Genomic DNA, 43,490 nt, shown 5'->3' on the forward strand with positions numbered 1-43,490 from the left:
TGGCACGCTGTTGAGTTCTCAAGGAACGGACACTTCCTTCGGACCGCCTTCCAGCGGGCCCTCCGGGCGCTTCGTTCTTTCGTGTTCCCAGCTTATCAGATCCTCGCGGCCGTTCTTACCGGCGCTTGTTTCTCTGAATTCCCGCTGGAGGGATTTCCTTCGACTTCGCTCCGAAGCCTATCAAAGCCTTCAGTGTGCTCAGTTCCAGGGGGTTTACCTCGTCAAAGGGCGCGCACTTCGTGAAATGCGGTGACCCTGATTCGGCGGTGTCGTAGACACTAACGCCTCGGACCGGATGTTGTCCAACCAGTCCCAACCGTTGAAACCTACTAGCCCAGTCGTGCCACGTCAATGGTTTGACCGGGATGCGAGAAGAGTAGCAGGTCAGAGGCCTGTCGATCACACCGGCTCACGCCGCGACCGGCTGCAGGTCCGCCCGATCGGCGGCATCCAGATCGCCGGTCTCGCCGCCTGCGGCGGCCTTGCGGCCCAGCACCAGGGCGTAGAGCAGGAATGCGACCTCGGCCAGCACGCCAATGGCGATACGGGCCCAGGTGGGGAGGCCGGAGGGGGTCACGAAGGCTTCCAGGACACCGGAGACCGCCAGCACCGTCGCCAGGCCGATGGCCATACCGATGATGCTCCGTCCCTGTTCCGCGAGGGCGGTCCCACGAGTCCGGGGACCGGGGTCGATGATCGTCCACCCCAGGCGCAGGCCCAGCCCGCCGGCGACGAAGACGGCGGTCAGTTCCAGCAGACCGTGCGGAATGAGCAGCCCGAGGAAGATGTCGAGCCGGCCGGCCGAGGCCATCAGGCCGACCCCGAGTCCGAGGTTGAGGACGTTGCTCCACATCACGAAGAGCACGGGAATGCCCAGAGCGACACCGAACAGCAGGCACTGCACCGCGATCCAGGCGTTGTTCGTCCAGACCTGGGCCGCGAACGAGCTCGCGGGGCGGTCCGAGTAGTACGCCTCGTACTCACCCCCGGGCCTGGTCATCTCGCGCAGCGCCTCCGGCGTGGCCAGGCTGTTCCGCACCTCCGGGTGGGTGGCCACCCACCACGCGATCACGGCGGTGGCGAGCAGGGAGAGGACGGCGACCGGCAGCCACCACCGGCGCGAGCGGTAGAGCGCGGCCGGGAAGCTCACCGTGTAGTAGCGCGCGACGTCCCGCCAACCGCTGGTGCGGGTCCCCGTGACGGCGTCGCGGGCCCGGGAGACCAGGCTGGTGAGCCGGCCCTCCAACGTCGGGTCCGGCGCAGCGGCCTGGACCTTGGCCAGATGGCCGGTGACGCGCTGGTAGAGGGTGACCAGCTCGTCCGCCTCCTCGCCGGTGAGCCGGCGGTTCCTGGCGAGGGCGTCCAGCCGTGCCCACTCCCCCTGGTGGGTGGCGACGAAGACGTCCAGGTCCATGCGGCAGCTCCATGGTCGGCGCGGGGCGCGCGGGCAGGCGGGTGCGGACAAGTGGGCCCAGCATGCCAGGGAGAGGCCGGGCGCGGGCCGTCGGGACCTCCCTTCCCGTGCGGGTCCGCGGCCCCGTATGTTGACGACTGCAGATCACGGGGTCGTGGGGGCCGATCCGACGGCCGTCCCTCCCCGCGAACCGCGGACCATGAATCACCGACGGGAACGGACGGGTGTCTTGAGCGACCTGGTGACGGGCGAGGCGGTCGTCCTCGGCCTGCGCACGGCGAAGCTTCCGAGCCGGGCGCTGGCGACCGGACTGGACCTGCTCGTGCAGGGCGCCGCGCTGGTGGTGTCCGCCCTGGTGCTGAGTTTCGCCCTCGTCGACCTCGACGGCGCGGCCCTCGCCGCGGTCATGCTCGGGCTCATGGTGTTCTTCCTGGTGGCGCTGCCCGTCATGATCGAGACCCTCACCCGCGGGCGCTCGCTCGGGAAGGCCGCGCTGGGCCTGCGGGTGGTGCGCACCGACGGCGGGCCGGTGCGGTTCCGCCACTCGCTGGTGCGCGGGCTGGTCGGCTTCTTCGAGATCATCGTGCTGAGCGGCGTGCCGGCGGCGATCTGCTCGGCGGTGTCGGCGGACGGCAAGCGGCTGGGCGACGTCTTCGCGGGGACGCTGGTGGTCCGCGAGCGGGTGCCCGGCGGCGGTGGGACGGCGAACGCGCTGCCGCCGGTGCACCCGCAGTTGCTGCAGGCGATCGGCGGCGAGCTGGTCGCGCTGGACCTGTCCGCCGTGCCGGAGCCGCTCTGGTTGGCGATCCGCCAGCTGCTCGGCCGGATCGGCCAGCTGGACCCGGCGGTGGCACACCAGATGTCCGCCCGCCTCGCCGACGACCTCGCCACCCGCACCGGGCACGCCGTCCCGTACGGGCTGCACCCGGCGGCGTACCTCGGCGCGGTGCTGACCGAGCGCCAGCGGCGGGAGTGGACCAAGGCGCAGGGTTACGGACAGCACCCCCTGGCGCAGCCGCACCCCCGGACGCAGCCGCTGCCCCCGGTGGCGGGCCCGCCCGCCCCCGCCGCACCGGCCCCGCCCGGATCCCCCGCGCCCTCGGCTGCCCCCGCCTCCGCACTCCCCACCACACCCCCGACTCCGGCACCGACACCGGCCCAACCGGCCCCTGCCCCGCAGCCGGCCCCCGGCACCGGATTCGCCCCGCCCGCCTGACCGACCGGTCCCCGACCCCACAGCCCACCGAGACCCGCAGACCCGCTACCGACCGTCGAACTCGACGGGCCAGGCGTTCGGCGGTGACTCCAGTTCCTCCAGCTCCACCCCCGCGGCCGCCAGCACCACGTCCCCGGCGAGGTGCACCACCTGCTGCTCGCCCGTCTCCAGGTCCGCCACCTGGAAGCGCTCGACCAGCAGCGGCCCCGAGTCCGTCGCGTGCGTCTCCACCCCCTCCAGCAGCCAGCCCTGGTCGAAGGTGCGCGGCGCCAGCACCGGCTCGGTGAAGGCGACCAGCCGCACCTTCGCGCTCGCCCCCTCCCGCAGCCGCAGCAGCCGGGCGGTGGCGACCAGGAAGGCCGGCGAGCGCCCGGCGAAGCCGTGGGCCCGGTCGTGGCCCTCCACCGCGTGCGCCCCGGCCGGGTCGGCCGCGTCGGTACGCACCCAGGCCACCCCGTCGACCGCCCCGCCGCGGACCTGCCAGCCCCCCGCCCGCAGCTCGGTCCGCAGCGGCCGGGCCCGCGAGTCCAGCGTCAGGTCGACCGTGCCGAGCACCTGCCCCTCGGGCCCGTACGTCTTGGAGACGTACCGCCAGCCGGCCGGCCCGGGGGCGCAGCTGAAGCGCTCCTCGCCGAGCAGGAGGTGGTCGTGGGTGTCGTGGAGCGAGTACCGGCCGTTGGGCATGCCCGAGAGCCTACGTGGACGGTCGCGGCCGTCCGGCATGCAACGTTCGGTCCGGGTGGCCGCATGAGGGGGTGGACGGCGCCGATCGGCGCCGCCGGTACGACGGAAGGGGGGCAGGGGATGGCGAAGACGGCACGCGAAGCGGAGTTCACCGCGTACGTGGCCTCCAGGAGCGGCTGGCTGCGCAAGGTCGCCTACTTGCTGTGCGGGGACTGGCACCGTGCGGACGACCTGGTCCAGGAGAGCATCAGCAAGCTCTACGTGAACTGGCCACGGGCCGGACGGGTGGAGAACGTCGACGGCTACGCCCGCAAGGTGCTGGTCAACACGTTCCTCGCCGAGCAGCGATCACCCTGGTGGCGCCGGACGACGCGCAGCGGCGTCGAACCCGACACGGCGGGCACGGGCGTCGACCTCGACGCCTCCCTCGACCTGCGGAAGGCGCTGGCCGCGCTGCCGGAGTCGGCGCGGGGAACGGGCGGCATCGGCTACGGCTTCGCCGCCGCGTTGGGGGCCGAGCACACGTCCGCCAAGGTGTGGACCAAGGAACAGTCGACGCCGAACCTCTCCCTGTCGCTCGCCCCGGGGACGGCCGAGCCTCCGCACGTCGGTCAGCACGCGGTGCCGGCCCCCTCGGTCGACGGGCGGCCGGCCCACTGGCTGGTCTCCGACAATCCGCTGCCGGTCGACCCGCTGACCTGGACGACCGACGTCCTGCGCTGACCGCGCCCGGACACGGCCGTGTCACCGGATCAGTAGCGGTACTGGTCCGCCTTGTACGGGCCCTCGACCGGGACGCCGATGTAGTCGGCCTGGTCCTTGCTGAGGGTGGTCAGCTTCACGCCCAGCGCGTCGAGGTGCAGGCGGGCGACCTTCTCGTCCAGGTGCTTCGGCAGCACGTAGACGCCGATCGGGTACTGCTCGGTCTTCGTGAACAGCTCGATCTGCGCGATCGTCTGGTTGGCGAAGGAGTTGGACATCACGAACGACGGGTGGCCGGTCGCGTTGCCCAGGTTCAGCAGGCGGCCCTCGGAGAGGACGATGATGGTGCGGCCGTCCTCCTTGCGCCACTCGTGGACCTGCGGCTTGACCTCGGTCTTCACGACACCCGGCAGCTGGGCCAGGCCGGCCATGTCGATCTCGTTGTCGAAGTGGCCGATGTTGCCGACGATGGCCTGGTGCTTCATCCGGGCCATGTGCGAGGCCATGATGATGTCCTTGTTGCCGGTCGTCGTGATGAAGATGTCGGCCGTCTCGACGACATCCTCCAGGGTCGCGACCTGGTAGCCGTCCATCGCCGCCTGCAGGGCGCAGATCGGGTCGATCTCGGTGACGATGACGCGGGCGCCCTGGCCGCGCAGCGACTCGGCGCAGCCCTTGCCCACGTCGCCGTAGCCGGCGACGACGGCGACCTTGCCGCCGATCAGCACGTCGGTGGCACGGTTGATGCCGTCGATCAGCGAGTGGCGGCAGCCGTACTTGTTGTCGAACTTCGACTTGGTGACCGAGTCGTTGACGTTGATCGCCGGGAACAGCAGGTTGCCGTCACGGTGCATCTCGTACAGGCGGTGGACACCGGTGGTGGTCTCCTCGGTCACGCCCTTGATGGTGGCGGCGACCTCGGTCCACTTGTTCGGGGTCTCGACCAGGGTGCGGTTGAGCAGCTCCAGGATGATCCGGAACTCGTCGTTGTCCGCGGTCGACGGGTCCGGCGCGGCACCGGCCTTCTCGAACTCGACGCCCTTGTGGATCAGCAGGGTGGCGTCGCCGCCGTCGTCCAGGATCATGTTCGGGGTCTGGCCGTTCGGCCAGGTCAGCGCCTGCTCGGTGCACCACCAGTACTCGTCCAGCGTCTCGCCCTTCCAGGCGAAGACCGGCACACCCTGCGGGTTCTCCGGGGTGCCCTCCGGGCCGACCGCGATGGCGGCGGCGGCGTGGTCCTGGGTGGAGAAGATGTTGCAGGAGCACCAGCGGACCTCGGCGCCGAGAGCCGTGAGGGTCTCGATCAGCACGGCGGTCTGCACGGTCATGTGCAGCGAGCCGGTGATCCGGGCGCCGGCCAGCGGCTGCGACGCCGCGTACTCGGCGCGGATGGACATCAGGCCGGGCATCTCGTGCTCGGCCAGCTGGATCTCCTTGCGGCCGAACGGCGCCAGGGAAAGGTCGGCGACCTTGAAGTCACCGGTGATGTCGGTCGACATGCGTCTGCTCCTCGCTGATGGGGGTGGGGCACGGCCAAAGGTCCTGGGTGTGCGTCGCGGCACGGCGCGGGCCGCACGGGTGCGCGGCAACGCCGGGGCCACCGGGCCCTAGGAGGGACCGGCTCCCTGCTGCTCAGCACAAACCGTCGGAGGACCTCTCTCCCTCGACCGGCGCGCGTCCACGGGGGACGGGTCGCCGATCGACCGCCATCAGCAGCGACGTTCTGGCTCTGGTGACGAATCTACACCGGCGGGCCCCTGGGGCGGCTCGGTATGACCGTTTTTCGGCCTGCCGCCCCGGGCGGGCGGCGGACCGGCGCTCAGTGCGCGCCCGGCACCGGTCCGCCGGGGGTGGCGTAGGGGTCGTCGCCCCGCGCCTCCTTCTCGGCGCTGTACACGTCGGGCTCCAGGTAGATGGCCCGGGCGATCGGGACGGCCCGGCGGACCCGGGCCTCGGCGGCGTCGATGGCCTGCGCCACCTGCGCGGCGGTGTCCTCCGCGTTGACCGCGATCTTGGCGGCGACCAGCAGCTCCTCCGGGCCGAGGTGCAGGGTCCGCATGTGGATCACCCGGGTGACGGAGTCGTGGTCGACCAGGGCGTCGCGGATCTCGGCCACCACCTCCTGGTGGGCGGACTCGCCGATCAGCAGCGACCTGGTCTCCGACGCCAGCACGAGGGCGATCACGATCAGCAGCAGGCCGATCGCCAGGGTGCCGATGCCGTCCCAGACACCGTCCCCGGTGATCACCGTCAGGCCGACCCCGAGGAGCGCCAGCACCAGGCCGATCAGCGCGCCGCTGTCCTCCAGCAGGACGACCGGCAGCTCCGGTGCCTTGGCCCGGCGGATGTAGGCGGCCCAGCCGTGCGTGCCCTTGTCCTTGACGGCCTCGCGGTAGGCGGTGAAGAAGGACCACGCCTCCAGCCCGATCGCCATGACCAGCACGCCGATCGGCCAGTACCAGTTGTCCAGCTCGTGCGGGTGGGCGATCTTCTCGTAGCCCTCGTAGACGGCGAACATGCCGCCGACGCTGAACAGCACGATGGAGACCAGGAAGGCGTAGATGTAGCGCTCGCGCCCGTACCCGAACGGGTGCTCGGGGGTGGCCACCCGCTGCGAGCGCTTGCCGCCGACCAGCAGCAGCACCTGGTTGCCGGAGTCGGCCAGCGAGTGGACGCCCTCGGCCAGCATCGAGGAGGAGCCGGAGAACGCGAAGGCCACGAACTTGCCGACCGCGATGCCCAGGTTCGCGGTGAGGGCCGCGACCAGGGCCTTGGTACCGCCTTCGGTGCTCATGCTCGGGTGGATCCCTCCGCCGGGGGCCGTTCACGCGGCCCGCGCTCTGCTCTGTCGAGTGCCGTCTCTGTCGAGTTCCGCCTCGGTCGAGTTCTGTCGAGCGCATACGGTACCGGGCCGCCGTGTCGCGGCTCAGGACTGCGCCGCGAGCCCCAGGTAGACGGCGGCGAAGTCGGTCAGCGCGATCAGGTCGGCCAGCGCGTGCAAGGGGTCGGGCCGGGTGCTGGCGTACTCGGTGAGCCGGACGTCGTGGGCGGCGGCCAGCCGGTGCGCCCGGGTCGTCGCGTAGCCGCGCGGGCGCTCGTCGTCGGCCGGCACCTCGGCCGGCCCCGGGTCCTCCTCGCCGGCGGCCGCCCCACCCGGGAGGTGCCGCAGCACCAGCACCTGCAGGTGCAGCGGATCCGGCTCGTCGACCCGGTCGCGGAAGAAGTCGCCGGGGTCGGCGCCCCCGCCGAGCTGGCCGGCGAACATGCCGCGGTGCGCGGTCAGCACCTGCGGCAGCAGCCCGGCCGGTGCCGGGCGGCCGGCCCGCTCGGCGAGCTGGGCGGCGAACCGGGCCACGGCCGCCCCGGCCACCGGGCCCTCGGCCCAGAGCAGCGGCACGGTACCGGCCAGCCGGGCGGCCAGGCTCTTGGCGGGATTGGTGTACGCGGCGGCGTCCGGCCGGCAGCGCACGGCGGCCTCGTCCAGCAGATCGGCGGTGGCGGCCGGCGCGTCGTAGGGCAGCTGGGTGACGCCGAGCTTCTGCGCCAGGGCGAGCAGCGGGGTGAGGTGGGCCCAGAGCGCGGCCGGGTCCTCGGCCGGGAGGTCCGGCTCGGCGGCCGGCCCGGCCGGGGGCGTGCCGTCGTCGGGCAGGTTCGACGGCACGTAGGGCAGCGGCAGCGCGCGCACCTGGAGGGCGGCCTCGGCCAGCCGGCTGCCGGCGGGGGCGGTGACGACGATGGCGCAGCCGCGCGCGTAGGCCTGTTCGGCGAGGGCCACCAGGCCCTGCTCGCCGCCGTCGGCGGAGCTGATCACCAGCAGGTCGAGCGGCCCGGCCCAGCCGGGCAGCTGCCAGGCCAGCCCGGCGGTGAACACCGGCGGCGCCGAGGCCCGGTCGGTCCGCGGCACGGGGGCGGCGTCGGTGGGCGGCAGCGGTGCGACCAGGCTGGCGGTGCCGGCCAGCGCGGCGAGGATCTCGCCCGCCGTCAGCGCGCTGCCGTGGCCCGCCACCAGCACCGCGCGCGGGCGGCCGTCGGGGCGCAGCCGGTCCACGCCGGCCGCGTCGGCGAGCCGCAGCGCGGTGCGCACGCGCGCACCGGCGCCGGCCAGGGCCAGCAGGGCGCGGTCGTGGTCGGCGCGCTGGAGGGCGGCCGGGTCGTCGAGCAGGGTGTCGTCGAGCATGCGGCGGGCCTCCGGCTGCTGGCTGGGCGCTGCGAGGGCGGGTCCGTCCGGGTCCGCGCCCCCTGCGGGTCTTGGCCCCAAGGATCAGGCCGGGCGGCGGGCCTCGTCCACCAGCAGCACCGGAATGCCGTCCCGGACGGGGTAGGCGAGGCCGCAGCCCGCACCGGTGCAGAGCAGCTCGGGGTGCTCCTCGCTGCCGCCCTCGGTGAGAGCGGCCCGGCACTGCGGGCAGACCAGGATCTCCAGCAGGAAGGATTCGAGCTTCATGGGGTGTCGGGCTCCAGATCTCGGGGGTGGCACGGCGGTGCCCCGGCCAGGAGGAAACCCTACCGGCCGGGGCACAGGCGGCGTGCGTCAGGCGCGTGCGTCGGGCGCGTGCCTCGGGGCGCCCGCGGGGGGCGTGCGTCGGGTGGGTGTCAGCCGCGGACGACGGCGAGCACGCCGTCGCGCAGCTCCGCCATCCTGGCCGGGTCCTTGGCCTCGACGTTGAGGCGCAGCAGCGGCTCCGTGTTGGAGGCGCGCAGGTTGAACCACCAGTCGGGCCCGGCCACGGTGAGGCCGTCCAGCTCGTCCACGGTGGTGCCCTCCAGGCCCGCGTACGCGGCCCGGACGGCGGCGGAGCGGCCGGCCTGGTCGGCGACGGTGCTGTTGATCTCGCCGGAGGCGGCGTAGCGGTCGTACTCCGCGGTGAGGGCGGACAGCGTGCCGTCCTGCCCGCCGAGGGCGGCCAGCACGTGCAGCGCGGCCAGCATGCCGGTGTCGGCCCGCCAGAAGTCGCGGAAGTAGTAGTGCGCGGAGTGCTCGCCGCCGAAGACCGCGTCGGTGACGGCCATCTCCTGCTTGATGAAGGAGTGGCCGACCCGGGTGCGGACCGGCTTGGCGCCGAGCTCCCGGACCACCTCGGGCACGGTCCAGGAGGTGATCAGGTTGTGGATGACGGTCGGCTCGTCCTCACCGGCGGCCTTGGCCCGGGCGACCTCGCGGACCGCGACCAGCGCGGTGATCGCGGACGGGGAGACCGGCTCGCCGCGCTCGTCGACGACGAAGCAGCGGTCCGCGTCGCCGTCGAAGGCGAGGCCGAGGTCGGCGCCGACCTCGCGGACCCTGGCCTGCAGGTCGACGATGTTCTTCGGGTCGAGCGGGTTGGCCTCGTGGTTGGGGAAGGTGCCGTCCAGCTCGAAGTACATCGGGACGAGCTCGACCGGCAGGCCGTCGAGGACGGTCGGCACGGTGTGGCCGCCCATCCCGTTGCCGGCGTCGACGACGACCTTGAGCGGCCGGATCGCGGTCAGGTCGACCAGGCCGAGCAGGTGGTCGGCGTAGCCGCGCAGGGTGTCCTGGGCGGACAGCCCGCCGGGCTCGATGTCCACCGCGGGCACGGTGACGGTGTCGTCCGGCGCGGTCCAGGACTCGACCAGCTCGCGGATGTCGGCGAGGCCGGTGTCCTGGCCGACCGGCGCGGCGCCGGCCCGGCAGAGCTTGATGCCGTTGTACTGCGCCGGGTTGTGGCTGGCGGTGAACATCGCGCCGGGCAGGTCGAGCTTTCCGCTGGCGTAGTACAGCTGGTCGGTCGAGCAGAGGCCGATCTCGACCACGTCCGCGCCGTACGCCGCGGCGCCCTCGGCGAAGGCCCGGCTCAGCGACGGGGAGGACGGCCGCATGTCGTGGCCGACCACGATCGCGGACGCTCCGGTGACCCGCACGAACGCGGCGCCGAAGGCACGCGCGAGGCCCTCGTCCCACTGGTCCGGGACGACGCCTCGAACGTCGTACGCCTTCACGAGCTGCTTGAGGTCGCGCACTGCGGCTCCACCCTGGTCTCTGTCTGATCGATGTGCTTCCGGGGGCGGCTGGCCGCCCCCGGGTCACGCTGTGTCGGTGCACCGCGCCGACGGACGGGCGGTAGACCGGCAGCGTACCGGGGTCGGGCGAAGCCCCCGTGCGCGGTGCGGGCGGGGCTGGCCGTCAGTTGTCGGGCGAGCGCAGCACGCGCAGGTGGCCGCGGCGGCCGGCCTCGGTGGACTCCCCCTCGGGCCCGCGGCCCTGACGGGGAGTCTGCGGGCGGGCGGCCTCGCGGACGGCGTTGGCGAGCGCTTCGAGGTCGTCGCTGCTGCGGCGCAGCGGGCCCGCCTCGGCGGCGAGCCGGACGACCTCCCAGCCGCGCGGGGCGGTGAGGCGCTCGGCGTGCTCGGCGCACAGGTCGTAGCAGTGCGGCTCGGCGTAGGTCGCGAGCGGGCCGAGGACGGCGGTGGAGTCCGCGTAGACGTACGTCAGCGTCGCGACGGCCGGTCGGCCGCACGCGGTCCGCGAACAACGACGTACAGAGCTCACGAGGGTGGACGGTACCGCACTCCTCGCCGGGGAGCGAAGACCGCCTGCCCGGAGGGCGTGCCGTGTCGCGGTCCGCGCGCCCGTCCGTGCACCCGCCGCCCGGGCCATTCGCCGTCGGGGTGGTCCACTTCCGACCGTCCAAGGACTACCCTCGGCAGTGATATGGACAGCTCTGTACCGCAGTCATCGACGGGACCTTCGCGCCGCCCGCGCCACCGCGACCGGCACGGCAGGGGTCTGCGCGGCCCGCTGGCGCCCCCGCAGGTACCGATCTCGCTCACCCGCTCCGAGTTGTTCGACGACTACGTGCGCGAGTCGGTGGAGCGTCTTGAACGACGTTGGCCGCAGTTGATCGAAGTGGAGTTCGCCGTCCAGGAGGTCCCGCTGCACGAGGCGCAGGGCCCGGACGCGGACGGCGGGGTGCCGCTGGGGCAGGTGTCGCCGGGCCGGCAGGGGCGCAAGAGCCAGATCGTCGTGTACCGCCGGCCGGTGGAGATCCGGGCGAAGTCGCGGGAGGACCGCGCGGCCCTGGTGCACGAGATCCTGATCGAGCAGGTGGCGGAGCTGCTGGGGCTCTCACCGGATGCCATCGACCCTCGCTACGACGAGGAGTGACACCACGACGAAGGGGCGGTACCCGGCACCGGGTACCGCCCCTTCGTCATGCTCGTCACGTTCGTCACGGTGTCAGCGGAGCACGACGCCCTGGTCCTGGGCGGCCCGCGGGACCTTGACACTGCTGTGGTCGTCGCGCAGCGCCTGGATGGTGAACATCGGCACGTCCTTGGCCGTGATCGCCAGCATCCGGGCGGCCACGACGGGGCCGCCGGAGACGGTCTCCACGGTCAGCGCGAAGCTGCCGTTCAGCCCGGTGGGCTCGGGGGCCGGGAGGGCGACCGTGCCGCCGGCCGGCAGCTGGACGTCCTTGCTGGTCGGGGTGCCGCCGCCGGTGCCGGCCGAGGCGGTGACCTTGACCGTGGCGGCCTCGCCGGTGGAGGTGAGGAAGAGCGTCGACGGGCCGCCGCCGCGGTTGTCGGCCACCGTGGCGCGGGCGCCGACCGGGGCGGTGCCGGTCAGCCACGCCGCGTCGGCCTTGCCGTTCGCTCCGGTGCGGTCGATCCGCAGGCCGGCCACGACCGGGGTGGGGTGCTTGTCGTCGCTGGGCGAGAGCCGCAGGCCGGCCACCTCGTCGCGGGTGACCTTGCCGAGGTCGACGGCGGCCACCATGCCGGCCTTGACGTGGATGGACTCGTTGCCGGCCGGGGTGAACCAGCCGTTCTTGCCGGAGAGCTCGATCTTCAGGTCGGCGTCGTCCTCCGGCGGCGCCCAGACCACCAGATGGGCGGCGGCGGTGTCGGCGGGCAGGCCGGGGAGCACCTGGGTGGGTGCCGGGGCGGCCGAGGAGGGCACCCAGTCGGCGCCCTTGCTCCCGTCGGCGGCGTGCAGGGCGGCACCGACCCGGCCGCTCCGGGTGACGACGTGCACCGCGAGGTCGGCGACCTGGCCCTTGCTGATGGTGGGCAGCAGGATGGACTGCGAGCTGCCGGGGGCGACGGTGATGCCGTTGGCGGCGTCGTTGTCGATCAGGCCCTTGTCGCCGTACAGCTTGATGTCGACCACGGCGGCGGTGGCCTCGGTGTTGACCAGGCTGACGTAGTCGGTGCGGTCGCCTGCGGTGCTGGCACCGGCGAACCAGAAGCCGGTCCCGGCCGGGGCGCAGGTGATGCCGGACAGGCCCAGGCCGCGCTGCTCGGTGACGGTGGTGGTCTGGGTGACGGTGAAACCGGGCGCGAGGGCGCCGGTGGCGACCGCCCCGGTGCCGGGGGCGTTGTCGCTGTTGGCGGCGGGGGCGACCACCAGGGCGCCGGGCTTGGCCAGGGTCAGCCGCGCGTCGGAGGGCGCGCCGCCCTTGTCGGCGGCGGGCGCGCCGGAGGCGGCGGGCACCGGTGCCGGGGGCGCGGCCGCCGAGGGTGCCGCGGTCGGCGCGGCGGCGGGCGCCGCCGCGTCGGCCACCCAGCCGGCCCCGGCGGCGTCGCCACCGCTGCCGGGCGGGGTGTAGGCGGTGAGGACGGTCGAGCCGGTCAGGCCCTGGAGCGGCTGCGGGCAGACCGCGGCGCTCCGCTCGACCTGCGCCGAGGTCGCCGCACCGCCCTGGCCCGCGGCGGCCGGGGTGGCCGGCGGGCGCTGCCAGGCGACCCCGAACACCACGGCGAGCACGGCGGCCGCGGCCAGCAGCGACTGGGTCGTCTTCGTCCCTCCGGACGAACCGGACGACGCGGACGACCCGGTGGCCCTGGTGGAACCGGCCGGGCCGAACGCGGCCTCGTCCGGTGCCCCGGCGTCGGCCGGGCTCTTGGACTTCTTCGAGAAGGCGGGCTTCTTCATCGCGGGTCAGCTCCCCGATCCGTGGTGGTGCGGGTACCGGCCGGGCCCGTTGGGGTTGTTGGGGTCGTTCGGGTCGTAGTAGGGCTCGCCCTGCGGCTGACCCGGCACCCACGGCTGCTGCCCGTCCTGCTGGTAGGGGTCGTAGCCGCCGTACTGCTGGTCCTGCTGGTACTGCTCGTAGCCCGGCCCCCCGCCCTGCGGGTAGGCCTGCTGCTGGTACCCGTCGGAGCCGTACTCCTGGCCGCCGCCGTACGGTGCGGCGGCCGGCTGCTGCGCCGGGTAGGAGCCGTAGCTGTACGGGTCGGCCTGCTGGTAGGTCTGGTACGGGTCGGCGTACGGCTCGGCGTCCTGGACGGCCGCGGCCGCCTGGACCGCCTCGACCGGCGGGTCACCGACGGGCTGCTGCGGGATCGTGCCCGGCCGGCCCTCGTACACGCCGCCGTCGCCGTCCCCCTCGCCGTCCTCGCCGCCCTCGCCGCGTTCGGCCATCCGGCGGGCCCGGCGGCTGCCGGGGGCGGGCGCCTGCGCCTGGGCGGCGGCGGCCAGCGCGGCGGCGGCGACCACCTCCTCGGGCAGGTCGTCGTCGTTGTGGTTGCGGCGACCGGGCAGGGCCAGCACCAGGACGGTCAGACCGAGCAGCAGCTGGGCCCAGATCCAGCCGGTGTGCAGCAGGCCGTCCTCGCGGGTGACCACCAGCTTGCCGGCGCCGGACGGGAGCTTGAAGCCCTGCGCCCAGCCGTCGACGGTGGTGGCCTCCAGCGCCTTGCCGTCCAGGGTGGCCTTCCACTCGGGGGCGGCCGCCTCGGCGAGACGCAGCACCCGGCCCTCGGGGCCGGCCGGGACGGTGGTGGAGACGTCGCGCTCGCCGGAGGGGACCACCACGGGGGTGGTGCCGGGGGCGGTGATCAGGGCGCGGGTCGCCGCGGTGCCGTTGACCTGCCAGAGGGCGGCGCCGCCGTCCTGGTTGGCCTTGACCAGGCCCGGGGTGGTGTCCAGGACGTCCTTGAAGACGCCGATCAGCGGCTGGTCGACCAGGACGTAGGCGATCCCGTAGCCGGACAGGGCCAGGGCCTGGTCCGCGCCGGAGCCGGCCAGCAGGCTGCCGACCACCTTGTCCAGGCGGTCGGTGGTGCCGGTGGCCGGGTCCACGGTGGACTCGGCCTGGCCGAGCGTCAGGCCGGCGCCGCGCACCAGGGTGTAGCGGACCGACCCGCCCTTCGGGTCGCCGGTGACGACCAGGGTGCGGGACCGGTCGGTGGTGCCGGCCTCCTCGGCGATGAACGCGGGCACCTGGGCGGCCGGGGCCCGGTGCAGCGGGCCGTCGGCGCCGGTCACGGCCCACCAGACGCCGGTGCCCAGCGGGGCGAGCACCGCGGCGGCCACCACCAGGGCGGCGACCGGCTGGCGCCAGCCGAAGGCGATGCCGGCCACCCGGGTGTTGGCGCCGTCGGCGCCGATCGCGGCGGCGGCCAGCAGGGCGATGCCGGCGAGCAGCGAGGCCGGGCCGGCCCACGCGGGAACGGCCGGGCCGCCGGAGTCGGGGGTCACCGAGGTGCCGGCCACCACGACCGCGAAGACCAGGCCGGCGCCGGCGGCGCCCCAGGCGGCGAGCACCGCGCGGCGGCGGTCGGCACGCAGCAGGGCGGCCAGCGCGGCGAGCACCACGCCCGCCGACAGCCAGACCGGCGGCACGCCGGCGCCGCCCGGGTTGACCAGGAGCAGGCCGACCGCGTTCGCGCCGCTGCCGTGCAGACCGGGCAGACCGGCCTCCAGCAGCAGCCGCTGGGGGTGCGCGAGCACCTGCAGCGACCAGGGCGCGAGCACCAGCACCGGGGCGGCGAGGATCACCAGCACGCGCAGTCCGAGCAGGCGCAGCGCGGCGCCGCCGGAGCCGAACGCCCCGCCGCGCACCACGGCCGCGGCGAGCATGGCCAGGCAGAGCGGCACCGCCAGCGCCCACGCCAGCGGCACGAAGGCGGTGGCGAGGGTGAGCAGCAGGACCGTCATCCAGACCGGGCGCCAGCCGGGCCGGGCGCCCTTGGCGGCACTCTCGGCGCGGATGCCGAGGCCGGCGGAGATCGCGGCCGCGCGGGCCAGCGGCGGCAGCAGCACGGCGAGGACGGCGGTGCCGATCCGGCCCTGGGCGAGCGCGCCGGTGGCCGCGGGCAGCAGGGCGTAGGTGGCGCTGGCCCAGGCGCGGACCAGCTTGGAGTCGAGCAGCGGCCGGGAGACCAGGTAGGCGCTGACGGCGGCGAGCGGCACCGCGAGCACGACCAGCACGGTGACCGCGAGGTCGGCGTGGTCGAACAGCGCCCAGGCGAGCACCGACAGCACCGCGAGGTACGGCGGCGCGGCCGCGGTGGAACCGGTGCCGACGGGGTGCCAGGCGTCCGCGTACATCGACCAGAGGCCGCCGGCGCCGTCGGTGGCGGGCAGCAGGGCGCCGCCGAAGAGGCTGCCGCCGCCGAACAGGCCGCGGCAGGCGACCAGGGCGAAGACCAGCAGGGCGGCGAACAGGACCGGCGCCGGGCGCCGGGCCAGCTTCTTGATCAGGGTGAACTGCTCGACGACCAGGTCCTCGGAGTCCTCGTCACCCGGACCGGCCTCGACCGAGCCGTGCCGGCCGGCTCCGGAGTCGTCGCCGCCCCCTATGCCGAGCGAACCGATCACGCCTTCGAGGGCGAGCCGGGCGGTGGCTCCGGGGGCCGGGAAGAGCGTGCGGTCGTCCAGGGCGTCGGCGGCGCGCTGCCGGGCCCGGCGTTTGCGGGCGGCGAGCAGCCGGGGCAGCCGGATCAGTTCGTGGCCGAGACCGGCGAGCTCGTCGAACGCCTGCTTCGGGTCCTTGCCGAGCAGGTTGGTGACCACCCGCAGCAGGGTGCCGAGGATCAGCCGCAGCAGGACGTAGGGGAAGAGCACGCCCTTGGAGTTGGCGAGCAGGGTGTAGACGGCGCCGGCCTTGTCCAGCCGGTGCGGGTGGGAGGCGCCGCAGTCGATCGCGCGGCGCTCGCGGCTGGCCGCCTCGGCGTGCCGCAGCACGGCGTCGGGGGCGACCACGACGCGGTGGCCGGCGGCGTTGACCCGCCAGCAGAAGTCGGTGTCGTCGCGCATCAGCGGCAGTGCCCGGTCGAAGCCGCCGAGCTCCTCGAAGACGTCGCGGCGCACCAGCATGCCGGCGGTGGAGACGGCGAGCACCGGACGGACCTGGTCGTGCTGGCCCTGGTCCTGCTCGCGGCGGTCGAGTCCGGTCCAGCGGCGGCCGGAGCGGGCGATGGTGACGCCCACCTCCAGCAGCTGGCGGCGGTCGTACCAGCTGCGCAGCTTGGGACCGACGACGGCGGCGCTGGGGGTGGAGTCGGCGACCTGGAGCAGCCGGCGCAGCGCGTCGGTCTGCGGCTCGCAGTCGTCGTGCAGCAGCCAGAGCCACTCGACCGGCTGGGTCTCGCGCGGGCCGCCGCGGCCGAGGTCGTCCTCGTGGCCGAGCGGGTCGCCGAAGTCGTCCCAGCCGCCGGTGACCGGGTCGTAGCCGGAGGGGTCGAGCCGGTAGGGGAGGTCCTCGGGGCGCAGCGGCGGGCTGTTGAAGACGGCCTCGCCGACGGCGGTGCCGAAGCCCGCCCGGCGGCCGAGGACGATCGGGCCGCCCTCCGGGAGCCAGTCGGCGAGGGTGTCGGCGAGCAACTGCGGGGAGCTGTCGGTGGAGCCGGTGTCGACGGCGAGCACCCGCTGGACCTGGCGGTCCTGGCCGAGCAGGCCGGCGAGGGCCTGCGGCAGCCAGCGGGCCCCGTCGTGCGAGACGATCACCGCGGTGACCAGGTGGCGCGGATAGGCGGGCGGCCTGGCAGCGGTGAAGCCGCTCTGGTGGCTGTAGACGGTCATCGAGTGCGCGGGCCCCAGTTCTCGGTGGACACAGCCGGTGAACGGCAACCGGATGGCGCACCACACTAACGGCTCCGGATGGCGGCGCCGTCCGCGGGCCGTGGAGGAGCTGTGCGCACCGGGCGGCGCAAGGGCCCGGGAACACGGGAGCGCCCCACCGTCGCGGTGAGGCGCCCGTCGAGCTGTGCGGTTGTCGGAGGGTCAGCAGGGTCAGGGGCCGACCCGCTCAGACCGCGCTCTTCTTGAGCCGGCGGCGCTCGCGCTCGGAGAGGCCGCCCCAGATGCCGAACCGCTCGTCGTTGGCGAGGGCGTACTCCAGGCACTCGGAGCGGACCTCACAGGCGAGGCAGACCTTCTTGGCCTCGCGGGTGGAGCCGCCCTTCTCCGGGAAGAAGGACTCGGGGTCGGTCTGGGCGCACAGCGCGCGCTCCTGCCAACCGAGTTCCTCTTCCTCCTCCTCGATGCCGTCACCGATCAACAGCTCAAAGAGCTCGCTCATGTGGCGCGCCTCCTCTGCCCCTATTTGGCGTCCCCGTGGTTGCCGTTGCCTCGTGCGGCGGACGACACGAGTGAAATTACAGTTGCGTCACTCTGGCCCAGTCAAGCCGAGCTCTGGTATTGGGGCCAGGATTCACTCCCCGGCACCAAGCCGTTACGAATAGTGTACATATCTGGACACATCGGACTTACCGTCCGGATCCTGTCGAACCCTTCGCAACCAGCCACCGCGTGACGAGCGGTCATCGTCACAGGTCGGTCATCGGCCTGCCTTCCCGGCGATCTTCCCATCGAAACATAGAGGGTGATTTATCACCCCATCGGGTAGTTCATGGGCTATCCCGCCCGAATGCCCCGGCTCCAGAGTTGACACCGGACCGCCGGATGCGGTCTCCTTTCCCCCATGTCAGAGTTCGCCAGCCCCCGGAGCGGTTCCGCGCTCCGCCGTGCCGTGAACTCTTGTTGTCGCCTCTGTTCCTGTATCTAGGCGCCCGCAGTCCCGCCGCGCGCCGCCCAGGAAGCACAGAGGCCGCCGGCGAGTCCCGTCCCAGGACATCCCGGATCCGGCTGATCCCCGTCGAAGCAGCCGTACTCCGAGGACGATTCCCGTGCGCACCAACCGCATCCGCAAGCGGAACCGCGACCGCAACAAGCTCGCCCGCCGAGGCCTGGCGCCCACCGCCCCTCCCCCGGCACCCGCCCGCCGCTGGGCCGACGGCCTGAGCGACGTCTCCATCGCCGGCGACCCGCTGGCCTTCCCGCACCTGGCCCGCACCGACCTGCCCGGCCACCCCACCACCGTCGCCGGCCACGCCCGGCTGGTCCGCGAGATCGCCGCCGACCGGGCCCGCTGGGAGCCGCTGGTCCGCTACGACGCGCTCACCCGCTGGTACGCCCGGCTGGAGACCGGCCCCGGCTACGAGGTCTGGCTGCTCAGCTGGCTGCCCGGCCAGAGCAGCGGCTTCCACGACCACGGCGTCTCCTCCGGGGTGATGACCGTCGTCCAGGGCGAGCTGATCGAGCGCTCGCTCACGCACGCCGGCGAGGGTGCCCGCACGCTGCGCCCCGGCGGGCAGCGGGTGTTCTCCTCCGGCTACCTGCACGAGGTGGTCAACGGCGCGCTGGAGCCCGCCGTCTCCATCCACCTCTACACGCCGGGCCTGACCGAGATGAACCGGTACGGCGGCGCCACCGTCCCCGAGCAGCACCCGCAGGAGCAGGCCGAGGCGCACTGACGACGGGCCGCCGGACGGCGCGGCGAACCGGGCTGACGCCCAGTCGGGCCGTGGCAGGATGGGCGTATGCGCATCGTGGCACTGGCAGGCGGAATCGGTGGGGCGCGCTTCCTGCGCGGACTCAAGGAGGCCCTCGGCCCGGAGGACGAGATCACCGTCATCGGCAACACCGGCGACGACATCCACCTCTACGGCCTGAAGGTCTGCCCCGACCTCGACACCGTGATGTACACCCTCGGCGGCGGCATCAACGAGGAACAGGGCTGGGGCCGGACCGACGAGACCTGGTCGATCAAGGCCGAGATGAAGGAATACGGCGTCGGGCCCGAGTGGTTCGGGCTCGGCGACCGCGACTTCGCCACCCACCTCGTCCGCAGCCAGATGCTCACCGCCGGGTACACCCTCAGCCAGGTCACCGAGGCGCTCTGCGTGCGGTGGCGGCCGGGCGTCCGGCTGCTGCCGATGAGTGACGACCGGGTCGAGACGCACGTCCGGATCACGGACGCGGACGGCACCCGGGCGATCCACTTCCAGGAGTACTGGGTCAGGCTGCACGCCGCCGTCGACGCCGAGGCGATCGTCCCGGTCGGCGCGGACACCGCCAAGCCCGCGCCCGGCGTGCTGGAGGCCGTCGCGGCCGCCGACGTCATCCTGTTCCCGCCGTCCAACCCGGTGGTCTCGATCGGCACCATCCTCGCCGTGCCCGGCATCCGGGCCGCGGTGGCCGCCGCCCCGGCACCGGTGGTCGGGCTCTCCCCGATCATCGGCGGGGCGCCGGTGCGCGGCATGGCCGACAAGGTGCTGGCCGCCGTCGGCGTCGAGGCCACCGCGGAGGCGGTCGCCCTGAACTACGGCGCCGAACTCCTGGACGGCTGGCTGGTGGACACCGCCGACGAGGCCTCGGTCGCCGCGGTCGAGGCCGGCGGGATCGCCTGCCGGGCGGTGCCGCTGCTGATGACGGACGTCGCGGCCACCGCCGAGATGGCCCGGGCCGCGCTGGCGCTCGCCGAGCGGGTGCGGGCGTGACCCTGCACGTCCTGCCCGTCACGGGCCTGCCGGAGATCGACGCCGACTCCGACCTTCCCGCGCTGATCGCCAAGGCCGGCAGCTACCAGGACGGCGACATCCTGGTCGTCACCTCGAAGATCGTCAGCAAGGCCGAGGGACGGGTGCTGCGGGCCGCCGACCGCGAGGCCGCGATCGACGCCGAGACCGTCCGGCTGATCGCCCGGCGCGGCCCGATCCGGATCGTCGAGAACCGCAACGGCCTGGTGATGGCCGCCGCCGGGGTGGACGCCTCCAACACCGCCCCCGGCACCGTGCTGCTGCTGCCGGAGGACCCGGACGCCTCCGCCCGCGCGCTGCGGGCCCGCCTCCAGCAGCTCACCGGGGTCCGGCTGGCCGTCGTCGTCACCGACACCTTCGGCCGGCCCTGGCGCAACGGCCTCACCGATGTCGCGATCGGCGCCGCCGGCCTGCCCGCCCTGGAGGACCACCGGGGCCGCACGGACAGCCACGGCAACGAACTCGCGATGACCGTCACCGCCACCGCCGACGAACTCGCCGCCGCCGCCGACCTGGTCAAGGGCAAGGCCACCGGCACCCCGGTCGCGGTGGTCCGGGGCCTCGGCCACCTGGTCACCGCCGAGGACGGCGAGGGCGGCCGGGCTCTGGTGCGTCCCGCCGCCGACGACATGTTCCGGCTCGGCACCTCCGAGGCGATCCGGCAGGCCGTCACACTGCGGCGCACCATCCGCGCGTTCACCCCCGAGCCGGTCGACCCGGGCGCCGTCCGCCGCGCCGTCGCCGCCGCCGTCACCGCGCCCGCCCCGCACCACACCACGCCCTGGCGGTTCGTCCTGCTGGAGTCGGCCGAGGTCCGCACCCGGCTGCTGGACGCGATGCTCGCCGCCTGGCAGCGCGACCTGCGCGAGCTCGACGGCTGGGACGACGCGCTGATCGCCCGGCGCACCGCCCGCGGCGACGTCCTGCGCGACGCGCCCTACCTGGTCGTCCCCTGCCTGGTGATGGACGGCTCGCACGACTACCCCGACGCGCGCCGCGCCGCCGCCGAACGCGAGATGTTCACCGTCGCCATCGGCGCCGCCGTGCAGAACCTGCTGGTCACCCTGGCCGGCGAGGGCTACGGCACGGCCTGGGTCTCCTCCACGATGTTCTGCCGCGACACCGTCCGCGCGGCACTCGACCTGCCGGCCGGCTGGGACCCGATGGGCGCCGTCGCCGTCGGCCGCCCGGCCGAACCGCCCCGCGACCGACCGGCCCGCGGCGCGGAGGCCTTCATCGAGGTGCGGTAGGGGTCAGGTGTCCAGGTCGTCCGGCAGCAGCCGGAAGGACTCGTGGTTGGTCAGCGGCCTGATCGCGCGGAAGTGCCTGCGATCGACGGTCAGCACCGCGGCGGTCCGGAACTCGGCTGCCAACGCGACGTTGATCGCGTCCGTCAGACCCATGGTCAACGCCGGGTAGCGGCGCGTGACGACCCGGGCGGCGCTGAGGTGGGAGGCGACCTCGGGAACCTCGAAGCGCCCCACCGCGCACTTGTCGATGATGTCGTCGAGAATCCGCATCGCCGCGTCCGCGCCGAGTGCCTTGGTCGCGAGGTGGTCCAGCTCGGCGAGCACCAGCGGCGAGATGACGAGGTGCCCGACCGTACGCAGCGCCGCCTGGCACGCCGCGTGCTCCCGCTCGGCGCGGGAGTAGCAGGCGAGCAGCGCGCCGGTGTCACCCACGATCGCGACCTCCGTCACGCGCCGAACCCTTCCATGTGCCGAGCGGGATCGTCCAGGACCCGGTGGCCGTCGAACGACGGCATGTCGTCCACCTCGTCACCCATCGGGTCGGTCCTGAACGGGTACACGGGCTCGGCGAGTTCCGGCGGCACGATGGTGGCCACGTGGCGGCCGTCCTTGGTGACCGTGACGGTCTCCCCGCGTTCGACGGCTCCTATCACCCTGGCCGTCTACTGGTTGAGCTCCCGCATGGTTGCTTCCATGCGACCAATGTAGTACGGCGTAGTTCACCGTCCCCGGTGGTCGTTGGGGGCCAGCCGGGGGCCGTAGCGCGGGGCGCGGGCGCCGGCCGCCAGCAGCAGGCGGCAGAGGCGGTACCGGTGCGGGCGGTAGGGCTCCAGCAGGGCCAGCATCTGCGCGTCGTCACTGCGGGGGCGGCCGGCCAGGGCCCAGCCGACCAGGTTGGGGAGGTGGTAGTCGCCGACCGAGACCGCGTCCGGGTCGCCGTTGCTGCGCTGGAGGGTCTCGGCGGCCGTCCAGACCCCGATGCCGGGGACGGCGGTGAGGCGGGCGAACGCGTCGGCGTGGTCCATCGCCGAGGCCTCCTCCAGCCGGGCGGCCAGCCGGACGGCGCGCAGCACGGTGGCGGAGCGGTTCGGGTCGACCCCCGCGCGGTGCCACTCCCAGCTGGGGACCAGCGCCCACTCGCGGGCCGCCGGGGCCACCCGCATGCCCTCGGCCGGGCCGGGCGCCGGGGTGCCGAAGTCGCGCAGCAGGATCCGCCAGGCCCGGTAGGCCTCGTCGGTGGTGACCTTCTGTTCCAGGATCGCGGGCACCAGCGACTCCAGGACCAGCCCGGTGCGGGTGAGCCGGACGCCGGCCGCGGCCCGCTGGGCCTCCCGCAGCGGGCCGGGCGGCAGTACCAGCCCGGCCGGGTCGTCCTCGGCGCCGAGCAGCGCGGGCAGCCGCTCCAGCAGCCACTCCGCCCCCGGGCCCCAGGCCCGCGCCTCGATCCCGCCGTCGGCCGTCCGGGCCGCCACCCGCAGGGTGCCGATGCCGGCCGGCGTGCGGGAGGCCCGCCAGACCGCGCCGTCACCGGTGGTCCGGTAGGCCGGGTCGGCCGGGCCGCGCCGCAGCGGCAGCAGCGTGCGGGCCACGTCGAGCGGGAAGTCCGGGCGCCAGCGGCGCACCCGCGCACCGGTCGCCGCCTCGTCCGTCACCGCCGTGCGCCTCCTCCGCTGTCCGGCTCCACCGCCTTCGCCGACCATGGGGGTATGAACGATACGCGGCTGCCGGAGCTGTCCCCCGCGGACGAGAGCGCGGTGCGGGCGCTCTACCACCGGGCACTGGACGGCTGGAACCTGCGGGACGGCGCGGCGTGCGCCGGGCCGTTCGCCGAGGACGGGGAGATGATCGGATTCGACGGGACCAGATACGCCGGACGGTCGGTGATCGCCGCCGAACTGGGGCGGATCTTCACGGACCACGCCACCCCCGAGTACGTCGCCCGGGTGCGGCGGGTCCGGACGCTCGGACCGGGGGTGGCCGAGCTGGACGCCGTCGCGGGCCTGGTGCCGGAGGACGCCGAGGACCTCGATCCGGGGCTCAACGCCCTGCAGACGGTGATCGCCGTCAACCCGGGCGCGGGGTGGCGGATCGCCCTGTTGCAGAACACCCCGGCCCGGTACGACCTGCGGCCGGACCTCGCCCGGGAGCTGACCGCCGAGCTGCGGGCACTGATCCCCCGGGGGCCGGGGCCCGTCTAGCTCCCCCGGGGGCCCGGGCCCGTCCGGGTCCGGCGCCCGGGGCTCACCGGGCGCCGCGGCGGGCCGGGCGGGCGCCGCCCTGGAGCAGCGCGGCCTGGGTGCGGACGGCGGGGAGCAGCGGGTAGAGGGCCGCGCCGGGGCACTCGGTGTTGAAGGCGTCACGGTGACCGGAGACGGCCTCGAAGGTGACGCTGGTGCCCTTGGGGTAGCGGCTGGCCGAGGAGGAGGAGACCAGCTGGGTGCGGCCGGCGGCGTCCTGGCCGGTCAGGCCGAGCTTCCAGGCGGCGAGCCGGGCCAGCCCGTCCGGCACGGGCGGCGGCGGGGTGTCGGTGACGAAGGTGCCGAGCGCGGCGACTCCCGCCGAGTCGGCGTTGAAGCCCAGGGTGTGCGCGCCGTGCACCGGGAGTTCGGCGCCGCCGGCCCGGCCCTCGTAGACGGTGCCGCAGCGGTCGACCAGGAAGTTGTAGCCGATGTCCCGCCAGCCGTTGCTCTGTACGTGGTACTGGTAGATCGCCCTGATCACCCGGGGCGCGTCGGCGCAGGCGTACTCGGTGGCGGTGGCGGTGTGGTGGACGAAGACCACCCGGACCGGTCCGGTGTACTCGACCTGCGGGTCCCGGAGGGACTCGTCGGCGCCCCAGCCGGCCCGGGTGACGATCGCGGGCCGGGCGGCCTGGTGCCCGTCCGGCGGTTCGGCGGGCAGCGTGCGGGCCGAGGCCGGGGCGGCTCCCCGCCCGGGGTCGACCAGTTCGAGCCGCAGGCCGGCCGGCAGCCCGCCGGGGCCGGGGGTGACCCGCACGGCCACACCGTCGCTCGGCCCGGTCCAGAGCGGTGCCGTCGCCCCGCCGCCGGTGGTGTCCGGACCGTCCTCGCCGTCCGCCTCCAGCTCGTGCCACCCGCTCCAGACGTGGGTGGCCGCGTCCCTCGTGCGGACCCGGACGGAGCCGCCCGCCAGCGAGCGGGCCGGGTCGTCCCAGCCGACCCCGAGCAGTTCGAACGGCCGGGTGGCGCGTGGCCCCAGGGCGCGACCGGCGGTCAGCGACAGCGAGGTGACCGAGCCGTCGCCGGCCGACGTCCGGCGCTGCGGGGCGGGATCGGTCACGGCCGAGGCGGTGACGGGTTGGAGGAGCAGGACCGCGGTGCAGCCGGCGAGTGCGGCGACCGGGAAAGAGATACCCATAAAAGGGATGTTCACCGTAAAACACCCCGCCCGCCATGCCGCCCCGCGCAGGGTCCGGCACCCCTCCCGGTCGCCCACCCGAAGGCCGTAGGCTGGGGCGCACCATGACTGCGCTTTTCGCTGCCGATGCCCGAACCCCCGTCGAGCTGCTGCACGCATTCCTGCGAGGTGGCACTCCCTCAGTCGACCCCGCGGCTCCGCTGGTCACCTTCTACGACGACGCCACCGGCGAACGGGTGGAACTCTCCGCCCGGACCTTCGACAACTGGGTGGCCAAGACCGCCAACCTGCTCCAGGACGAGCTGAACGCCGGCCCCGGCGACCGTGCCGCCCTCCTGCTGCCCGCCCACTGGCAGAGCGCCGTCTGGCTGCTGGCCTGCTGGTCGGTCGGAGTGACGGCGGTACCCGGCGGCGACCCCGCCACCGCCGACCTGGTGGTCAGCGGACCGGACGGCCTGGAGGCCGCCCAGGCCTGCGAGGGCGAACGGGTGGCCCTCGCCCTCCGCCCGCTCGGCGGCCGCTTCCCGCAGCGCCCGGACGGCTTCCTCGACTACGCCGCCGAGGTGCCCGGCCAGGGTGACCGCTTCGCGCCGTACTCCCCCGTCACCCCGGACGCGCCCGCGCTGGAGACCGGCATCGACGGCCTGCCGCTGAAGCTGACCGGCGACCAGACCGTCCAGCTGGCCCGGGAGGGCGCGGCCCGGCTCGGCATCACGGCCGGCGACCGGGTGCTCTCCACCCACTCCTACGAGGACTGGGCGGGCCTGGAGGCCGGCCTGCTGGCACCGCTCGCGGCGGGCGCCTCGGTGGTGCTCTGCCGCAACTCGGAGGGCCTGACCGCCGAACAGTGGGAGAAGCGCACCGAGTCCGAACGGGTGACACTGCGCCTCGGGTAACCCCCGGGTCCGGCCGGGCGGGTAGGTATCCCTGCCATGGCCGAGGACGACACCGAGCACCCCCCGACCGAGAACCCCCCGAGCGGGGACGCCCAGGAGACCCCGGGCGCCCCGACCAAGCCCCGGCGCAGGCGCCGGCGGTGGTTGATGATCACCGCCGGCGCCCTCGCCTTCCTCCTGGTCGCCTGCGGCGCCGTGCTCTGGATCGCCTACCGCAAGCTGGACGGCAACATCCGGACCGACTCCGCCACCGACCAGCTGCTGGCCCGGCTGGAGGCCGAACGGCCCAGCCGCACCGCCGGGGCCAAGGGCGCCGAGAACATCCTGCTGATCGGCAGCGACGACCGCACCGGCGCCAACGCCTCCTACGGCGAGGCCGGCGGCCAGCGCTCGGACACCACGATCCTGCTGCACCTGGCGGCGGACCGGAAGCACGCGACCGCGGTCTCCATCCCCCGCGACGTCATGGTCACCGTGCCGGCCTGCGAGAAGCCGGACGGCACCCGGAGCAAGTCGGTGCTGGCCCAGTTCAACTCGGCCTTCGAGACCGGCGGACCGGCCTGCTCGATCCGGGCCGTCGAACAGCTGAGCGGCATCCGGGTGGACCACTACGTGATCCTCGACTTCAACGGCTTCAAGACGATGGTGGACGCCGTGGACGGGGTCGAGGTGTGCGTCCCGCAGGCGATCCACGACAAGGACGCCAAGCTGGACCTGCCGGCCGGCCGGCAGACCCTGCGCGGCGAGCAGGCGCTCGGCTACGTCCGGGCCCGGGAGACCCTCGGCGACGGCAGCGACACCCAGCGGATGGGCCGTCAGCAGCAGTTCCTGGCCGCCCTGATCCGCAAGGTGCAGTCGCAGGGGGTCCTGCTGAACCCGGCCCGGCTCTGGCCGGTGCTGGACGCGGCGACCTCCTCCGTGCGGGCCGACGGCGGCCTCTCCTCGCTGGGCGCGCTCTACGACCTGACCCAGGACCTGCGCGGCATCCCCTCCGCCGACGTGGTGTTCCTGACCGCGCCGCGCCGCCCGTACCGCTTCGACTCGGACCGGGACGAGTTCGTGCAGCCGCAGACCACCCAGCTGTTCACCGCACTGCGCGACGACCGGTCTATCACCGTCCGCCCGCCGGGCTCCCCCGACCCCTCGGCGGTGGCGGGCCCGAGCCCGGGGCCGTCGGGCGCCGTGACGGGGGCGGCCGGATCGGACCGGGCCGTCGGCGCGTCACCCAGCGCGACCGCGCCACCCTCCTTCGAGGGACGCACCGCGGACGTGGATGCCTGCGCGATCCATTGACCGCTGGTCAGGGTCACCCTTTTGTGTACAGATCATGGCCGGCAAAGGCTTTCCCAAGGAATTCCCGGAACGTGATCTGCCTGGTGAATTGCGGTTCCCGAACATGGCGGACATCACATCAGGAACAATTCCCGTACTCGACTCGTCTAGTGTGTCCGGGTCGGCGCGCAGCCCGCGCGCCACCCGTGGACCGGTCGGAGGGAGGGAGCCCCGTGCAGCAGGACTGGCAGGAGGTCGACCCCGCCGACCGACAGGTGCCCCCGGCCGGGGGCCGGCACGGGACGCCCGGCCCGCAGGACGGGCCGGACCGGGCCGCGGGCATTCCGGTCCAGCGCCGGCGGACCGCCGCGGCCGAGGCCGCCGCTCCCGCCCCCGCCGCCGCGCACTCCGGCGGCCGGGCCGCCCGCCGCCGCCAGGCAGCCGCCCAGCGCCCCCGCCGGCGGGTACTGAAGTGGACCGCCGGTGTCGGCGCGCTGGTCCTGGTGGCCGGCTGCGGCGGGGCGTACTACGCGTACCAGCACTTCAACAACAACATCACCGCCGTCAAGGTGCAGCTGGGGAACGAGGAGGAGCGGCCGAAGGCGGCCGGTGACGCGCTCAACATCCTGGTCATCGGCACCGACAGCCGCGAGGGCCTGGGGCGCGAGTACGGCGACGAGGGCAGCACCGGGCACGCGGACACCACCCTGCTCTTCCACGTCGCCAAGGACCGCAGCAACGCGACCGTGATCAGCGTTCCGCGCGATCTGATGGTGCAGATCCCCGAGTGCGAGATCAATGGCGGCAAGCGGATTCCCGGCTCCGCGCGGGCCATGTTCAACGAAAGCCTCGGCCAGGAGGGCCGTGATCCGGGCTGCACCTGGAAGACCGTCGAGAAGATGACGGGAATCCGGGTCGACCACTTCGTGATGGTCAACTTCGATGCCGTGAAGACGCTCTCCACCGCCGTCGGCGGGGTCGAGGTGTGCGCGGCCAAGGACATCAACGACCCGGACTCGCACCTGAGGATGAGCAAGGGCCGGCATGTCGTCCAGGGCGACGACGCCCTGGCCTTCGTCCGCACCCGGCACGCCGTCGGCCTCGGCGGCGACCTCACCCGGATCCCGCTGCAGCAGCAGTTCATCAGCTCGATGATCCGCTCGATCAAGAGCAGTGACACCCTGACCAGCCCGACCAAGCTGTGGAAGCTCGCCGACGCCGCCACCAAGGCGCTCACCGTGGACGACGGGATCGGCAGCGTCGACAAGCTGAAGGACCTGGCGCTGGACATCAGCAAGGTCGACACCAAGAACATCACCTTCACCACCGTGCCGGTGCTGGACGACCCCAAGGACGAGAACCGGCTGGTGCTCAAGCAGCCGGACGCCGGGCAGGTGTTCTCGCTGGTCGCCGGCGACCGCTCGCTGACCGGGACCGCCGTGCCGGACGCCACCGGGACCCCCGCCCCGGGCACCGCGGCGCCGACGGCGGCCGCGCCCTCGCCGACCGCCACCACCCCGGCGGTGGACGCCAAGGAGGTGCGGGTGGCGGTGCGCAACGGCAGCGGGACGCCCGGGCAGGCCCAGCAGGCCGTCGACAAACTCCGGGCCAAGGGCTTCGCCAAGGCCACGACCGCCCCCAACGCCGCCGCCACGCCGACCAGTTCGGTCACCTACCCGGCCGGGAGGGCCGCCGAGGCGGCCGCCCTGGCCGCCTCCCTCGGACTGCCGGCCGAGGCGGTCAAGGAGGACCCGAAGGCGGGCAGCAGGGACGGACTGGCCGTGGTGCTCGGCAAGGACGTCCTGGCCGTCGCCGCCACGAGCGCCTCCGCCGCGCCGACCGAGGCGCCCAAGGACCTCCAGCGCGTCCAGGCGGACGACACCGACGTCTGCGCGAAGTGAGCCTCAGAGCGGGCTGAGCAGGCCGTCCGTCTCGCGGTACCGCTCACCGGTGCGCGGGCAGCGCCACCGGTCCCCGCCGTCCGGCTCCAGCGGCTCGCCGGCCCGGCCGACCCACTTGATCCGGCGGGCCGGGACACCCACCACCAGGGCGAAGTCCGGGACGTCCCGGTGCACCACGGCGCCGGCCGCGACCAGCGCCCAGCGGCCGACCGTCACACCGGCCACCAGCACGGCGCGGCCGCCGATCGAACAGCCCTCCCGCAGGGTCACGCCGCGGGCCTGCCAGTCCGCACCGCGCTTGAGCCGGCCGTCGACATCGACGGAGCGCGGGTAGAGGTCGTTGGTGAGCACGGCCGCCGGGCCGATGAACACCCCGTCCTCGACCACCGCGGGCTCGTACACCAGCGCGTGGTTCTGCAGCTTGACCCGGTCCCCGATCCGCACGCCCGGTCCGACGTAGGCGCCGCGTCCGATGACGCAGTCGGCGCCGATCACCGCGTCCTCACGGACCTGGGCGAGGTGCCAGACGGTCGTCCCGGCGCCGAGCGCCGCCCGCCCGTCCACGTCCGCGCTCGGCTCGACCCGGGCACCGACGACGGACCCGCCCTCAACTGTCCCCATGGCGCCCGACGATAGCGTCGGAGCGGGGGCGGTGCGGGCGGGTCCGGGGGATTGGCCGGATCGGTTCAGCGGGCCTCGGTGACCACGTCGGCGGCCGACGGGGCCCGGCTGGCGATGACCCGGCGGGCCAGCGAACGCGGCGAGGTGAGGAAGCCGAAGCCCCAGCTGAGGTGCATGGTCGCGAAGGCCACCGGCAGCAGCGCCTTGGCCTTCGCCGAGAGGCCGCGGCCCTCGACCAGGGCGCCGGCGACGATGCCGAGCAGATAGGCGCCGGGCACCGCGAGGAAGGCCGGGTGGACGGCCGCGCCGAGCACCAGACCGAGCGTCACGCCGAGGAAGGCCGCCGGCGGGGCGAGGTAGCGGAGGTTGACCGAGCCCTTGTGGTACCGGGTGACGACCCGGCGCCAGCGGCCGTAGTCCTTGTACTGCTTGGCCAGCGCCCGCACGGTGGGCCGGGGCCGGTAGGTGACGCTCAGCTGCGGGGTGAACCAGACCAGCCCGCCGTCCTGCCGGATGCGGTAGTTGAGCTCCCAGTCCTGGGCGCGGACGAACTCCTCGTTGTACCCGCCGAGCCGCTCCAGCACCTCGCGCCGGAACACCCCGAGGTAGACGGTGTCCGCCGGGCCGGCCAGACCGCCGGTGTGGAAGGCGGCGTTGCCGACACCTATCTTGGAGGTCATCGCGGCGGCGACCGCGTTCTCCCACTCGGTCTCGCCCTCGGCGTGCATGATGCCGCCGACGTTGGCGGCCTCCATCTCGCCGAGCAGCCGGACCGCCGTGGTGATGTAGCCGGGGGTCAGCAGGCCGTGGCCGTCGACGCGGACCACTATCGGATGGCTGGAGCCGCGGATCGCGGCGTTCAGCCCGGCGGGGGTGCGACCGGTGGGGTTCTCCACCGTCCTCACCCGTGCGTCCTCGGCGGTCAGTTCGGCGGCGATCCGCGCGGTCCGGTCGGAGGACGGACCGAGGGCGATCACCACCTCCATCGGCCCGGCGTAGTCCTGTTCCAGGATGTGCCGGACGGCCGTGCGCAGGTGTCGTTCCTCGTTGAGCACCGGCATGATCACGGAGACCGCCGGCAGCTCCTCAGCAGCCTTGGTGTTCATCGGGGCCAACCGTACCGGTGCGGGCGGGTCTCCGTCTTGTCCCGGTCTGGGCAACTCCACGCACCTCGTACTGAAGGAACGTTTCGCCGATCGGGCCCACCGTACTCCCCGCCCCCGGCGCGCCCTCACCCGCCCCGGAGCGGGCCGCCCCTACCATCCGAGAGATGCCCGTTTCCCCCCTCTCCACCCGGCCCGGACGGCGGCGTGTCTGGCCCCGCCGCTTGGCCGCCGGCATCGCCTTCGGCGTCCTCACCACCTCCTGCGGCGGCTGGGCGGTCCTGCACGGCCTCGCCTCGATCGACCGGGTGGACGCCTTCAGCGGCGACGCGGCCCGGCCGGCCGACGACGACTCCACCACCTTCCTGGTGGTCGGCACCGACGAACGGGACGGCATCCCGGAGAAGACGCTCAAGGAGGTGCTGCACGCCGGGGGCGAGTCCTGCCACTGCACGGACACCATGATGATCGTCCAGGTCGCCGGGGACGGCTCCCGGGCCAGCGTGATCAGCATCCCGCGCGACTCGTACGTGGACATCCCCGCCCACCGGGACCAGGTCACCCGCAAGGACGTCCCGGCCGGCAAGGGCAAGGTCAACGCCGCGTTCGGGATGGGCGGGCCACAGCTCACCGTCGCCACCGTGGAGCAGAACACCGGCCTGCGGATCGACCACTACCTCCAGGTGAACTTCGCCGGGTTCGTCTCGGCCGTGGACGCCGTCGGCGGGGTGCGGGTCTGCACGGCCAAACCGCTCAAGGACGAGTACTCCGGCCTCGACCTGCCGGCCGGCACCAGCACCCTGGACGGCGCCGGCGCGCTCAAGTACGTCCGCGCCCGGCACGTGGACGGCAGCTCCGACCTGGGCCGGATGCACCGCCAGCAGAAGTTCGTCGCCGAGCTGCTGCACCAGGTGACCGCCGGCGGCACCCTGCTCAACCCGGTCCGGCTGGCCCGGCTGACGGACAGCCTGCTCGGCTCGGTCAAGGCGGACAAGGACCTCACCGCGGACGACCTGATCACCCTGGCGACCAGGCTGAAGGAACTCTCGGCGGGCCGGGCGGACTTCGCGACCGTGCCGCTGTCGACGGTGGACCACCAGGTGGCCGGCTGGGGCTCGACCGTGCTCTGGGACCAGGCGGGGGCGAAGGCCCTGTTCGACGCCGTCCGGGCCGGGCGGCCACTGGGCGGTCCGGCGGGTCCGGCCGGTCCGGCCCCGGACGCGCCCGCCGCACCGGCGCCCTCGACCGACCCGGCGGGGTCCGCCTCCCCCGGCGCCGCGGCGCCCGCGGTCGCCCCCGCCGTGGCACCCGAGCAGGTGCACGTCCAGGTGTTCAACGCGGCCGGGGTCGCCGGGCTCGGCGCCCGGGTCGACGGGGACCTGCGACGGGCGGGCTTCGCCACCACCGGAGCCCCGTCCAACGCCCCGATGGGGACGGCGGCCGGCCGGACGGCGATCCGCTACGACCCGCGCTGGGCCGAGTCGGCCCGGACGCTGGCCGCCGCGCTGCCGGGCGCCGAGTCGACCGCCGTCCCCGGCCTGGGGCCGACCCTCCAGGTGTACGCGGGCGGGGACTACCCGGCCTCCCCCGGTCCGGTCCCGGCCACGACGCCCGCTCCGGCCCCGGCCACCGCCGGTGCGACGGCGCCCGCCGCGGTGACCACGGCCGCGGCGGCTCCGACGCCGGTGGCGGCCGAGAAGGCGTCGGACATCCGCTGTCCGTAGCCCCGGCCGCGCGGTGGGCGGGGCGGGGGCCTTCGGCGGCCGCAGGCGGGGCGGGAACGCCGCGGGGGCCGGGTGCTGTCGCACCCGGCCCCCGCCTCCCCCCGATCCCCCGATCCGGGGGGGTCAGTCCGTCGCGATCGCCGCGAGGACGTTCATCCGACCGGCCCGGAAGGCCGGCACGAGCGCCGCGACCAGGCCGATGACCACCGAGGCGACCAGCGTGACGACGACCGTGCCGATCGGGACGGCCAGCGTCTCCAGGCCCTGGTCCCTGAGGACCTGCTGGCCGGTGATGCCCCAGGCCAGGCCGAGGCCGGTACCGAGGATCGCGCCGAACAGGGCGATCACCACGGACTCCAGGCGGATCATCCGGCGCAGCTGGCGGCGGGAGAGCCCGATCGCCCGCAGCAGGCCGATCTCGCGGGTCCGCTCCACCACCGAGAGCGCCAGGGTGTTGACGACACCGAGCACCGCGACCACGATCGCGAGGCCGAGCATGCCGTAGATGATGTAGAGCAGGGAGTTGACCTGCTCCTGGACGAGATCCTTGTAGCCGGCCTGGTCCCGCACGTTGACCTGCGGATAGTCCTTGAAGGACGCCTCCAGCGCGGCGAGCGTCCCCGCGACGTCCGAGCCGGCCCTGGCCTTGCCGAAGGCGACCGCGTCATTGCCCTGGTCGGTGACCGGAACGGCCTTGCCGAAGGTGTCCAGGCCGATGAAGTAGTTGCCGTCGAAGAGCGAGTTGCCCTTGGTCATGATCACACCGACCGGCAGGCTCTGGGTGCGGCCCTGGCCGTAGTCGACGCCGATCCGGTCGCCGATCCTGAGGCCGTGGTCCTTGGCGAAGGCCTCGCCGACCGCGATCGCGCCCTGGCCGAGCGAATCCGCGCTGCCGTCCTTGACCGGCAGCTTGAAGTCGGCGGTGAAGGTCGGCGAGACCGCCGAGACGCCCTCGGTGGTCGTCTTCCCGTCCGGGGTGGTGAAGACGGCCGGCATGAACTGCTGGCGGGTGATGTGCTCGATGCCCGGCGTGCTCTCGGCCGCCTTCACCATCTCGGCGGTGAGACCGGTACGGCCGCCGGAGATGATGTAGTCCGCGCCGACCGACTTGTCGATCTGCTCGTTGGTGGACTTGACCACCGAGGAGGTGAAGACCGAGGCCCCGATCACGAGCGCCAGGCCGATCATCAGCGCGCCGGCCGTGGCACCCGTCCGGCGCGGGTTGCGCATCGCGTTGCGCTGGGCGAGCCGGCCCGAGGGGCCGAACACGGCCGGCAGCAGCGCGCCGAGCACCCGGACCACGCTGGTGGCCAGCAGCGGGCCGAGGACGACGAAGCCGATCAGGGTCAGCAGCACCCCCAGGCCCAGGTACTGCCCGCCGGTGGCCGCCTTGTCGGCCTTGGCGGCCAGGACCAGCAGGCCGCCGCCGCCGACGGTCAGCGCCAGGCCGATCACCGACCGCACCACGTTGGAGCGGCCCTCGGCCGGGGTGCCGTGGTCGCGCAGGGCCGCCATCGGGGCGATCCGGGCGGCCCGGCGAGCCGGGAACCAGGCCGCCGCCAGCGTCACCACGATGCCGAGGCCGTAGCCGGCGATCGGCACGTCCGCGGAGATCTGGAGGTCGGCGGCGCTGAGGTTCATGCCGACGGCCTTCATCAGCTGGATCAGGCCGGCCGCCAGGCCCAGGCCCGCGCCGAGCCCGATGGTCGAGCCGAGCACGGCGAGGATCAGCGCCTCGATCAGCACCGAGCGGTTCACCTGCTTGCGGCTGCCGCCGATGGCGCGCAGCAGCCCGATCTCCCGGGTGCGCTGGGCGACCAGCATGGAGAAGGTGTTGATGATCAGGAAGCCGCCGACCAGGGCGGAGATCAGGGCGAAGCCGAGCATCGCGTTCTTCATGAAGCCGAGGAAGGAGCCGACGTCCTTGCTGTTCTCCTCCTTCTGCTCCGCCGCGGTCTTCACCTGGTAGCCGCCGCCCAGCGCGCCGAGGGCGTCCGCCTTCAGCTGCTCGTCGGACCGGCTGCCGTCGCCGAAGGCCTCGACCGAGGTGTAGGCGGTGACACCGAGCAGCACCCGCTGGGCGGTGGGGGTGTCCATGAAGACGAGTGCCGCGCCCGGGTTGGTGGTCTTGAAGGTCGCGATGCCGGCGATGGTGAAGTCGTACTTGCCGCTGCCGGCGATCACCCGCAGCTTGCCGCCCAGGCCGAGACCGGCCTTCTTGGCGGTGTCCGCGTCGAGCACGACCTGGTCGGCCCCCTGGGGGGCGTGCCCCGAGGTGATCTCCACCGAGTTGCGCGGGGTGTCCGTCCAGTTGCCCGTCAGGGTGGGCGCGCCGCTGGTCGGGCCGACCGCCTTGTTGGTGGCGGGGTCGACCAGGGTCGAGTCCTGCGTGAACACCTGGCCGACCACGGTCTTCACGCCCGGCGAGGCGGCGATCCGCTGCACGGTCTCGACCGGGACGGTCGCCGTCTTGCCGCGGGGCACGCCGTCATCGCCCTCGATGCCGCTCTTGGGGGGCTGGACGGAGATGTCGGAGGCGGTCGAGGCGAAGAGCCGGTCGAAGGTACTGGTGGCGGTGTTGGAGAACACCAGCGTGCCGGACACGAACGCGACCGAGAGGACGATCGCGAGCAGTGAGAGCACCATCCGCCCCTTGTGGGCGAGGAAGCTTCTCAGTGAGGTCTTGAGCAACATGTCCCGATCCCCGCTCAGCTGGTGCGCTTGCCGTCGAAACGACGCATGCGTTCGAGGACGGAGTCGGCGGTGGGGGCGTGCATCTCGTCGACGATCACGCCGTCGGCGAGGAAGAGCACGCGGTCCGCGTAGCCGGCGGCGACCGGGTCGTGGGTGACCATGACGATGGTCTGGCCCAGCTCGTCCACCGAGCGGCGCAGGAAGGTCAGCACCTCGGCGCCGGCCCGGGAGTCGAGGTTCCCGGTGGGCTCGTCACCGAAGATGATCTCCGGCCGGGCGGCCAGCGCCCGGGCCACCGCGACGCGCTGCTGCTGACCGCCGGAGAGCTGCGTCGGGCGGTGCTTGAGGCGGCCCGCCAGGCCGACCGTCTCGACGACCTGGTCCAGCCAGGCGGTGTCCGGCTTGCGGCCGGCGATGTCCATCGGGAGCGTGATGTTCTCCAGCGCGTTCAGCGTCGGGAGCAGGTTGAACGCCTGGAAGATGAAGCCGATCTTGTCCCGGCGCAGCTTGGTCAGCTGCTTGTCCTTCAGACCGGTGATCTCGGTGTCACCGATCCAGATCCGCCCGTCGGTCACGGTGTCCAGGCCGGCCAGGCAGTGCATCAGGGTCGACTTGCCGGAACCGGAGGGGCCCATGATCGCGGTGAACCGGCCCCGCTGGATGTCGACGTCCACCGCGTCCAGCGCGGTGACCCTGGTCTCGCCCGTGCCGTAGGCCTTGGTCACCTGCCGCGCCGAGGCGGCGACGGCGGCGCTGCCGCCGGGAAGCTGGGGGTTGTACACGGCTGCTGCTGCCGTCGTCACTGGATTCTCCTCAGAAGTGGGCCCGCCCGTTGACCCCCAGCCTCGTCGACCCCGCCCGCCCCTCGAAAGGGTGCAGGAGGTAGTCCTCGACCGGGTGTCAGCCCCACCCACCCGGTGTGCCCAGGACCCCTGGTTCACCTGAACCTCGGTCCTGATCCGCACGAGCGGGGATGTGATCCACGTTAGGAGCGGCGGGCGAACCACTCGTCATCCGACGGTATGAAGCGGCCCAACCGTAGTTGTACGGGGCGCGGCGCCCCTCCCCCTAGGGGTCGCCGCCGCCCTCCTCAGGGTCGGCCCGTACGGGACCGTTCCTGACGGACCGTCAGCCGGTGAGGGCCGGCGTCGCGAGCCGCTCCAGCGCCACCGCGAAGGCCTCGACCACGGGCGACAGCAGGACGTCCGTCTCGCGCTCGATCACGGTCGTGCCGTCCTCCCGGACGGTGATGTGGCGGTCGAGCACGAACCAGCCCTGGGTGATGTGGCCGGCACCCATCGAACTGAGCACCGGGCGCAGCGCGTAGTCGACCGCGAGCACGTGCGCGGCGGAGCCGCCGGTGGCCAGCGGCAGGACGGCCTTGCCGGTCAGCGCGTACTGCGGCAGCACGTCCAGCAGGGTCTTCAACAGGCCCGAGTAGGCCGCCTTGTAGACCGGGGTGCCGATCACGACGCCGTCCGCCTGGGCGAACAGCTCCAGCGCGGCGACTATCTCGGGGTGGGAGAAGTCCGCCGAGAGCAGCGCGTGCGCGGGCAGGCTGCGCACCTCGAACGGGATGACGCGGTGACCGCGGGATTCGAGCTGCGCGTCGACGTGGCGCAGCAGACGGGTGGTGCGGGAGGTCGCGGACGGGGAGCCGGAAACGGACAGAACGGTGGCCATGGGTTCACCTCGGGGCAGGAAGCCGGGACGGCGCTACGACAGCGGAGAGCACGCCACGCGGACAGCGGCGGGAAACGCTGGGGAAGGGGGTGCGGAGAGGAGGGGGTTCGACGGGCGAGCGTCAGCCACGACAGAGCGAACAGGACACACGCTGAAGGTCGACGTGCCGCCGACGCGTGAGGGTCCATCGCTGATCCATGCAGTCATGCAAACACGCAGTGTTCGAACCGGTCAAGGATCGTTCCGGCTGGTGAACACGGGACGGGACGGATGGTGAGACGGGTGACCGGCCGTCGGGGCGGGCCGGGGAGCGCGTCGGGACGCCGTCCGCGACCGCCCGCGACCCTCCGTGCACCCACCCGTGAACGGGCGGGGAGAGGGGCGGGGGAACGTGCGGCGGAACGGTCCGGCACGTGCATCAAAACTGCTACAAGGGCCCCGGCGGGGCCCCCGGGGGGAGTCACCGCACCCCGCGTCGGGCATTCTCTCCCACATGAACACGTGGCAGGAGGGCCGCCCGGGCGGCGGCAACGGCGGCGGCGCATCAGGGCGCGGCGGTGGCGGCAGGGCGGGCGAGCCGCCGCTGCCGTCGTCGCTGAACCCCCGCGGCCCGGGGGCCCCGGCGCCGCGACAGCCGCAGGAGTACGGCCAGCCGCCGGCCCAGGACCGGACCCGGCCGCCGGGCCAGGCACCCGGATACGGGCCGCCCCAGGGCTACGGACAGCCGCAGCAGCACGGTCAGCCCCAGTCGTACGGGCAGCCGGACGGCCGTCCCGGCGTGCCCGCGCAGGGCCCGGGGGCGCCCGGCGGCCCCGGCACGCCCGCCGGGCCGATAACCCCGGGCGGCACCCAGCCGCCCTCCGCCGCCAGGCCCTCGCGCTGGCCCCGGCGCCGGATCGTCAAGTGGTCGGTGTTCGGCCTGCTGATCGCCATGATGGTCACCGCCGTCTCCACCTGGTTCTGGGCCGACTCCAAGCTCAACCACGAGAACGTGCTGGCCGACTACCCCGGCCGCCCCGCGGCCGGGAAGGGCACCAACTGGCTGATCGTCGGCTCCGACAGCCGCAACGGCCTCTCCGACTCCCAGGAGGAGGACCTGCACACCGGCCACGCGGGCGGCAAGCGCAGTGACTCGATGATGATCCTGCACATCGGGGACAGCGGGAACACCCTGATGAGCATCCCGCGCGACTCCTGGGTGCCGATCCCCGAGCACCCCGGCGAGAACGGCAAGACGGTCAAGGCGGGCACCTCGAAGATCAATTCGGCCTTCGCGTCCGGCGGCGGCAGGCTGCTCGCGCAGACGGTCGAACTCAACACCGGCCTGCGCATCGACCACTACGCCGAGATCGGCTTCGCCGGCTTCGTGGGCATCGTCGACTCCGTCGGCGGGGTGGACATGTGCATCGACCAGGACGTGAAGGACAAGGACTCCGGCCTCGACCTCAAGGCCGGCTGCCAGACCCTGACCGGTACCCAGGCCCTCGCCTTCGTCCGCCAGCGCCACCAGATGGCCGACCAGGACCTCGGCCGGATGCGCAACCAGCAGAAGTTCCTCGGCGCGCTGGCCAAGCAGGCCGCCTCCCCCGCCACCGTGCTGAACCCGTTCACCTTCTACCCGCTGGTGGACTCCGGCCTCGGCACCCTGATCGTGGACGACGACGCCGGACTGACCGACCTCGGCTCGCTGTTCCTCGCCATGAAGGACGTCAACGGCGGCAGCGGCAGGAGCATCACCGTCCCGATCGCCAACCCGGACTTCAGGACCAACACCGGCGAATCGGCGGTCAAGTGGGACTCCGCCAAGGCCAAGCAGGTCTTCGACGCCTTCAAGAACGACACCGCCGTGCCGGACCTGAAGTGACACCCCCACGCTGCGTGACGGCGCGTGACCAGATCGGCACAATGGGTGGATGTCTCTCGTCACCGCGCTGATCTACCACCGCCGTCACCGCCTCCTGGGCCGCCTGGTCCAGGAGGCGCTCGCGTTCTACGGCATGGAGGTGCCGGCCGCCGCCGAGATCGGGCCCGGCCTGACGGTCTTCCACCGCGGCTTCGGCACCGTGCTGCACCCGTACACCACGCTCGGCGCGGACGTGACGCTCTACAACGGGGTGACGATCGGGCGGGCCGACCCGTGGGTGCCGCAGGAGCGCAGCGCCATGCGGCGGGTGGTGGTGGAGGACGGCGCGGTGCTCTGCGCCGGGGCCAAGGTGGTCTGCAAGGAGGGCGTGCTGACGGTCGGCGCCGGCACCGTCGTGGGGGCCAACGCCGTGCTCACCCGCTCCACCGGTCCCGGTGAGGTCTGGGCCGGCGTCCCGGCCCGCAGGGTGGGGCTGCGGAAGGGCTCCTGGCAGCCGCCCGCCACCCGGGCGGCCGTCTGAGGCCGGCCTGCGGCTCGGACGGCGGGGCCGAGGGCCCCGGACGCGCGAGGAGCGGGAGGCCGGCCGCGCCGACTTCCCGCTCCTCGAACCGCCGGAAGGTCCGGTCTCAGGCCACGATGCCCGAGTCGGCGATGGTGACCTTCGCCGAGGTGCGGCCGCTCTGCGAGCCGTAGGACTCGATCTTCGTCACGAGGTCGAGGTTCTCGACGACCTCGCCGAAGACGACGTGCTTGCCGTCCAGCCAGTCGGTCACGATGGTGGTGATGAAGAACTGCGAACCGTTGGTGTTGCGGCCCGCGTTGGCCATCGAGAGCTGGCCCGGCTTGGTGTGCTTGAGCGTGAAGTTCTCGTCCGCGAACTTCTCGCCGTAGATGCTCTTGCCGCCGGTGCCGTCACCGCGGGTGAAGTCGCCACCCTGCAGCATGAAGCCCGGGATGACGCGGTGGAACGAGGAGCCCTTGAAGCCGAAGCCGTGCTCGCCCGTGGCCAGCTCACGGAAGTTCTTGGCGGTCTTCGGGACGATGTCGTCGAACAGCTTGAAGACGATACGCCCGGCCGGCTCGTCGTTGATGGTGATGTCGAAGTAAACGTTGGAACCCATGCAGGGATCATGGCATGCCGCCCTCCCGGACGCGCGACGGCCCCGCGTACGGGCCGGGCCTGGGCGCCGGACGGGCCGGCGCCGGGGACGGACCCGGGACCGGGCCGGGGTCGGCGGCACGGGCCGGGGCTCAGCCGGGCCTGCGGGCCAGCAGGCAGGCCTGCCTGGTCTTCTCCTCGCCCGCCGGTTCACGGACCAGCCGGGTGGTGACCTCCAGCCCGGCCCCGGCCGCCAGCTCGGCGATCACGTCCGGCTGCCCGCGCCGGAAGTCCAGCGCCACCGGGTGCCCGAAGGGCTGCTCCACCCTGAGCGGCCGGTCGCCGACCTGGAAGGCCAGCAGCAGGTGCCCACCGGGGGCGAGCACCCGGTGGAACTCCGCGAAGACCTCCGGCAGCCGCTCCTGCGGGGTGTGGATGATCGAGTACCAGGCCACGGCACCGGCCAGCCCGCCGTCGGCCAGCGGGAGTCCGAGCAGCGAACCCTCCGTGAAGCGCAGGCCCGGATGCGTCCGGCGGGCCAGCTCGACCATCCGCGGCGAGAGGTCGACACCGGAGACGTCCAGACCGAGGCCGTGCAGGTACGCCGTCACCAACCCGGGGCCGGAGCCCAGTTCGACGACCCGCGCGTCCCCCGGGAAGTCCGTCCGCACCAGCTCGGCGAAGGCCGTCAGCAGCGCGCGGTCCAGCGGCCTGACGGCGAGGACGTCGCGGTAGTGCTCGGCGTAGTCCTCGGCGACGGCGTCGTAGAACGCCCGGGTGGTGGTCACGAACTCCGGCTCGGTCATGGCCCCGCACCCTACCCCCGGCCGGGCGGCGCGGGGCAGGACCTAGCATCGCCCTCGAACCGACCGACGAGGGGGAACGGGACATGACCGTGGGAACGGACACGAGGCGGATCGGCGTCTACCTGGCGCACCCGCGGCCGGGCAGCTTCAACCACGCGCTGTTCGAGGCCGTCGTGGACGAACTGCGCGGCCGCGGCTGCGAGGTGCTCGCGCACGACCTCTGCGCGGAGGGGTTCCCGGCCGCGCTGACCGCCGAGGAGACCGGGACGGTCTCCGCCGCGACCGGGACGGACGATCCGCGGCTGGCGCTGCACCGGGCGGAGGTGGCCACGCTGGACGCGCTCGTCCTGGTCCACCCCAACTGGTGGGGCATGCCGCCGGCCGTCCTGACCGGGTGGGTGCAGCGGGTGCTCGCGCCCGGCGTGGCCTACAAGCTCGGCACGGCGGACGGCGAACCGGCCGGACTGCTCCGCGCGGGGCGGGCGCTGGTGCTGAACACCTCCGACACCCCGGCGGAGCGCGAGCGGGACGAGTTCGGTGATCCGCTGCAGCGGATCTGGGCCGCCTGCGTGCTGCCGTACGTCGGCGTGACGGACGTGCGGCGGACCGTCTTCCGTACGGTGACGGACTCGACCGACGCCGACCGCGCGCGGTGGCTGCGCCAGGCGCGGCAGGAGGCGGCCGCGCTGATCGGCTGAGGCGGGGCGGAGACCGGGCCCGGGCGGGAGTGGACGGCCGTCGTCGCCGCGACCGACCTCGGTGCCGTACCGGGGTGGCGGTGGCGCCGTCCGTGCTAGAACCGGCGGCGGTGGGCGCGCACGTACGCCCGCGCCACCGTGCGATCCCATGTCACCGACCACCTTCGGGAGACCCATGTCCACCGCCCGCACCGCCCGCACCGGCCCCGTCCGCCTGCTCCTGACCGCCCTCGCGGCGGTGGCGCTGTTGCTCTCCGGCGCCGCCGCGGCGGGCACCGCCGGCGCCGCGACCACCTCCGCCACGGCCCTCGACGGGCTGGACGGCACCTGGGCCTGCACCGTCCCGTCCGGGTACGTCTACGACCAGGTGTCCATGAACCGGACCTGCAGCTCCGGCAGTTGGAACGCCCCGCAGTTCCATCTGCGGACCCCGGTCGACGGGCTGACCGCGTGTACCGGCGCGCCCGGCTTCGTCCACGACGCCATCACCTGGGGCAGCGCCTGCAGCCAGCAGCCCGGCGTGACGGCCAACGCCTACCACCTGCGGACGCCGGTCGACGGCCTCACCGCCTGCGTGGGCACCCCCGCGTTCACCTACGACCGCATCACCTACACGAGCGCGTGCAGTCTGCAGCCCGGCGTCCAGGCCACCACCTTCCACCTCCGCAAGCCGGTCAACGGCCTCTGGGCCTGCACCGTGCCCTCCGGGTTCACGTACAGCACGACCACCCAGAACACGGACTGCAGCTACACGCAGGGCGTCCCGTCCACCAAGTACCTCCTGCTCGGCTGAGACCGCGCACGACGCGGGAGCGGGAAGCCGGCCGGGCCGGCTTCCCGCTCCACCCGCCCCCCGGGGTCAGGCCGGCGGCAGGTCGAGCTCCGCCACCTCCTGGACGCCGCTGAACTCGCCGGTGGGGCGGAACCCGAGCCGGGCGTAGAAGCCGGCCGGGCCGTCGTCGCCCGGCACGTAGGTGACCGTCGCCCGCTGCCCGCCGCGGCGGCGGATCTCGGCGCAGACCTGCTCGACCGCGAAGCGTCCGTAGCCGCCGCCCTGGGCGTCGGCGGCGATGTTGAGGCGCCAGAGGCCGGAGCGCGGCAGGTCACCCGGCCGGTCGGGGTAGAAGGTGATGTCGAAGAACGCCATCACGAACCCGACCAGCCGGTCACCGTCGAAGACCAGCCGGGGCCAGGCCCGCTCGCCGTGCGCGTACGCCTCGGCCAGTGACTTGACCACCGGGGAGACCAGCCGCTCCTGCTCCGGCCGCACCTTCAGCGCGAGCGCGGCGTCGACGGTGTCGGGGGTGACGGGTTCCAGCCTCAGGGCCGGTGATGACGTAGCCATGCCGCCGACCCTAACCAGCGACGACCGGGCCGGTCGCGCGGTCGTTCACGACGCGGAGCGGGGCGCCGGCGCCGGGGTGAAGACCAGCGTCGCGTTGTGGCCGCCGAACCCGAAGGAGTTGGTCAGCGCGGCGGTCAGCGCACCGCGGCGCGGGGCACCGGCGACCACGTCCAGTCGCACGGCCGGGTCCAGGGTGTCGAGGTTCCGGGTGGCCGGCACGACGCCGTCGCGCAGGGCGAGCACGGCGGCGAGCGCGCCGAGCGCGCCGGCCGCGCCGAAGAGGTGGCCGGTCATCGACTTGGTCGCCGTGACGACCGGGTGGAGCCCGATCGCCTCGGCCACCGACTCGGCCTCCACCAGATCGCCCAGCGGGGTCGAGGTGGCGTGGGCGTGGACGTGCGCGATGTCGCGCGGGGCCAGGCCCGCCTCGGCCACCGCCCGGCGCATCGCGCGGACCTGGCCCTCGGCCGCCGCCGCGGTGATGTGGAACGCGTCCGAGGTGACCGCCGCCCCGGCGAGCGTGGCGTGCGCCCGGGCCGAGCGGGCCGCGGCGAACCCGGCCCGTTCCAGGACCACCACCACCGAGCCCTCGCCGATCACGAAGCCGTCCCGGCCGACGTCGAACGGACGGGAGGCCAGCTCGGGCTCGTCGTTGCGGGTGGAGTGGGCCCTGGCCTGGGCGAACCCTGCCAGCGGAAGCGGGCAGACACAGGCCTCCGCGCCGCCCGCCACCACCACGTCCGCCCGGCCGAGCCGGATGAGGTCCAGGCCCATCGCGATCGCCTCCGCACCGGACGCGCAGGCGCTCACCGGGGTGTGCGCGCCGGCCCGCGCGCCCAACTCGATGCTGACCCAGGCCGCCGGGCCGTTCGCCATCAGCATCGGCACGGTGTGCGGGGAGACCTTCCGCACCCCGGAGGCCTCCAGAACGTCGTCCTGCCCGAGCATGGTGAGCGCGCCGCCGGTGCCGGTGCCGATCACCACGGCCAGCCGCTCCGGATCCACCTCGGGCGCCCCCGCGTCGGCCCAGGCCTGCCGGGCGGCGATCAGCGCCACCTGTTCGCAGCGGTCCGTCCGCCGGGCCAGCACCCGGTCCAGCACCTCGGACGGCTCGACCTCCAGCCGCCCGGCGATCCGCACCGGCAGCCCGGCCGCCCACTCGTCCTCGATCGCCCGGATGCCGGACCGCCCGGCCAGCATCCCGGCCCAGGTCGAGGCGACGTCCCCGCCGAGCGGCGTCGTCGCACCCAGCCCGGTGACCAGCACGCGGTCATGGTCAGCACTCATCGACCGAACCCCTGTCTGTTGTGGAGATTGTGAGAGAGACACAACTCCCCGCACCGGTGAGTACGGGGAGTCGTGGACTCATCTGCCACCTTGCCAGGGTGTTGACGATCGTTCAGATGCGCGACGCAACCGATTCGACCAGGAGGTCTTTGTGGGGTTCTCACACAGGTCGGGTGTCCACACCGCCACCTCGGGCCAGGGTGTGCGGCGGGGTGCCCGGGGGTGCCCCGCCGACGCGCTACGGCAGGTTGCGGGCCATCACGATGCGCTGGACCTGGTTGGTGCCCTC

General features: G+C 73.8%; 40 protein-coding genes. 15 read left to right on the forward strand and 25 right to left on the reverse strand.

Translation table 11 applies throughout. The annotated features are described in order from the left end of the window. Positions 1-409: 409 nt before the first annotated feature. Positions 410-1,414: a stage II sporulation protein M gene (locus tag ACIQTO_RS36800; RefSeq protein ID WP_402397752.1), complete on the reverse strand. Its 1,005-nt coding sequence runs from the start codon at positions 1,412-1,414 to the stop codon at positions 410-412. A 229-nt stretch (positions 1,415-1,643) separates the two neighbouring features. On the opposite strand from ACIQTO_RS36800, the gene ACIQTO_RS36805 reads away from it, so the two are divergent. Then, positions 1,644-2,630, forward strand: a complete 987-nt coding sequence (locus ACIQTO_RS36805; protein ID WP_402397755.1) for an RDD family protein — start codon at positions 1,644-1,646, stop codon at positions 2,628-2,630. Positions 2,631-2,675: 45 nt separating this feature from the next. Here the strand turns inward: ACIQTO_RS36805 and ACIQTO_RS36810 are convergent, their stop codons facing one another. Then, positions 2,676-3,314 (reverse strand): hypothetical protein, encoded by a 639-nt coding sequence (locus ACIQTO_RS36810; protein ID WP_402397757.1) that lies wholly within the window; start codon positions 3,312-3,314, stop codon positions 2,676-2,678. A gap of 120 nt (positions 3,315-3,434) precedes the next feature. Between ACIQTO_RS36810 and ACIQTO_RS36815 the strand changes: the two genes are divergently transcribed. Continuing rightward, on the forward strand, positions 3,435-4,037 hold the full coding sequence (locus ACIQTO_RS36815) for a sigma factor (RefSeq protein WP_402397760.1): 603 nt from the start codon (positions 3,435-3,437) through the stop codon (positions 4,035-4,037). Positions 4,038-4,066: 29 nt separating this feature from the next. On the opposite strand, the gene ahcY is transcribed toward ACIQTO_RS36815, so the two are convergent. The 6 genes from ahcY to ACIQTO_RS36845 all read right to left on the reverse strand — a co-directional run bounded on the left by ahcY (position 4,067) and on the right by ACIQTO_RS36845 (position 10,524). After that, positions 4,067-5,515: an adenosylhomocysteinase gene (ahcY, locus tag ACIQTO_RS36820; protein WP_402397763.1), complete on the reverse strand. Its 1,449-nt coding sequence runs from the start codon at positions 5,513-5,515 to the stop codon at positions 4,067-4,069. Positions 5,516-5,835: 320 nt separating this feature from the next. Then, positions 5,836-6,810, reverse strand: a complete 975-nt coding sequence (locus ACIQTO_RS36825) for a cation diffusion facilitator family transporter (protein ID WP_402397766.1) — start codon at positions 6,808-6,810, stop codon at positions 5,836-5,838. A gap of 132 nt (positions 6,811-6,942) precedes the next feature. Continuing rightward, positions 6,943-8,193 (reverse strand): SIS domain-containing protein, encoded by a 1,251-nt coding sequence (locus tag ACIQTO_RS36830; protein ID WP_402397769.1) that lies wholly within the window; start codon positions 8,191-8,193, stop codon positions 6,943-6,945. An 84-nt stretch (positions 8,194-8,277) separates the two neighbouring features. Continuing rightward, positions 8,278-8,460, reverse strand: a complete 183-nt coding sequence (locus ACIQTO_RS36835) for a Trm112 family protein (RefSeq protein ID WP_402397771.1) — start codon at positions 8,458-8,460, stop codon at positions 8,278-8,280. Between the two features lie 149 nt (positions 8,461-8,609). Then, the gene (locus ACIQTO_RS36840) at positions 8,610-9,995 is read right to left on the reverse strand and encodes a phosphomannomutase/phosphoglucomutase (protein WP_402397774.1); all 1,386 of its coding nucleotides are present in this window, start codon (positions 9,993-9,995) and stop codon (positions 8,610-8,612) included. Between the two features lie 163 nt (positions 9,996-10,158). Beyond that, a complete protein-coding gene (locus ACIQTO_RS36845) occupies positions 10,159-10,524 on the reverse strand; it encodes a DUF3499 domain-containing protein (RefSeq protein WP_360192635.1) in 366 nt (121 codons plus the stop codon). Positions 10,525-10,686: 162 nt separating this feature from the next. Here ACIQTO_RS36845 and ACIQTO_RS36850 point away from each other — a divergent pair, with 162 nt between their 5' ends. Beyond that, positions 10,687-11,139 (forward strand): metallopeptidase family protein, encoded by a 453-nt coding sequence (locus ACIQTO_RS36850; RefSeq protein ID WP_402397777.1) that lies wholly within the window; start codon positions 10,687-10,689, stop codon positions 11,137-11,139. A gap of 72 nt (positions 11,140-11,211) precedes the next feature. Here ACIQTO_RS36850 and ACIQTO_RS36855 read toward each other — a convergent pair whose 3' ends face one another. From ACIQTO_RS36855 to ACIQTO_RS36865, 3 genes are all read right to left on the reverse strand, one after another. Further along, on the reverse strand, positions 11,212-12,909 hold the full coding sequence (locus ACIQTO_RS36855) for a DUF5719 family protein (protein ID WP_402397780.1): 1,698 nt from the start codon (positions 12,907-12,909) through the stop codon (positions 11,212-11,214). Between the two features lie 6 nt (positions 12,910-12,915). Further along, positions 12,916-16,782, reverse strand: coding sequence for a glycosyltransferase family 2 protein (locus tag ACIQTO_RS36860; protein WP_402397783.1), 3,867 nt, complete (start codon positions 16,780-16,782; stop codon positions 12,916-12,918). A 226-nt stretch (positions 16,783-17,008) separates the two neighbouring features. Next, complete coding sequence (locus ACIQTO_RS36865) at positions 17,009-17,281, reverse strand: WhiB family transcriptional regulator (protein ID WP_148644569.1); 273 nt, start codon at positions 17,279-17,281, stop codon at positions 17,009-17,011. A 718-nt stretch (positions 17,282-17,999) separates the two neighbouring features. Between ACIQTO_RS36865 and ACIQTO_RS36870 the strand changes: the two genes are divergently transcribed. The 3 genes from ACIQTO_RS36870 to ACIQTO_RS36880 all read left to right on the forward strand — a co-directional run bounded on the left by ACIQTO_RS36870 (position 18,000) and on the right by ACIQTO_RS36880 (position 20,830). Further along, positions 18,000-18,515: a cysteine dioxygenase gene (locus tag ACIQTO_RS36870; protein WP_402397856.1), complete on the forward strand. Its 516-nt coding sequence runs from the start codon at positions 18,000-18,002 to the stop codon at positions 18,513-18,515. 66 nt (positions 18,516-18,581) lie between these two features. After that, entirely contained in the window at positions 18,582-19,541 is a 960-nt protein-coding gene (gene cofD / locus ACIQTO_RS36875; protein ID WP_402397787.1) for a 2-phospho-L-lactate transferase, read from the forward strand. Beyond that, positions 19,538-20,830, forward strand: coding sequence for a coenzyme F420-0:L-glutamate ligase (locus tag ACIQTO_RS36880; RefSeq protein WP_402397790.1), 1,293 nt, complete (start codon positions 19,538-19,540; stop codon positions 20,828-20,830). The genes cofD and ACIQTO_RS36880 overlap by 4 nt, the downstream gene beginning before the upstream one ends. 3 nt (positions 20,831-20,833) lie before the next feature. Here the strand turns inward: ACIQTO_RS36880 and ACIQTO_RS36885 are convergent, their stop codons facing one another. The 3 genes from ACIQTO_RS36885 to ACIQTO_RS36895 all read right to left on the reverse strand — a co-directional run bounded on the left by ACIQTO_RS36885 (position 20,834) and on the right by ACIQTO_RS36895 (position 22,530). Beyond that, a complete protein-coding gene (locus ACIQTO_RS36885; RefSeq protein WP_402397793.1) occupies positions 20,834-21,280 on the reverse strand; it encodes a PIN domain-containing protein in 447 nt (148 codons plus the stop codon). Further along, entirely contained in the window at positions 21,277-21,483 is a 207-nt protein-coding gene (locus ACIQTO_RS36890) for a type II toxin-antitoxin system Phd/YefM family antitoxin (protein WP_402397796.1), read from the reverse strand. Before ACIQTO_RS36890 ends, ACIQTO_RS36885 begins: the two co-directional genes overlap by 4 nt. A 66-nt stretch (positions 21,484-21,549) precedes the next feature. Then, a complete protein-coding gene (locus tag ACIQTO_RS36895; protein ID WP_402397799.1) occupies positions 21,550-22,530 on the reverse strand; it encodes a DNA-3-methyladenine glycosylase family protein in 981 nt (326 codons plus the stop codon). Positions 22,531-22,536: 6 nt separating this feature from the next. Between ACIQTO_RS36895 and ACIQTO_RS36900 the strand changes: the two genes are divergently transcribed. Next, positions 22,537-23,028, forward strand: a complete 492-nt coding sequence (locus ACIQTO_RS36900; RefSeq protein ID WP_402397802.1) for an SgcJ/EcaC family oxidoreductase — start codon at positions 22,537-22,539, stop codon at positions 23,026-23,028. Between the two features lie 43 nt (positions 23,029-23,071). On the opposite strand, the gene ACIQTO_RS36905 is transcribed toward ACIQTO_RS36900, so the two are convergent. Continuing rightward, complete coding sequence (locus ACIQTO_RS36905) at positions 23,072-24,208, reverse strand: N-acetylmuramoyl-L-alanine amidase (RefSeq protein WP_402397805.1); 1,137 nt, start codon at positions 24,206-24,208, stop codon at positions 23,072-23,074. Positions 24,209-24,312: 104 nt separating this feature from the next. On the opposite strand from ACIQTO_RS36905, the gene ACIQTO_RS36910 reads away from it, so the two are divergent. The 3 genes from ACIQTO_RS36910 (at position 24,313) to ACIQTO_RS36920 (ending at position 28,277) form a co-directional block, all read left to right on the forward strand. Further along, positions 24,313-25,104: a TIGR03089 family protein gene (locus tag ACIQTO_RS36910; RefSeq protein WP_402397808.1), complete on the forward strand. Its 792-nt coding sequence runs from the start codon at positions 24,313-24,315 to the stop codon at positions 25,102-25,104. Between the two features lie 36 nt (positions 25,105-25,140). Then, the gene (locus tag ACIQTO_RS36915; RefSeq protein ID WP_402397811.1) at positions 25,141-26,397 is read left to right on the forward strand and encodes an LCP family protein; all 1,257 of its coding nucleotides are present in this window, start codon (positions 25,141-25,143) and stop codon (positions 26,395-26,397) included. A 212-nt stretch (positions 26,398-26,609) separates the two neighbouring features. After that, on the forward strand, positions 26,610-28,277 hold the full coding sequence (locus tag ACIQTO_RS36920; protein ID WP_402397814.1) for an LCP family protein: 1,668 nt from the start codon (positions 26,610-26,612) through the stop codon (positions 28,275-28,277). A gap of 3 nt (positions 28,278-28,280) precedes the next feature. Here the strand turns inward: ACIQTO_RS36920 and ACIQTO_RS36925 are convergent, their stop codons facing one another. Continuing rightward, entirely contained in the window at positions 28,281-28,898 is a 618-nt protein-coding gene (locus ACIQTO_RS36925) for an acyltransferase (RefSeq protein WP_402397817.1), read from the reverse strand. A gap of 65 nt (positions 28,899-28,963) precedes the next feature. Then, the gene (locus tag ACIQTO_RS36930; protein WP_402397820.1) at positions 28,964-30,004 is read right to left on the reverse strand and encodes a glycosyltransferase family 2 protein; all 1,041 of its coding nucleotides are present in this window, start codon (positions 30,002-30,004) and stop codon (positions 28,964-28,966) included. A 164-nt stretch (positions 30,005-30,168) separates the two neighbouring features. Here ACIQTO_RS36930 and ACIQTO_RS36935 point away from each other — a divergent pair, with 164 nt between their 5' ends. Further along, a complete protein-coding gene (locus ACIQTO_RS36935) occupies positions 30,169-31,725 on the forward strand; it encodes an LCP family protein (protein ID WP_402397822.1) in 1,557 nt (518 codons plus the stop codon). A 123-nt stretch (positions 31,726-31,848) separates the two neighbouring features. On the opposite strand, the gene ACIQTO_RS36940 is transcribed toward ACIQTO_RS36935, so the two are convergent. The 4 genes from ACIQTO_RS36940 to ACIQTO_RS36955 form a co-directional block, all read right to left on the reverse strand. After that, a complete protein-coding gene (locus ACIQTO_RS36940; protein ID WP_402397825.1) occupies positions 31,849-34,419 on the reverse strand; it encodes an ABC transporter permease in 2,571 nt (856 codons plus the stop codon). 14 nt (positions 34,420-34,433) lie between these two features. Beyond that, entirely contained in the window at positions 34,434-35,222 is a 789-nt protein-coding gene (locus ACIQTO_RS36945) for an ABC transporter ATP-binding protein (protein WP_402397828.1), read from the reverse strand. Positions 35,223-35,547: 325 nt separating this feature from the next. Beyond that, positions 35,548-36,102, reverse strand: coding sequence for an NADPH-dependent FMN reductase (gene ssuE, locus ACIQTO_RS36950; protein ID WP_402397831.1), 555 nt, complete (start codon positions 36,100-36,102; stop codon positions 35,548-35,550). A 121-nt stretch (positions 36,103-36,223) separates the two neighbouring features. Continuing rightward, positions 36,224-36,301: a putative leader peptide gene (locus ACIQTO_RS36955; protein ID WP_359810240.1), complete on the reverse strand. Its 78-nt coding sequence runs from the start codon at positions 36,299-36,301 to the stop codon at positions 36,224-36,226. A gap of 294 nt (positions 36,302-36,595) precedes the next feature. Between ACIQTO_RS36955 and ACIQTO_RS36960 the strand changes: the two genes are divergently transcribed. Continuing rightward, a complete protein-coding gene (locus ACIQTO_RS36960; RefSeq protein WP_402397834.1) occupies positions 36,596-37,966 on the forward strand; it encodes an LCP family protein in 1,371 nt (456 codons plus the stop codon). Between the two features lie 49 nt (positions 37,967-38,015). Continuing rightward, positions 38,016-38,486, forward strand: coding sequence for a serine O-acetyltransferase (locus ACIQTO_RS36965; RefSeq protein WP_402397837.1), 471 nt, complete (start codon positions 38,016-38,018; stop codon positions 38,484-38,486). A 106-nt stretch (positions 38,487-38,592) separates the two neighbouring features. Here ACIQTO_RS36965 and ACIQTO_RS36970 read toward each other — a convergent pair whose 3' ends face one another. Then, positions 38,593-39,087, reverse strand: a complete 495-nt coding sequence (locus tag ACIQTO_RS36970) for a peptidylprolyl isomerase (RefSeq protein WP_380578496.1) — start codon at positions 39,085-39,087, stop codon at positions 38,593-38,595. Between the two features lie 130 nt (positions 39,088-39,217). Next, positions 39,218-39,871, reverse strand: a complete 654-nt coding sequence (locus tag ACIQTO_RS36975) for a class I SAM-dependent DNA methyltransferase (RefSeq protein WP_402397841.1) — start codon at positions 39,869-39,871, stop codon at positions 39,218-39,220. Positions 39,872-39,954: 83 nt separating this feature from the next. Between ACIQTO_RS36975 and ACIQTO_RS36980 the strand changes: the two genes are divergently transcribed. Together ACIQTO_RS36980 and ACIQTO_RS36985 are read left to right on the forward strand one after the other, a co-directional pair. Further along, positions 39,955-40,569 (forward strand): NAD(P)H-dependent oxidoreductase, encoded by a 615-nt coding sequence (locus tag ACIQTO_RS36980; RefSeq protein ID WP_402397844.1) that lies wholly within the window; start codon positions 39,955-39,957, stop codon positions 40,567-40,569. 175 nt (positions 40,570-40,744) lie between these two features. Next, on the forward strand, positions 40,745-41,362 hold the full coding sequence (locus ACIQTO_RS36985; RefSeq protein ID WP_402397847.1) for a hypothetical protein: 618 nt from the start codon (positions 40,745-40,747) through the stop codon (positions 41,360-41,362). Between the two features lie 66 nt (positions 41,363-41,428). Here ACIQTO_RS36985 and ACIQTO_RS36990 read toward each other — a convergent pair whose 3' ends face one another. Further along, a complete protein-coding gene (locus tag ACIQTO_RS36990; RefSeq protein WP_402397850.1) occupies positions 41,429-41,914 on the reverse strand; it encodes a GNAT family N-acetyltransferase in 486 nt (161 codons plus the stop codon). A gap of 45 nt (positions 41,915-41,959) precedes the next feature. Further along, positions 41,960-43,201: a beta-ketoacyl-[acyl-carrier-protein] synthase family protein gene (locus ACIQTO_RS36995; protein WP_402397853.1), complete on the reverse strand. Its 1,242-nt coding sequence runs from the start codon at positions 43,199-43,201 to the stop codon at positions 41,960-41,962. Positions 43,202-43,490 lie beyond the last annotated feature (289 nt).

Source organism: Kitasatospora sp. NPDC091207 (genome assembly GCF_044768625.1).
Lineage (GTDB): Bacteria > Actinomycetota > Actinomycetes > Streptomycetales > Streptomycetaceae > Kitasatospora.

Bases quoted from the DNA above. Each gene is read 5' to 3' on its own strand.
- ACIQTO_RS36800 (WP_402397752.1), bottom strand. From the start codon at position 1,414: ATGGACCTGGACGTCTTCGTCGCCACCCACCAGGGGGAGTGGGCACGG.
- ACIQTO_RS36810 (WP_402397757.1), bottom strand. From the start codon at position 3,314: ATGCCCAACGGCCGGTACTCGCTCCACGACACCCACGACCACCTCCTG.
- ACIQTO_RS36815 (WP_402397760.1), top strand. From the start codon at position 3,435: ATGGCGAAGACGGCACGCGAAGCGGAGTTCACCGCGTACGTGGCCTCC.
- ahcY (WP_402397763.1), bottom strand. From the start codon at position 5,515: ATGTCGACCGACATCACCGGTGACTTCAAGGTCGCCGACCTTTCCCTG.
- ACIQTO_RS36825 (WP_402397766.1), bottom strand. From the start codon at position 6,810: ATGAGCACCGAAGGCGGTACCAAGGCCCTGGTCGCGGCCCTCACCGCG.
- ACIQTO_RS36830 (WP_402397769.1), bottom strand. From the start codon at position 8,193: ATGCTCGACGACACCCTGCTCGACGACCCGGCCGCCCTCCAGCGCGCC.
- ACIQTO_RS36835 (WP_402397771.1), bottom strand. From the start codon at position 8,460: ATGAAGCTCGAATCCTTCCTGCTGGAGATCCTGGTCTGCCCGCAGTGC.
- ACIQTO_RS36850 (WP_402397777.1), top strand. From the start codon at position 10,687: ATGGACAGCTCTGTACCGCAGTCATCGACGGGACCTTCGCGCCGCCCG.
- ACIQTO_RS36855 (WP_402397780.1), bottom strand. From the start codon at position 12,909: ATGAAGAAGCCCGCCTTCTCGAAGAAGTCCAAGAGCCCGGCCGACGCC.
- ACIQTO_RS36860 (WP_402397783.1), bottom strand. From the start codon at position 16,782: ATGACCGTCTACAGCCACCAGAGCGGCTTCACCGCTGCCAGGCCGCCC.
- ACIQTO_RS36865 (WP_148644569.1), bottom strand. From the start codon at position 17,281: ATGAGCGAGCTCTTTGAGCTGTTGATCGGTGACGGCATCGAGGAGGAG.
- cofD (WP_402397787.1), top strand. From the start codon at position 18,582: ATGCGCATCGTGGCACTGGCAGGCGGAATCGGTGGGGCGCGCTTCCTG.
- ACIQTO_RS36895 (WP_402397799.1), bottom strand. From the start codon at position 22,530: ATGGTCGGCGAAGGCGGTGGAGCCGGACAGCGGAGGAGGCGCACGGCG.
- ACIQTO_RS36900 (WP_402397802.1), top strand. From the start codon at position 22,537: ATGAACGATACGCGGCTGCCGGAGCTGTCCCCCGCGGACGAGAGCGCG.
- ACIQTO_RS36905 (WP_402397805.1), bottom strand. From the start codon at position 24,208: ATGGGTATCTCTTTCCCGGTCGCCGCACTCGCCGGCTGCACCGCGGTC.
- ACIQTO_RS36910 (WP_402397808.1), top strand. From the start codon at position 24,313: ATGACTGCGCTTTTCGCTGCCGATGCCCGAACCCCCGTCGAGCTGCTG.
- ACIQTO_RS36915 (WP_402397811.1), top strand. From the start codon at position 25,141: ATGGCCGAGGACGACACCGAGCACCCCCCGACCGAGAACCCCCCGAGC.
- ACIQTO_RS36925 (WP_402397817.1), bottom strand. From the start codon at position 28,898: ATGGGGACAGTTGAGGGCGGGTCCGTCGTCGGTGCCCGGGTCGAGCCG.
- ACIQTO_RS36930 (WP_402397820.1), bottom strand. From the start codon at position 30,004: ATGAACACCAAGGCTGCTGAGGAGCTGCCGGCGGTCTCCGTGATCATG.
- ACIQTO_RS36935 (WP_402397822.1), top strand. From the start codon at position 30,169: ATGCCCGTTTCCCCCCTCTCCACCCGGCCCGGACGGCGGCGTGTCTGG.
- ACIQTO_RS36940 (WP_402397825.1), bottom strand. From the start codon at position 34,419: ATGTTGCTCAAGACCTCACTGAGAAGCTTCCTCGCCCACAAGGGGCGG.
- ssuE (WP_402397831.1), bottom strand. From the start codon at position 36,102: ATGGCCACCGTTCTGTCCGTTTCCGGCTCCCCGTCCGCGACCTCCCGC.
- ACIQTO_RS36955 (WP_359810240.1), bottom strand. From the start codon at position 36,301: ATGGATCAGCGATGGACCCTCACGCGTCGGCGGCACGTCGACCTTCAG.
- ACIQTO_RS36960 (WP_402397834.1), top strand. From the start codon at position 36,596: ATGAACACGTGGCAGGAGGGCCGCCCGGGCGGCGGCAACGGCGGCGGC.
- ACIQTO_RS36965 (WP_402397837.1), top strand. From the start codon at position 38,016: ATGTCTCTCGTCACCGCGCTGATCTACCACCGCCGTCACCGCCTCCTG.
- ACIQTO_RS36970 (WP_380578496.1), bottom strand. From the start codon at position 39,087: ATGGGTTCCAACGTTTACTTCGACATCACCATCAACGACGAGCCGGCC.
- ACIQTO_RS36975 (WP_402397841.1), bottom strand. From the start codon at position 39,871: ATGACCGAGCCGGAGTTCGTGACCACCACCCGGGCGTTCTACGACGCC.
- ACIQTO_RS36980 (WP_402397844.1), top strand. From the start codon at position 39,955: ATGACCGTGGGAACGGACACGAGGCGGATCGGCGTCTACCTGGCGCAC.
- ACIQTO_RS36985 (WP_402397847.1), top strand. From the start codon at position 40,745: ATGTCCACCGCCCGCACCGCCCGCACCGGCCCCGTCCGCCTGCTCCTG.
- ACIQTO_RS36990 (WP_402397850.1), bottom strand. From the start codon at position 41,914: ATGGCTACGTCATCACCGGCCCTGAGGCTGGAACCCGTCACCCCCGAC.
- ACIQTO_RS36995 (WP_402397853.1), bottom strand. From the start codon at position 43,201: ATGAGTGCTGACCATGACCGCGTGCTGGTCACCGGGCTGGGTGCGACG.